This window comes from Psychrobacter sp. ASPA161_6 (assembly GCF_051970285.1).
Classification (GTDB): domain Bacteria; phylum Pseudomonadota; class Gammaproteobacteria; order Pseudomonadales; family Moraxellaceae; genus Psychrobacter; species Psychrobacter glaciei.
On the sequence record NZ_JBEFNJ010000001.1, the window covers coordinates 1,153,430 to 1,211,100 of the forward strand.

General features: G+C 43.4%; 43 protein-coding genes (2 of these 43 running past the window's edge). 23 read left to right on the plus strand and 20 right to left on the minus strand.

Annotated features, from left to right (window positions below):
• Positions 1–347: the final stretch of a YoaK family protein gene (locus ACTQ9T_RS04730; protein WP_440464217.1), read on the plus strand. 364 nt of this gene lie to the left of the window's left edge; 347 of the gene's 711 nt are visible here — the last part of the coding sequence; the start codon falls outside the window, past its left edge; its stop codon occupies positions 345–347.
• 28 nt (positions 348–375) lie between these two features.
• Here the strand turns inward: ACTQ9T_RS04730 and ACTQ9T_RS04735 are convergent, their stop codons facing one another.
• Positions 376–540 (minus strand): hypothetical protein, encoded by a 165-nt coding sequence (locus ACTQ9T_RS04735; protein WP_189581845.1) that lies wholly within the window; start codon positions 538–540, stop codon positions 376–378.
• 317 nt (positions 541–857) lie between these two features.
• Between ACTQ9T_RS04735 and ACTQ9T_RS04740 the strand changes: the two genes are divergently transcribed.
• The 8 genes from ACTQ9T_RS04740 to ACTQ9T_RS04775 all read left to right on the plus strand — a co-directional run bounded on the left by ACTQ9T_RS04740 (position 858) and on the right by ACTQ9T_RS04775 (position 11,299).
• Complete coding sequence (locus ACTQ9T_RS04740; RefSeq protein ID WP_440464218.1) at positions 858–2,279, plus strand: SLC13 family permease; 1,422 nt, start codon at positions 858–860, stop codon at positions 2,277–2,279.
• A 192-nt stretch (positions 2,280–2,471) separates the two neighbouring features.
• Positions 2,472–3,509, plus strand: coding sequence for an alpha/beta fold hydrolase (locus ACTQ9T_RS04745; RefSeq protein ID WP_440464219.1), 1,038 nt, complete (start codon positions 2,472–2,474; stop codon positions 3,507–3,509).
• Positions 3,502–4,314 (plus strand): metallophosphoesterase family protein, encoded by an 813-nt coding sequence (locus ACTQ9T_RS04750; protein ID WP_440464220.1) that lies wholly within the window; start codon positions 3,502–3,504, stop codon positions 4,312–4,314. Before ACTQ9T_RS04745 ends, ACTQ9T_RS04750 begins: the two co-directional genes overlap by 8 nt.
• A 91-nt stretch (positions 4,315–4,405) precedes the next feature.
• On the plus strand, positions 4,406–4,996 hold the full coding sequence (locus ACTQ9T_RS04755; protein ID WP_440464221.1) for a DUF1543 domain-containing protein: 591 nt from the start codon (positions 4,406–4,408) through the stop codon (positions 4,994–4,996).
• Position 4,997: 1 nt separating this feature from the next.
• Positions 4,998–5,315 (plus strand): hypothetical protein, encoded by a 318-nt coding sequence (locus tag ACTQ9T_RS04760; protein ID WP_440464222.1) that lies wholly within the window; start codon positions 4,998–5,000, stop codon positions 5,313–5,315.
• Positions 5,316–5,360: 45 nt separating this feature from the next.
• Complete coding sequence (locus ACTQ9T_RS04765; RefSeq protein WP_440464223.1) at positions 5,361–6,119, plus strand: hypothetical protein; 759 nt, start codon at positions 5,361–5,363, stop codon at positions 6,117–6,119.
• Positions 6,120–6,316: 197 nt separating this feature from the next.
• Entirely contained in the window at positions 6,317–10,468 is a 4,152-nt protein-coding gene (gene hrpA / locus ACTQ9T_RS04770) for an ATP-dependent RNA helicase HrpA (protein ID WP_440464464.1), read from the plus strand.
• 510 nt (positions 10,469–10,978) lie between these two features.
• On the plus strand, positions 10,979–11,299 hold the full coding sequence (locus ACTQ9T_RS04775; RefSeq protein WP_440464224.1) for a hypothetical protein: 321 nt from the start codon (positions 10,979–10,981) through the stop codon (positions 11,297–11,299).
• 157 nt (positions 11,300–11,456) lie between these two features.
• On the opposite strand, the gene ACTQ9T_RS04780 is transcribed toward ACTQ9T_RS04775, so the two are convergent.
• Both ACTQ9T_RS04780 and ACTQ9T_RS04785 read right to left on the minus strand, forming a co-directional pair.
• Complete coding sequence (locus tag ACTQ9T_RS04780) at positions 11,457–11,792, minus strand: hypothetical protein (RefSeq protein WP_440464225.1); 336 nt, start codon at positions 11,790–11,792, stop codon at positions 11,457–11,459.
• A gap of 289 nt (positions 11,793–12,081) precedes the next feature.
• Positions 12,082–12,939 (minus strand): AraC family transcriptional regulator N-terminal domain-containing protein, encoded by an 858-nt coding sequence (locus ACTQ9T_RS04785; protein WP_440464226.1) that lies wholly within the window; start codon positions 12,937–12,939, stop codon positions 12,082–12,084.
• A gap of 233 nt (positions 12,940–13,172) precedes the next feature.
• Here ACTQ9T_RS04785 and ACTQ9T_RS04790 point away from each other — a divergent pair, with 233 nt between their 5' ends.
• On the plus strand, positions 13,173–13,586 hold the full coding sequence (locus ACTQ9T_RS04790) for an organic hydroperoxide resistance protein (protein ID WP_194618576.1): 414 nt from the start codon (positions 13,173–13,175) through the stop codon (positions 13,584–13,586).
• Positions 13,587–13,886: 300 nt separating this feature from the next.
• Here ACTQ9T_RS04790 and ACTQ9T_RS04795 read toward each other — a convergent pair whose 3' ends face one another.
• Together ACTQ9T_RS04795 and ACTQ9T_RS04800 are read right to left on the minus strand one after the other, a co-directional pair.
• Positions 13,887–14,834, minus strand: a complete 948-nt coding sequence (locus tag ACTQ9T_RS04795; RefSeq protein ID WP_194618575.1) for a DMT family transporter — start codon at positions 14,832–14,834, stop codon at positions 13,887–13,889.
• Positions 14,835–15,095: 261 nt separating this feature from the next.
• Complete coding sequence (locus ACTQ9T_RS04800; protein ID WP_440464227.1) at positions 15,096–16,007, minus strand: DMT family transporter; 912 nt, start codon at positions 16,005–16,007, stop codon at positions 15,096–15,098.
• A 712-nt stretch (positions 16,008–16,719) separates the two neighbouring features.
• On the opposite strand from ACTQ9T_RS04800, the gene ACTQ9T_RS04805 reads away from it, so the two are divergent.
• Positions 16,720–17,403 (plus strand): DUF421 domain-containing protein, encoded by a 684-nt coding sequence (locus ACTQ9T_RS04805; protein WP_440464228.1) that lies wholly within the window; start codon positions 16,720–16,722, stop codon positions 17,401–17,403.
• Between the two features lie 145 nt (positions 17,404–17,548).
• Here the strand turns inward: ACTQ9T_RS04805 and creD are convergent, their stop codons facing one another.
• From creD to pnuC, 4 genes are all read right to left on the minus strand, one after another.
• Positions 17,549–19,186: a cell envelope integrity protein CreD gene (gene creD, locus ACTQ9T_RS04810; RefSeq protein WP_440464229.1), complete on the minus strand. Its 1,638-nt coding sequence runs from the start codon at positions 19,184–19,186 to the stop codon at positions 17,549–17,551.
• 129 nt (positions 19,187–19,315) lie between these two features.
• Complete coding sequence (locus ACTQ9T_RS04815; protein WP_189581882.1) at positions 19,316–19,840, minus strand: TIGR00645 family protein; 525 nt, start codon at positions 19,838–19,840, stop codon at positions 19,316–19,318.
• 74 nt (positions 19,841–19,914) lie between these two features.
• Positions 19,915–20,526 (minus strand): AAA family ATPase, encoded by a 612-nt coding sequence (locus ACTQ9T_RS04820; protein WP_440464230.1) that lies wholly within the window; start codon positions 20,524–20,526, stop codon positions 19,915–19,917.
• Complete coding sequence (pnuC, locus tag ACTQ9T_RS04825) at positions 20,465–21,190, minus strand: nicotinamide riboside transporter PnuC (protein ID WP_440464231.1); 726 nt, start codon at positions 21,188–21,190, stop codon at positions 20,465–20,467. Before pnuC ends, ACTQ9T_RS04820 begins: the two co-directional genes overlap by 62 nt.
• 296 nt (positions 21,191–21,486) lie before the next feature.
• Here pnuC and ACTQ9T_RS04830 point away from each other — a divergent pair, with 296 nt between their 5' ends.
• The 6 genes from ACTQ9T_RS04830 (at position 21,487) to ACTQ9T_RS04855 (ending at position 30,563) form a co-directional block, all read left to right on the plus strand.
• Positions 21,487–22,632 carry a beta-ketoacyl-ACP synthase III gene (locus ACTQ9T_RS04830; RefSeq protein ID WP_189581890.1) on the plus strand — a complete coding sequence of 382 codons (1,146 nt, stop codon included), beginning with the start codon at positions 21,487–21,489 and terminating at the stop codon, positions 22,630–22,632.
• Positions 22,633–22,896: 264 nt separating this feature from the next.
• Positions 22,897–23,988 carry a peptide chain release factor 1 gene (gene prfA, locus ACTQ9T_RS04835; protein WP_010198072.1) on the plus strand — a complete coding sequence of 364 codons (1,092 nt, stop codon included), beginning with the start codon at positions 22,897–22,899 and terminating at the stop codon, positions 23,986–23,988.
• A gap of 410 nt (positions 23,989–24,398) precedes the next feature.
• Positions 24,399–25,931 (plus strand): lysine--tRNA ligase, encoded by a 1,533-nt coding sequence (gene lysS, locus ACTQ9T_RS04840; RefSeq protein WP_440464232.1) that lies wholly within the window; start codon positions 24,399–24,401, stop codon positions 25,929–25,931.
• Between the two features lie 220 nt (positions 25,932–26,151).
• Entirely contained in the window at positions 26,152–27,417 is a 1,266-nt protein-coding gene (locus tag ACTQ9T_RS04845) for a hypothetical protein (RefSeq protein ID WP_440464233.1), read from the plus strand.
• Positions 27,418–27,516: 99 nt separating this feature from the next.
• Positions 27,517–29,427 carry a DNA polymerase III subunit gamma/tau gene (dnaX, locus tag ACTQ9T_RS04850; RefSeq protein ID WP_440464234.1) on the plus strand — a complete coding sequence of 637 codons (1,911 nt, stop codon included), beginning with the start codon at positions 27,517–27,519 and terminating at the stop codon, positions 29,425–29,427.
• Positions 29,428–29,663: 236 nt separating this feature from the next.
• Positions 29,664–30,563, plus strand: a complete 900-nt coding sequence (locus tag ACTQ9T_RS04855; RefSeq protein WP_010198065.1) for a LysR family transcriptional regulator — start codon at positions 29,664–29,666, stop codon at positions 30,561–30,563.
• Between the two features lie 228 nt (positions 30,564–30,791).
• Here ACTQ9T_RS04855 and ACTQ9T_RS04860 read toward each other — a convergent pair whose 3' ends face one another.
• Together ACTQ9T_RS04860 and ACTQ9T_RS04865 are read right to left on the minus strand one after the other, a co-directional pair.
• The gene (locus ACTQ9T_RS04860; protein ID WP_194618556.1) at positions 30,792–31,973 is read right to left on the minus strand and encodes an aspartate aminotransferase family protein; all 1,182 of its coding nucleotides are present in this window, start codon (positions 31,971–31,973) and stop codon (positions 30,792–30,794) included.
• A gap of 40 nt (positions 31,974–32,013) precedes the next feature.
• Positions 32,014–32,205: a DNA gyrase inhibitor YacG gene (locus ACTQ9T_RS04865; RefSeq protein WP_194618554.1), complete on the minus strand. Its 192-nt coding sequence runs from the start codon at positions 32,203–32,205 to the stop codon at positions 32,014–32,016.
• A gap of 202 nt (positions 32,206–32,407) precedes the next feature.
• Between ACTQ9T_RS04865 and ACTQ9T_RS04870 the strand changes: the two genes are divergently transcribed.
• On the plus strand, positions 32,408–33,085 hold the full coding sequence (locus tag ACTQ9T_RS04870) for an SAM-dependent methyltransferase (protein ID WP_440464235.1): 678 nt from the start codon (positions 32,408–32,410) through the stop codon (positions 33,083–33,085).
• A gap of 138 nt (positions 33,086–33,223) precedes the next feature.
• Here the strand turns inward: ACTQ9T_RS04870 and ACTQ9T_RS04875 are convergent, their stop codons facing one another.
• A complete protein-coding gene (locus tag ACTQ9T_RS04875; RefSeq protein ID WP_440464236.1) occupies positions 33,224–34,618 on the minus strand; it encodes an ABC1 kinase family protein in 1,395 nt (464 codons plus the stop codon).
• Between the two features lie 393 nt (positions 34,619–35,011).
• Positions 35,012–36,361, minus strand: coding sequence for a phosphoribosylamine--glycine ligase (gene purD / locus ACTQ9T_RS04880; protein WP_440464465.1), 1,350 nt, complete (start codon positions 36,359–36,361; stop codon positions 35,012–35,014).
• Between the two features lie 460 nt (positions 36,362–36,821).
• Here purD and ACTQ9T_RS04885 point away from each other — a divergent pair, with 460 nt between their 5' ends.
• Complete coding sequence (locus tag ACTQ9T_RS04885) at positions 36,822–41,672, plus strand: NAD-glutamate dehydrogenase (protein WP_440464237.1); 4,851 nt, start codon at positions 36,822–36,824, stop codon at positions 41,670–41,672.
• 231 nt (positions 41,673–41,903) lie between these two features.
• On the opposite strand, the gene ACTQ9T_RS04890 is transcribed toward ACTQ9T_RS04885, so the two are convergent.
• The 6 genes from ACTQ9T_RS04890 to ACTQ9T_RS04915 form a co-directional block, all read right to left on the minus strand.
• On the minus strand, positions 41,904–45,818 hold the full coding sequence (locus ACTQ9T_RS04890) for an AAA family ATPase (RefSeq protein ID WP_440464238.1): 3,915 nt from the start codon (positions 45,816–45,818) through the stop codon (positions 41,904–41,906).
• Positions 45,819–45,920: 102 nt separating this feature from the next.
• Positions 45,921–47,516 (minus strand): exonuclease SbcCD subunit D C-terminal domain-containing protein, encoded by a 1,596-nt coding sequence (locus tag ACTQ9T_RS04895; protein WP_440464239.1) that lies wholly within the window; start codon positions 47,514–47,516, stop codon positions 45,921–45,923.
• Positions 47,517–47,684: 168 nt separating this feature from the next.
• A complete protein-coding gene (cobA, locus tag ACTQ9T_RS04900; RefSeq protein WP_440464240.1) occupies positions 47,685–49,352 on the minus strand; it encodes a uroporphyrinogen-III C-methyltransferase in 1,668 nt (555 codons plus the stop codon).
• Between the two features lie 203 nt (positions 49,353–49,555).
• Positions 49,556–50,194 (minus strand): phosphoadenosine phosphosulfate reductase domain-containing protein, encoded by a 639-nt coding sequence (locus tag ACTQ9T_RS04905; protein ID WP_010198043.1) that lies wholly within the window; start codon positions 50,192–50,194, stop codon positions 49,556–49,558.
• Positions 50,195–50,279: 85 nt separating this feature from the next.
• Entirely contained in the window at positions 50,280–50,876 is a 597-nt protein-coding gene (locus tag ACTQ9T_RS04910) for a DUF934 domain-containing protein (protein WP_010198042.1), read from the minus strand.
• On the minus strand, positions 50,869–52,554 hold the full coding sequence (locus tag ACTQ9T_RS04915) for a nitrite/sulfite reductase (protein ID WP_440464241.1): 1,686 nt from the start codon (positions 52,552–52,554) through the stop codon (positions 50,869–50,871). The genes ACTQ9T_RS04910 and ACTQ9T_RS04915 overlap by 8 nt, the downstream gene beginning before the upstream one ends.
• 274 nt (positions 52,555–52,828) lie before the next feature.
• On the opposite strand from ACTQ9T_RS04915, the gene sat reads away from it, so the two are divergent.
• Positions 52,829–54,082: a sulfate adenylyltransferase gene (gene sat, locus ACTQ9T_RS04920; protein WP_440464242.1), complete on the plus strand. Its 1,254-nt coding sequence runs from the start codon at positions 52,829–52,831 to the stop codon at positions 54,080–54,082.
• 105 nt (positions 54,083–54,187) lie between these two features.
• Here sat and ACTQ9T_RS04925 read toward each other — a convergent pair whose 3' ends face one another.
• Positions 54,188–54,709, minus strand: a complete 522-nt coding sequence (locus ACTQ9T_RS04925) for a hypothetical protein (protein WP_440464243.1) — start codon at positions 54,707–54,709, stop codon at positions 54,188–54,190.
• A gap of 255 nt (positions 54,710–54,964) precedes the next feature.
• Between ACTQ9T_RS04925 and ACTQ9T_RS04930 the strand changes: the two genes are divergently transcribed.
• From ACTQ9T_RS04930 to cysT, 3 genes are all read left to right on the plus strand, one after another.
• On the plus strand, positions 54,965–56,089 hold the full coding sequence (locus ACTQ9T_RS04930; protein ID WP_440464244.1) for a sulfate ABC transporter substrate-binding protein: 1,125 nt from the start codon (positions 54,965–54,967) through the stop codon (positions 56,087–56,089).
• Between the two features lie 150 nt (positions 56,090–56,239).
• On the plus strand, positions 56,240–57,331 hold the full coding sequence (locus tag ACTQ9T_RS04935; protein ID WP_189581936.1) for a sulfate ABC transporter substrate-binding protein: 1,092 nt from the start codon (positions 56,240–56,242) through the stop codon (positions 57,329–57,331).
• 181 nt (positions 57,332–57,512) lie between these two features.
• Positions 57,513–57,671: the beginning of a sulfate ABC transporter permease subunit CysT gene (cysT, locus tag ACTQ9T_RS04940; RefSeq protein ID WP_010198024.1), read on the plus strand. Its footprint extends 726 nt past the window's final position; the window shows 159 of its 885 coding nt (coding positions 1–159); the start codon lies at positions 57,513–57,515; the stop codon falls past the right edge of the window.

Sequence of the window (57,671 nt, forward strand, 5' to 3'; positions counted from 1 at the left end):
CGTGCGGATTACAGAATGCGATGGTGGCGACCTATAGTGGCGCTGTCATTCGTACTACTCATCTAACGGGTCTAACGTCAGATATGGGTGCTGCTATTGGTAATTGGCTAGCAGGACGCTCGATTAGCAAACCGACATTGGGTTTTCAAGCGATTATTTGGTATTGCTTTTGCGGTGGCGGGGTAGTGGGCGCGTTTTTATATGCTAGGATCGGCTATGGCGCGTTGTTTGTACCGATCACTATCGTACTGACAGCGGCATTCGTCTATAACTATGCCTCAGATCATCTGCCAGAACAGAGACCACCACAACCAAAAAAGCGCTTATCATCAGATAAGCGCTTTTAGGCTATTTTTTATAGCTGTTTATACCGAATTATTTATCGTCTTCTGAGTCATGGTCTTCATGTTCGTGCATACCTTGCATCATATCTAGGGCAGAATCATCCGTACGCTGTTGGTCTTTTTTATCAAGACCATCTTGGTTGATATCTGTTGGTGCCATCTTCGTGGTTGCGTCTGTTTTATTTGAGTCTGTCATAGCATGCTCCTGATTATTTTTATTGACTGCCAACGAAGAGGTGAATAGTAAATGTTCATTGGCGTTTCATTTTTATTCTACCCATCAAGTATGTGATAGCGCCACCTCGTTGTACATATGCGATGTGCGCTTGTTTAGTGACGATATGTAACGGAATATCATTGGGGTTGCCATTCAACCACATAAATTTCTTAGTAGGATAACGTTATTTTTAAAAGGTTATCTTTAAAAAGTTATCGTTAAAAAACAGTCACGATTCAAAATCATCTTTATATTTTAGTTTTTTATAACGTCTTTGAGGACAATAAGGATATGTTATGTCAGAGCAAAAGTTAGACAGCCATCTTCCTGATGATGGCAATGAGTATTTGTTTACCGATACCTTTCCGAAAGGAACTGGCAAAGGGCTGATACTGGTTATTATCGCTGCCATTGTCAGTATGATTATTTATAATGTATTGCCTTTTGATATCAATGCCAATAAAGGCTTGGCCATGCTTTTCTTCATCGGCGTGCTATGGCTGACGGAAGCGCTACATGTGACTATTACTGCACTATTAGTGGTGGTAGTTGGTGCGCTAATTGGTATTCCAGAATTCGATGCCGAAATCGGTTTGCAGAGCTTTGCAAACCCAACGATTTACTTGTTTTTTGGTGGTTTTGCTTTGGCTGCCGCCTTGCATGTACAGCAATTGGACAAAAAAATTGCGCTAAAAATTCTGTCTATGTCAGGTGGCAAGCTTGGTACCGCCGTATTTTTAATATTTGGTGTTACTGCATTCTTATCGATGTGGATATCGAATACTGCCACGGCAGCCATGATGCTGCCTCTTGCGCTCGGAATCCTAACGCAGGTTGACCGCGAAAAAGATCGCGGTACGTTTGTGTTTGTATTATTGGGTATCGCTTACTCTGCCAGCTTGGGTGGTTTGGGTACGATTGTTGGTTCACCGCCTAACGCCATCGCCGCAAAAGCGCTTGATATTGCGTTTATCGATTGGATGAAGTTCGGTATTCCAATGATGTTGGTACTATTGCCGTTGTTGTTAGGCGCTATGTATTTGTTCCTGAAGCCCAATCTTAATCGTATGGTCGTTCTTGTCGAAGAGGAACCTATTGAGTGGAATAAACCTCGGGTAGTGACGATTATTGTCTTTATCGTGACAGCACTGAGTTGGATATTCTCCAAAAAAATCGGTGCGGCACTCGATATCACTGATACCGATGCGGTCATTGCCTTGTCAGCAGCTGCAGCGGTGGTGAGCTTAGGGCTCGTATCGTGGAAGCAAGTCTCTGACAATACTGACTGGGGTGTGCTCATGTTGTTCGGTGGTGGTATCGCACTATCAACAATTTTGAAAGTTTCTGGTGCCTCGTTGGTGCTGGGCGAGACGGTCGCCAATGCGCTGTCCTCGGCACCACTTATTATTGTGATGATTGCGGTATCGGCATTTATTATCTTCTTGACAGAGTTCGCTTCTAATACTGCCTCTGCCGCGTTATTAGTACCAGTATTCGCTGCTATTGCTGAACAGATGGGTTTACCACATGAAGTGTTGGTACTGGTCATCGGTATTGGTGCCTCTTGTGCCTTTATGCTTCCTGTCGCCACACCACCAAACGCGATTGTATTTGGTACGGGGCTTATCAAGCAGTCAGAGATGATACGGACGGGTATTATTCTTAATATCATCGCCACCTTTGTAGTTGGGCTGTGGGCGTATTTTTTCCTAATTTAGCCTTATAATAAGCTGACTATAAATCCATGACACCCGATGTTTGAGTTACTCTCAAGCATCGGGTTTTTTATTTACTATTGGCCTGAATGTCTGTATAAAATACTTAATATTTGTTTGTTTATAAGTAATAACAGGTTTGAACGAGATTAACATCACATATTAGCGTCATCTCATTAAACGGATTTAATAAAAATGGCAAAACGTCTAACGAAAATCATGGTCTTTATTGTTTTGGGGCTGCTTGTTTTATTGGTGGCTTTAATCGTAGTCTATTGGGCGGCTGATAAAAGCGTCGCCGACCTAGAGCGTTGGCAACTGCCCAATAGTGAGTTTATAGACGTGCAAGGCATGCAGGCGCATGTGATCAGGTCGCCAAGATGCATGGCCTATCCGAGCAAAAATGCCATAAAAAATGAGATAAAATCTAATCTTTATAGTGATAAAACCTTGGGACAGCCCAAAACTATTGTATTACTACATGGCACTTCAGCAAGTTTGCATACGTGGCAGGGCTGGACGCGTGAGTTAAGTGATGACTATTGTGTCATCAGCATGGATTTGCCGGGGTTTGGCTTGACCGGCCCTTATACCAATGAATCTACTCAGTATGACAGTGCCAATTATGCTAAATTCGTCATTGATGTGCTTGATAATTTGGAAGTGGGTCGCGTGACGTTAGCAGGCAACTCGCTGGGTGGTAAAATCGCGTGGCGTACTGCGGCATTATATCCTGAGCGGGTTAATAACCTTATATTGGTCGATGCAGTTGGCTACCCTGCAACACCAAAGCAGGTACCTATTGGTTTTAAACTGGCGGAATACCCCATATTGACTCCACTGCTTAGCCGTGTGCTACCGCGTGATGTTGTGAAAAAAAGTATCTTAAGCGTCTATGCGGACGACAGTAAAGTTGATGAGGCTTTGGTGGATCGTTATTACGATTTGACTTTGCGTCAAGGCAACCGTCTGGCGTTAAACCGCCGCTTGCTGGAGATGGATAACACGGCAAATCAAGCACAAATCAAACAATTAAATTTACCAACCCTCATCTTATGGGGTGCGCAAGATGACCTAATTCCAGTAGAAAATGCCAAACTGTTTCATCGAGATATCGCTAATAGCCAGTTAAAGGTATTTGATAATTTGGGACATGTACCACACGAAGAGGATTCCGTAGCGACGGTTAAAGTAGTAAAGCAGTTTTTGCTTGGTGAACAAATAGATGAGTAATTCAAAAAATAAACAAGTAACGACAATAGCCGCTATTTCCGACATTCATAGCAATATCTTCGCGCTTGAAGCTGTGTTGGCTGATATCAAACGTCGCAATATCGATCAAATTATCAATTTGGGTGATATTTTATACGGACCGATTGCCCCTAAAGATACCTATGCGCTTTTGATGGCGCATCAGAACGATATCATTACGATTCGAGGTAATCAGGATAGACAGATTTATGAAGCGACAGCAGCAGATATTGCTGATAACGCAACCATGGCTTTTATCCTTGAGGACTTACCCAAAGTGGCTATTGAATGGATGCAGGCTTTGCCGTTTGATTATCATGTCCGTGAAGATATATATCTATGTCATGGGTCACCAACCGATGACATGGTATATATGCTCGAAAATGTCGAAACAGGGCAGCCGATAGTACGTGATGAAGCAGACATTTTGGCACTGCTTAACAGTATTGAGAGCGCCGTTATCATCTGTGGTCATACTCATATCCCACGTACCGTTACGCTATCGACAGGACAAATGATAGTCAATACAGGTAGCGTTGGTTATCCAGCCTATGAAGATGATTTGCCTATCGCTCATAAAATGCAAACCTATTCGCCACATGCCAGTTACGCGCTTATTAAATGCATTGATGCTAAGCAAGGTATTATGCAAGATGCTGTGCAAGATACAAGTTGGCAAGTTGAGCATATCAAAGTGCCTTATGATTATGAAGCTGCGGCTAAATTGGCTGCAATAAACGGTCGTGAAGATTGGGCGTTTGCGCTAAGGACAGGGCGGGTGTTATAACTATAAGAATGGTCAAACTGCCTTTAGACCAAGCTGATAACATTGAGTAGACTAACGATGGATTTTATATATTTAATAAGGACTGTGTAAGATGCCAACACTATTTATGGTGCAACTTGGTGGTCGCTCAAAAGGTCGTTTGATTGAGCAGCATGACATGTTTTTTGGCGTGGCCAATCAGGTGAGCGAGTTGATAGACGATATTAATCATCATTGGCCTGAAGTCAAAAATAAATGGCACATCGACTCGTATCGCGCTATTACTAAGATCGGTAATCACTCGATAAAGTTAGTCGAATCAGCAATTAGAGATAGCAATAATGGTTTAAAACTGTTCTTTATTAATTTAGGCGGCTATCAGCAGGGGAGCTTCGAAGAGTTTCATTATAAACTACTTATCGTTGCTGCCACTCAAGCCGATGCTGTCAAACAAGCGAAACAGAGTGCATTCTATAAAGAATTTACTTTTAAAAATAAAGATTCACCTTTCGATGCCGCGTCGCATATTGATGATAAATTTGCGGTGGATATCGATGATATTTATAACGTTAATGATCTTATCTCAAACGTACAGATTTTAATTGAACCTATTCCTCATGATAGTCATGAACTTGCAAATACCGATGATGATAAAGAGTACGTCGGTTACCTCAGTATTAAGAATTTAAGGAAGTTGACATAATATGGCTTTAAATATGTACTTTAAGAACGGCATAATTCGCAAAACGCGCTGCCAAATCTCTGATGAGCTAGTGCCCGCCCTATATCAGATTCATGACAATGCCAGTTTTCCGCAACTCACTTGGCTAATTGATAATCTGTATGACAATCCGCAGATTCAACCCGACATTGCTCAAGCATTGGCTGATGAGATGGTAGGGTTTGAAAAGTTAATACTCTCGCTACACTTACCTTTCCCTAGGGTGCCACTACAAAAGATGCAGAGCTTCTTTATGCAAGCGGCTACTAGTCAGCAGATTATTCATACGAGTAACGGTTAAATTTACAAATAATTTATTCATAAAAATAAAATATGGCTGGTAGATTTGAAAAATTTTATAAGAGGATTTGTTAAGTGGGTTATCGCAGGTGTTGGCCTTGGGATAGGAATTTTTATTGTCCTAGTGGCTATAACACTCTGGGATAAAAAGAATAAACAAGACACATCGGACGACACTACAGCGGTACTGAGTAGCGACACTGACAATGCTCGAAAAGAAAATAATGAGTTGTTAAACCTCCAGTTTACGGTCGAAGATCAAGACGTACCAGCAGGGTATAAGTTGATTGAGGATGGAAGCCTCATGTTAGATGCGCCTATTATGGGGATGGAGTGGGAGAGCATAGTGGACGAGAATGTCGCTACTGAACCACGGGTTTATGAACCTTTTATGATCTATCAGTGCATCACACAAAACGGTGAGCATTTACGTGTGGATGTGATTAATAGCGATATTGGTTATATGCTCAAGTATTATTTCGCCACCCAAAGTAATCCTTTAAGATTAGAGGCGCAGCAAGCTACTGAGGATGCCTATTATACGGCTCTTTCTAATGGTACTAATCTCGTTATGCGGGATCCGAATAATTATTATGAGCTGACACATTTTGAAGATAGCGATACCTCTTTTTATATTATTAATGCCATCACTGGTCAGGAGATGAATCATTTTTCTTGTGAGGATAACTCGATTGAAAATGCTCAGTATGCTTTGATTAATCAGATGGAGCCAAAGCATTTTAAATTTAGACCGATGACGGATGAGCTTAGAAATATTTTGACTGAGCGTTTTGAAAATAGGTAATAGACTGCATAGTTGCAACCAAACACTATAACTACCTTGAACCACGTCCAAATTATCCCCATAATCAAACCACTTATAAACAATAAATAGCCTAAGCAAATATGTCTAATACTTTTAATGATAATTCAAATTTAGCAAGCGATGATTTTTCTGAGAATTTAAATAACGCAACTAGTGATTTAGCTGAAACAAATGATATAAATAAGTTTGCAGAACTGCCTGTACTAGCAAAAGACAGCTATTATCTAAACCGCTTAGAACGTGAGCTGGCGCGTGCTGTTGTTGCTAAGAATAAGAAATCGGATAACAACGCGAACGAGAAAAACGCTAAAGCAGAAGATATTCTTGCCAAAAAACGCGCGCAGTACGACAAAATCAAAACCCGCTCGCAGCAAGCAGTACAAGCGCGTATCAATAGTATTCCTCAGGACTTGCCAGCCAAATTAAACCTTGATTTACCTGTCAGTCAGCGAGCAGAAGATTTAATCCAAGCAATTATTGATAACCAAGTCATTATCATTGCTGGTGAGACAGGCTCGGGTAAGACCACTCAATTACCGAAGCTGGCAATGCTGGCAGGTCGCGGTATTACTGGGCAAATAGGGCATACACAGCCAAGAAGATTAGCAGCACGGAGTGTGTCGAATCGTATCGCTGAGGAGTTGGGCGAGCAGTTAGGTAATACGGTTAGCTTTAAGATTCGCTTCAATGAGCAGGGTACAGCGCAATCGGTCGTTAAGCTCATGACCGATGGTATCTTGCTGGCTGAATTAGGACATGACCGATTTTTAAGTAAGTACGACACCATCATCATTGATGAGGCGCATGAGCGTAGCTTAAACATTGATTTTATTATGGGTTATTTGAAAAAGCTATTGCCCAAGCGTCCTGATTTAAAAGTCATTATCACTTCTGCAACGCTCGATACCAAGCGCTTTAGTGAATATTTCAGTCGTTATGATAACAAGCTAAAACGTAACGTACCCGCACCGATTTTTAATGTCGAAGGGCGTAGCTTCCCCGTTGAAGTTCGCTATCGTCCGCTGACCGATGAGCCGGTGACCAGCTCGGATGATGACAGCTACGATGATTTTGAAGAGAACCTGCCACGGGCGGTTGTGGCTGCGGTAGAGGAATGCTTTAGCGACGCCCAAAGCAAAGGTCATGCTGATCAAGCAGACATCTTGATATTTGCCGCGACCGAAGCAGAGATTCGTGAGACACAAGAGGTGCTAGAGCGTCATGGCCCGAAGCACACTGAAGTGTTGCCTTTATTTGCGCGACAGACCTATGAAGAGCAGCAGCGTATTTTTCAGCCGTCCGGTCGCGGCAGACGTATCGTTATCGCGACCAACGTGGCTGAGACAGCGCTAACCGTGCCCGGTATTCGCTATGTGATCGATCTGGGCTTTGCACGGATTTCACGCTATTCATATCGTTCACGCGTGCAGCGTTTACCGATTGAGGCGATTTCACAAGCGGCTGCTAATCAGCGCAAAGGTCGCTGTGGTCGTGTCGCACCAGGTGTTTGTATTCGTCTTTATAGCGAGGAGGACTTTACTGGTCGCCCTGAGTTTACTGAGCCTGAGATTCTGCGTACTAACTTAGCTTCAGTTATTTTACAAATGGCCAATCTGCGTTTAGGTAGCGTTGATGATTTTGAGTTTATTGAGCCACCCGATAGTCGTTTAGTTACTGACGGTCATAAATTACTCGATGAGTTAGGGGCAATTACGGCTAAAAGCGAAGCTGTCGCCTCTTCTCAGACCAACAAGCCAAAAGCAAAAAAAGGTCTCGATCATTTAAGCCTGACGCCTACTGGTCAAAAGATGGCACGTATGCCAATTGATCCAAGGCTGGCACGTATGCTGGTTGCTGGTTCTGATTTTGACTGTATTCGTGAAATGCTTATCGTGGTCGCCGCGCTTGCCGTACAAGATCCACGCGAGCGTCCTGCCAATAAACGTCAACAAGCGGATCAAAAGCATGCGGAATTTCGCCAAGATGACTCAGATTTCTTATTTTATCTAAGTCTGTGGAAAGCCTTGTTTGAAACCGATGAAGATGGCAACAAGCTCTCTGGTAATCAACGTAAGCAATTTACCAAGAAAAACTATCTGAGTTTTCCACGGGTGCGTGAATGGAGTCAGACTCATCGCCAGTTGGTGCAAATGGTCACCGACCTTAAGCTTACGGATGTTAAAGAGGCAAAAACTACGGATACGTTAGAAAACGCTACTAACGATCCAACAGCGATTGATGATGAAGAAATCAAAGCGGTCAAATATGCCAATTTACATCGCGCATTATTAACAGGCCTGTTGTCTACCATCGCCCACAAGACTGAAAGTCGTGGTGAATATCTAGCGGCGCGCCAGCAAAAAACCAAAATCTTCCCAGCGAGTACGGTATTTAAACAGATACCACCGTGGGTCATGGCTTTTGAAGTTGTAGAAACCTCGCAAGTCTTTATGCGTACTGTTGCCAAAATTGAACCAGAATGGATTATTTCAGCGGCAGGTGACTTATTAAAGTATCACTACTTTGAGCCGCATTGGTCGAAGAAAACGGGACGTGTCAAAGCCTACGCGCAGATTAGTTTATTTGGTCTAATTATTATCAGTAAGCAACTGACCAATTATGAGCAAGTCAACCTTGTCGAGTCGCGAGAAATCTTTATCCGAGATGGTTTGGTAACGGGTAACTTGGGTCGCCAAGCGCCATTCTTGCAGCACAATATGGACAAAATCGCTCATGTTGAGCGTATTGAAGACAAACTTCGCCGTCGTGATTTATTGGTCGATGAAGAGACGCTGTACCAGTTCTACGACAAGAAAATCCCTGAGCATGTCGCCAGTCGTAAGGCTTTTGAAGACTGGCGTGCCGAGGTTGAAAAAACTGATACCAAGCATCTTTTCTTCACCGATGACGACGTACTCAATAGCCAAGCACCGACCACAGGTGACTTTCCAGAAGTATGGCAGCTGGGTGATTTAAAATTACCACTACGCTATATTTTTGATCCTGCGAGCGATGACGATGGGGTGACTATTCGCGTGCCGCTTGTGGCGCTACCGCAGCTAGATGCTATCGAGCTGTTATGGGGCGTACCCGGTTGGCGCTTTGAGTTGGTCTTGCAATTACTTAAGTCACTGCCAAAAGATATTCGCCGTCAAATTGTGCCGATTCCCGATACTGCCGATAGTTTGTTTGATGAATTGCAACCCGCTGGTGGACAAGGATTGCTCAAGCAGCTTTGCCAAGCCTTAAACCGTCGCGGCATTATGTCGGTTACAGCAGACAATTTTAATCCCTCTACCATTGATCGCTATTTGCAGCCACAAATCTGTGTGGTCGATGATAAAAATCACATTATAGAAAAAGGTCGCGACCTCCAGACGCTACAGATTCGCCACGCCTCTGAGACCAGGCAGGCTGTGAATGAGCAGCAAGGCGCGCATACCGAATTCCCTGAGCATTTTGCCTTTAGCAAAAATCATCATAGCGCAGGCGTGGTGATGAAACAGTTTGCCGCTTTGGTCGCTGACGAGGCAGGTGAGGCGGTATCGATCCATCAGTATACCGATGTCAATGCCGCATTGCAGGCGCACCGTATAGGGGTATTGACCTTAATCAAAGGCAAGCTTGGCGCTAAGAAAAAACAGCTGACCAGCCAAATTGATAAGATATTCAAACTGGCATTTGCGCCCCTTGGCGACATGGAAGCCTTAAAAACCATTGTTATCGATGCGACGCTAGATGCCGCTCTGGAAGAGCACTATATTTTATTTGATCATAGTGAAGAGTTGCCAGAGAGCGCTGATGATATCGCTGTTGGCTTAAGCGAGGAGTTGCCGTTCACGCCAGAGGAGTATGGGAAAACACTTGAAGTTGTGTTGAGCAACTTCTTATTGACTGGTCAAGCTGTCATAAAAACTCTCAAAAATGTCTACACTCGCTGGCAACGCATTCGTCAGAGTTTGCTCATGCTCGATCGAGAGATCTTTGGTGAGTCTATCGAAGACATCGAGGATCAGTTGCAGGACTTGCAACTTGCCAACTTTGTCTATCATATGGATTACAGTCAATGGCAGCAGTATCCGCGCTATCTAGAGGCGCTGGAGGTTCGCATTGAGCGCCTTGAACACAATATCGAAGCCGACCTAGATGGTGTCTATGCGCTGGACTTGCACATGGAGCGTCTGGCAGGTCGCGCCAACAATGAGTCTATCAGCGAGTACCGCTGGATGGTTGAGGAGTATCGCATTCAACTGTTCGCCCAGCCCATGAAAACCCGTATGGCGGTATCACCGAAGCGTCTAAGCAAGATGTGGGATAAAGTGAGTTAAGGCTCGATATGAGTGTTAAAGCTTGCTAATTGACGACATATGACCATTGTCTTGTATAGCCCTTTAATTTAGTCGATAATATTTGATTAAATTAAAGGGCTATTATTCTTTTACACTAGGGCGTGTCCTAAATTCAAGCGATTGTATCTGAATGGGCTAAATTTTTTCAACAGACCCTAATATCCCGATATTATTTGCACTATTTTCCTCGTTTGACTGCAATTTATCTCATTTTTATAACCATTTTTAAAATGAGGACACGGCCCAGAGTTTTTTGGACTTTATTTAATACATTGACGTAGGTGTTTGAGCAGGATAAAAAATAATGGTTAAAGGTAGATTGATAATATAGTAGATTCACTTTAAAACAGATACAGTGTGACTGGAATGAATTTTTCGTAGCCTCTGTGATAGCAGCAAGCAAGGAAAATTTATACCAGTCGCACATAACTAACAATGTATCGATTTTATTCCGAACTGACTATATTAGGATTTGCATCAACTATATTTATGAGTACGGGCTGTGATGAAATACAAGCCAGTAATAATAAAAATGCGAAGGCATTCGCGCCAACAAGCGTAGAAAAAGAAGTGCAGTTACGAGGCAGTTTTAAAAGAAGCTTTGAGGTTCATGAGTTCGTTTCTAATGGCATCACTTACTATGTATCAGATCCAAAGCAGTTATTGATAAAAGATTCGAAAAGTATAAATCAAAAAGGCTATTACAAATATTTTGACACTTGCGTCGTTGGTAAGATTAGTTCTATGGGTAAATATGGTCCTTTAGGTAAGTATCAAAAGCAAATAACGGTTCGTAGAATTTGTATGTAGTTTGAGTAGGGTGCGTTCTACGCACTAATTTCATTAGATCTGATTCTTATCAGTGAACTTAGCGCACCCTACGTGAACTCTAATATTCAAGCCAATACTGTTTGCTCAGAAATACTTAGAATAAAGCATCCGAGGTGGCATTAGGGGATTTTGGCTATTAGTTTCGACGATTCAGATTTCTTTTTACCACGCCCATGCTATAAGCCAAAAAAGCAATAAATGTTAAAAAGACGATAAAAGGGGTAAGCAGCCATATCGTAATATTGATGAGTAAGGGCGATAAGAAGCCATCAAACATATCGAAATCGAGCCTTAAAGAGTCACTCAATGCGTCAATTGCCCGCTTGGAAATCGGGAAGAGCAATGTGCTTAGCGCTAACATATGGTTATATTTACCAAAATCAGGATCTGTCATTAATACGGAAAAGTAAAAGACCGAGTAAAAGACAGTACTTAGTGTCCAGCATTTGAGTGTGTAACTGAAACGAATCATAGTACCTCCTCACGAAATATGCTTGTGATTAACCTAGGAATAACGGTGTTTTAATAGCCCTAAATGCATAAATTATATATATGTTATATTATGAATATATAGGGTAAGTCAACTGTTATTTTCTGGATTAAAACATTTCGTAAATAATTCGATTGGGACGTCTAAGTGTCTCCTTGATATGAATACGCAGAGTAATAAAACGAAGTCAAAAGCTACGCTGACCTAGAAGACAAAAGTCATCAAGGTCTGAGTGTTATTTTATAACGTGTGCGCCAGATTATTAGATGTATCAATTAAGCTCACTGCTCGGACTGACTCCAAACAAGCGCTTATATTCACGGCTAAATTGACTGGGGCTTTCATATCCTACCTGCATGGCGACTTGTGAAATTTGTGATTCACCACGTTGAATAAGCTGCCTCGCTGCCATCAAGCGTAGGCTTTTTTGGTATTGCAGCGGACTTAATTGAGTGATCTCTTTGAAATGCTGATGAAACCCTGAGACACTCATACCACATTTACTGGCCAGCTCTTCGATGATGACGGGTTCACTCAAATGCGCTTTGAGCCAATCCGTCGCTTGGCTGATACGATGCGTATGACTTCCATTGACGACGAGCTGCCGCAATTTATTGCCTTGCTGTGCTGAGAGCAGTCGGTAGTAGATTTCTTGTTGAATTAATTTAGATAAAAATTGGAGATCGTTTGGATAATCGAGCAAGTTGATGAGTCGTTCAAAGGCGGCAAGTATGGTGTTATCCAGATGCCATTTTATACCCAGATGCTTTTCTTCTGTATTTCGTGCGGGCGGTATCTGGGCCAATATTTCTCTAATCATAGCAAGGTCTAACTTCATAGACAGCACAATAACAGGACTGTCTACTGAGGCATGTTTGACATGCATGCTCAGGGGAATGTTTACAGGGCAAAACATCAAGTTGCTATTATCAAAATTTTGGCAGTCATTCCCTAAATAAATCTCTCGCTCACCTTGCAGTACAATACAAATACTAGGCTCTTGAATATAGCTGACGGTTCTATTGGGTCTATCTGCACAGTAGAAAAATAAACCCGGAATAGCAGACTCGATGGTCTGATTCTTGGGCAGTATGTTAAGTAGTTGCACAATGGTTGTTGGCTGCATCATAGTTATCTTAGATAAAGGCGTGTTGATTGAAAGTTTATAAGCTTGGTGTTTCTCGGTTTGATGTTTTTATAGTAAATCTTTGATGTAATGAATGGCTTAATCGTACATATATTTATAGAATTAGGCAAGATTTTTGGAGGACTATTCTAACGCTTTAAGCTGAGAGTGCCTATAATAACTCCATTGAAACAAAACAAGCATGACTTCTAATAACATCAAAAAAGGAATATATTATGAAAATTTTCTATAAAACTCGCGCAACAGCAACCGGTGGTCGTTCTGGACATACAGGCTTGGATGATGGCTCATTAGGCTTTGATTTGGTCTCTTTTCAAGAGCAAGACAAAGAGGGTGTTAATCCAGAGCAGCTTTTTGCGATGGGCTACGCGGCCTGTTTTGATAGTGCCTTGAACCTGACAGCACAACAAATGAAACTGCCGATCACCGCTTCGAAAACCTCTACCCAAGTTGGTATTGGTATGAAGCAAGATGGCAGCTATAACTTAGATATAGATTTATACGTTGAAGTGTCTGGCATTGACGAAGCACAAGCGCAAACATTGATTGAAACGGCTCATCAAGTTTGCCCGTACTCCAATGCCACGCGTGGTAATGTTGATGCACGCTTACACGTGACCGTTGTCTAATATAAGTTCTATGCAGTAGAGCGATTATAGTTTTACGCTAATAAACCAACAATCTCTTATAAGCAGCCTGCATAAAATGCTAAAAAACGCCAGTAGCCTAGGTTACTGGCGTTTTTTTGTCATCGATAAATATGGTTTTCAGATGAAGTTGCAATAGCAAGAAGTGATGCCATTCACAAAAATTAGAGTAGCAAGGAAAACGAATATAAGTACTACGCATTGTAGATTAAGCGAGTTTGATACAGCTAATCGTACTTTTTGGGTTTGGTATGATCCGTATTTTTAAAATGAGGACCTGCCTTACTGATGCGTATTATCTGGAATTACTATCATTTTTACGCCACCCCAAGTGACCAATACGATGCCAAGAGCAATTAAGGAAGCCCCTAAAAACAAACCCTCTGGTGGACTTTCTCCCTGCAAAAAGATGGCCACCGGCACGCCAACGATCGCACCTACTGAGCCCAATAGACTTAATAGCACGGGACCGCCTGTTTTTTGCAATAAAAACAGCAATAAAAATTGTCCAGCAAAGATAAAGGCTTGTAGCACAATCAACCCAATAGGCAGTAATGCGCCCGTTGGCACCGCAAGTGAGAAGTTCGGCAAGGTGCCAACCACACCTAGAAAGATAGCCGCCGCGATTAACATGCCGGGTGCCAGCGAACTGGGCGACGCCGCATTTGGCCAACGCAAGGTACGATAGATATTCCCAATCGCTAGCAAAACAGGGCCACACAGCGCGAGTAAAATCCAGAAAATACTGGCATCGGGAGCCGAAAACTTGCGTATTGCTAAGACACCCACACCGCTCAGCGCTGCCGCCACGCCCATAGCGCGAACGACATTGAATGTCTCCATACGCATAAATAGCGCGCCAAGATAGGTGAGCAATGGTGGCAAAGCGATAATTAAAGCGACAAAACCTGCACCAACTTGTGGAATTGCAGAAAATAAAATCAAGTTGGAGCCCGCAACACTGACAAGAGCAGCAACCGAATAGTATTCTAAACTACGGACAGTTAGCGGCGGCAAATCATGTCGTAAAATCGCCACGGCTGATAGTAGAAACGCTGCACCAGTAATCGACCAAAAAAGAAAGGCGAGTGGCGATAAGCCAATTTGCCCTGCCGCTTTTGCTAGATTGGTGGAAATGCCTATCAAGGCGCCACCAGCCAACAGGCAAGTTAACGGGACAAGCCAAGTGTGTCTTTTATAAAATGAGTTGTTATTGGTTGATTCACTCATGAACTACCCTAGTAATAAGTAATGAAGCCGATTATTAGGACGTGTGCTCATTTAGCCGCTTTCGTTCAGGTTGAGGACACGCCCTAGATAGAATATCATTATTAAAGACACGGTAGCCAAAACCAGTTGAGTATATTGGCTGTTACATAGTCATAACCACACATAAAAAATGCCAGTAACTTATGCTACTGGCATTTTTATTTTTGATGGGTATGACATAGAGTAAGTTATTTTATATCGGACTTACCATGCCTCATAATATTAACTCGCGGTCTGCGGTGCTTTTTTATTTAAGATAAACACCAGTACCGCGCCCAAGATGACTGCACTTGCTAGGATAAACGGTAGGGTTAGTTGCTCCGATAAAAATACCACACCAAGTATGGCAGCCAATACTGGTACGCAGAGTTGTACTACCGCTGCCTGAGTGCTTTTTAATAAAGGCATTGCCATATACCAAACGCTGTAGCCCATGCCAGAAGCAATTGCGCCCGACGCGCAAGCCAATAAGATGCCCTCGATACTGATAGTGGCTAATGGCATATTTTTTAAATAAACCATACCAATAATGAGTAGTAGCGGAATAGCGACGAGGCTTCTGATAAAGTTAAAGCCCGTGGCTCGTAACGGTGATACGCAGGTTTTGCCGCGTATACTGTAGATGCCCCACGCTACGCCACTGATGGCCATCAATGTCGCTGCCAATACGGATGGGACAGCTGCTGATGGCAGCATAAGATAGACAAAACCTGCTACTGCTACGATAAAAGCCAGCCATTGCAAGGCACTTAACTGCTCTTTTTTGTAAATACCCCAGCCAATCATGGTGAGTTGAACCGCTGAAAATAAAATCAACGCGCCAGTTCCGGTATCAAGCTCAACATAAGCAATCGAAAAGCAAAGCGCATACACCACCAAACTTAGACTGCTGAGCCAGCTGCCTTTGTCTTTCAAAATAGCTTTATTTTGTGGATTGTTGAGGGTTAAATCTTTGCGTCGTAGGTTATAGCTATAGACGCCCATAATAATGCTCAGACAGATAGCACCACTAAGCAGACGGATGATGGTGAAACTCCACGCATCTATGTATCCCTCTGCCAAGGCCATTCTACAAAAAAGAGAGTTTGCGGCAAATGCTATTAAGGCAATAATCGTGTATAACGTGGCTTTCAAAAATAATTCCTACAATCATTAAATTGGTTTTGATTAACTAGGGCGTGTCCTCAATTCAATTGATCATATCTAAACGGGCTAAAAATGGCTAAATTTTGTCAAAAATCATTAAATAGCTGGTTAATATCCCGATATTATCTGCGCTATTTTCCTCGTTTGACTGCAATTTATCTCATTTTTATCACCATTTTTGAAATGAGGACACGCCCTAGAGTCTGTTGAACATTTATATGGTGTCAGGCGCGCTCAGTTTACCATCTATGGTACTTTTACTCGCCTTCCTTGTATCCAAAATATCTTGGATCGACTAGGGTCTGTTGAACATTCAAATATTAGGGCTGCTGATTGCTAAAATTGCACCAAACTAGGCGCAAACTGACGATAATGTCGAGACCTTAGCTAGGTTTGCAACAACGTTTGGGGTGATTTTAGCATCAGCCTTTCAGGGCAGTACTATTTTCTGCCAATATATGGCGAAATTGTTTAACCTAGAATGACTAGGCGTCAAAAATTTCACTGCATATTGTCTAAAAAATAGTGACTGCCAGCACGACATTTGAATGTTCAACAGACCCTATAGCAAAAATTTATTGTTGAGCCTTATATTGGAATGGAAGTAGTATAGTGCAATACCAAAAAACCTAACTTATAAATTAAAATGATACATACCTTATAAATAGGCTCGATTTGAAAATGACAAGGAAAGAAAGATATGGATTGGGCAAGTATTTTTATTTATGACACCACGTGGGTATTTGCCGCTGAAATTGTGATACGCGTCATCGTGATGTTTGCTCTGATCATTTTGTTTTTACGCTTTACTGGCAAGCGCGGCGTGCGCCAACTGTCTATTTTTGAGCTAACCATTATTTTATCACTTGGCTCTATCGCAGGTGACCCAATGTTCAATGAGGATTTGCCGCTTATTCAAGCAGTCCTAATCATGAGTATTGTGATTTTGCTATATCGTTTATGTACTTGGGCTATGATGAAATATCAGCCTTTCGAAGATCTGCTAGAAGGGAAGTCGCTCTACATTGTAGAAGACGGCATGCTGGTACTCGATAAAATTAAAAAGGGCAAAATGTCCCATGATGAATTTTTTGCTGAAATGCGCCAACAAGGGGTTGAGCATCTGGGTCAAGTGCGTACTGGCTTGCTAGAGACAGATGGTAATTTTAGTATTTTGTTATATGCACCTGATCACACCATCTATGGTATGCCACTTTTTCCTAAGCAGTATCAACCCGTCAAAGAGATAGAGTCAGGAACGCATTATGCATGTATGCATTGCGGCTACGTCAATCACATATCTGACCCCAATCAGCTTTGCGAGCGCTGTAAGAATGACTGTAGAGACTGGGCAAAAGCCTTAAATAGCAAGATTGTTAGATGACAGTGAATTAGATGATAATGAATTAGATGACAACTATATTGAATTATCTATGAGTAGATTGAGCAGTCTTATGTTGGTAGGTTTAGCGAGTAATACCAACGTAAGACCGCCCTAGACTAAACGTTTTTGGCATGCTCTAACTAAGTTAGGCAATTTTATACCAGTCAATTTTACGGGTCATGACCATCACGCAAGCGAGTAGTACAAAACAGAAAACAGCACCAAGCAATAAATTCATATCTTCAGTGGTTAAGATGCCGAAAAATGAGGCATACAATCCTGCCAGTGTGGCAGTAAAAATCGCGGCTCGTTTGATGCCGCCCAGTACATAATAAGTATACCAACCAATGAGTCCAACACAGGCGCTGGCAGCAATGGCATAAGCTTTCCAAAAGACGATTTGCTCGGCAAGTGGTAATAATAAAACATAAAAAACAAACAGCGCACAACCGACCAACAGGTACTGAATAGGGTGGATGCGGCTGGATTTAATCACTTCAAATAAGAAAAAAGTGCCGAATGAGACCAAGATTAATAATAAGGCGTATTTCATCGCTCGTTCGGTCTGTAAATATACGTCATTAGGCTCAGCAAAACTCACACCAAAGCTGTTCAGGCGCACATTTTGGTAGCTGTCAGTCACGGTAGTGCCTTCTTCTGTGACAATACCTTCTATTGCTGTAATCGCATCATCAGGAGTCATTGACTGGCTGCTGGTATCGAGAGTGGCTTTACTGATGACGACACATCGGTTGTTGGCGGTGCTAAGACACTGCGACAAATCTTGATTGTTGGCGATCGTTAGATATTGATTTTGCCAACTGGCTTCAAAACCGTTAGCAGTAAATTTCTTGGCGTTAGGGAGCGCCTTGCCAATGAAATTAGGCGCATGCCAATTACTGCGCATCGTTAAGTTAAAGTTTTGTCCAGTCGGAACCGTATTTAAATTGCTGATACCCGCTAATGGCAAGTCAATCATGATGTCAGTCGCTTGATTGCCTTTAATGTCGTACGACTGACTACTGATATCTGTACTGGCTAATGCCTCGCTGTTGGTGCTTGTGGCAATGAGTCTGCTTTTATTCTGCTGGCTAGCCATGTTTTTCGTGGCACGCTGCAATATGTTTTGCGGAATAGCGACTTCTACATAGGTCAGGTTTTTCAGTAACGGTGTCTGCGGGTAAGTCGCTTTTATCGGTTTTTGCTCAATGGTCACCGTTGGTAGAGTCGCGACGCCGCGCAGATCTGATACTGGAATAATCAATTTTGCTTCATTCCAGTGAATGATGGTTTCTTTGGGTTTCGTTTTATCATTAATGGTAGGTGTATTGACGGAGCTTTGCTCTGCACTAGCCGTGCTCGTCGCTTCATATAAGCGGCTGATGGCTTTATCAAAAGTGTAACGTTGGTCAAATGTCAACGCCCCATCATAACTGGTCGCATGATAGATGCCGCGCTTATAGGTATCAGTGCTTACCTCAAGATCTTGTGTTGCTTGGGTTTGGTTTGCAAAAATGGTTTCAATTTTTGAGTAGGACGGTGCACATTTACTGGTTGTGCCAGGCGCTGTAATCTGACACTCAGGCGTAACAGTAGTTGGAATGGCAATAAATGGTGTAATGACTTCCTGCGGATTGATATGCTGCTGGGCGATTTCTTTGATCACCGACGCAGCATAATTTTGTCGCTCGTAAATTACTGAGCCAATCATATTTAGACCAATGGCGAAAATAAGGCACAGCCCAGCGATGATAGATAGTTTGGTAAATAGTGTTTTTTGCATGAAAACTCCTCATATGACTCTTTATTCCAAAACTGTCCATATAACAGTCAATAGGTTCAAAGAAAATCATAAAGGAGTGATAAAGAAAAAATATGTAAGAACAATGGAGAGTGTGTGGAATAATAAAAATCAGTGCTTTTTGGTGTCGCCAACCACTTTGTCCATAATCGCAAATAGCAGGCCGGATAGAACGAATGTCATGTGAATAATGACCTTCCACATGAGTTTGTCCGCTTCACCCTCGCTCAGTTCATTAGGAATATCCATAAAGGATTTTAAAAGATCAATAGCAGAAATAGCAACGATGGCACCGATGACTTTTAATTTAAGCCCAGAAAAATCTACTTTCCCCATCCAACTGGGTCGATCAACATGATCGCCTGTATCAATTTTTGAGACAAATATTTCATAGCCACTGAATATGATGATTAATAACAAACTGGCTACTAAGGAGAGGTCGACTAACACTAATATATTGACAATGACGTCTGACACCGAGGCGCTAAATACAGTGTTGAACATCATAAATGTTTTTTGAACGAACTTAACAAATAATAAAATAATACCTAGCACGAGCCCTAGATAAAAAGGCGCTAGTATCCAGCGGCTGTTGAATATGGTTTTTTCTAAGTAAAATTCAAACTTTTTTAGCATGGATATCTCTTAGGTTTTTAAAGATAAAAGTAATGATGAGTTTATTGATACACTCTAATAAAGTTGCTACGAGGCTATATATTGCTAATGTCAGTAAGCTGCGCTACTACCTGCTGAACTCGCTCCTGTCTATCGCCACCAATGCGCTGGAATGGTCTTTGGTGCTTATTTAGTTGGCTGGCGAAATAGGCGCTTATCTCGTCACGTTGATGCGGACTATCCCGCAAGTCATCAGCCACCCATGGCGTATCAACGTCAGTCAATAATATCAAATCATAATGATGTGCCAATGCCGCTTGCTCAAGGGCGATAGGACAGTCGCCATAGTACCAATTGGAATAAACCATTAGCTCAAACAGACTGGTATCACAAAACAAATAATGGCTAGCATCGGACGTCTGAGCGACTTGTTTGGCCAGTTTATTTTCTAATGCAATCTGACCTTGTGCGATAGGTAGCAGATCATCCCACGTGCAAGTCAGCTGCTCGTCATCCCACTTTGCTTGTAGGTAGGTGCGCATATATTCTGATACCCAAGGGATATCAAAATGTGCTGCCAAATCCCGACATAAAGTCGTCTTGCCCGTACTTTCTGCGCCTAAAACAGCGACATTTATGACAGATTTAGGCGTATGCTGTATGAGGTTGTGCGCGATGTTGTGTACGATAGCGTCGTTGCCATTCATAATATGCCCAGATTGCGATGAGAGTGAAGACTACGTATTGTAGCGCGGTAAACGTAAAACCTTTATAAAAGTATAACGGTACCGATATCGCATCGGCAATGATCCATAGTATCCAATGCTCAATCTTGCGCCGTGCCATGAGCCACATCGCCATAAGGAACAAGGCGGTAGTGAGCATATCAGTGTAGTCGACCCACGTAAATAAATGCAGTCCAAGTACTGCACCATCGAAGCTAAAACCGTTATTAATCACTGGTCGGAAATAATAAATCAGTGCTACAAACCCCATCGTTCCCGCTGCCAAAGCAGAGAGTATAGGTATGTCGCCTGCATGCAGGTGCTCGATACGGACATTGTTAGCATCGTTTGACTGCTTATGCTCGACAGATTGAGTCTTCTTATTCTTTGACCAATTAATCCAGCCATATAGGCTCATCACAGTATAGTAAGCATTGATAAACATATCGCCAAACAGCTGCCACTTCCACAGTAAATAGACAAATATCGCAGTGCTGACCAAGCCAATAGGAAAGACCAGAATATTGGTTTTGCTGGCAAGTAAGACACTTGCCACACCAAAGACGACGGCAATCAGTTCAAGGACAATAAATATCGTAGAGTAGTCAGCGTATTGACCAAATAACCAATTGAGAAGTTCTGCCATTAGCTTTCCTAAATATGAGCGTGTATTGATATTTTTGCTAAATAATACTATTCGATGAATAGTACAGAGTAAAACAGCACCAATTATAACGTAGCTACCGTAAAATGAACTGAGTCTTTGCTTATTTATGGCGAGAAACAGATTATTTGTAACAAAGTATTAGAAAAATTATAATATTCAGGCATAATAAAGGCACTGATTTTAAGTTTACAGTTATTCACTCAAATTGAATGGCTATTATTTTTCCACTTTTATGCTTATTCCAAGCACCACAGTAGTAGACAAGGAAGCTTATCATGACGACTTGTATCACGGGCACGGGCCTATATATCCCACCTTATAGCATCAGCAACGAAGAGTTAGTAGAGTCATTTAACCAGTATGTTGAAAATTATAATGCACAGCATGCTGATGAGATAGCAGCAGAGACTGTGACCGCACTTGAGCCTTCTTCAGCCGCTTTTATCGAAAAAGTATCGGGTATCAAATCACGTTATGTGATGGAAAAAGACGGCATTTTAGATCCTGAAATCATGGCTCCCGTGATTCCTTATCGCAATCTAGGCGAAGAGCTGTCTATCATGGCAGAAATGGGTGCCGCAGCGCTTAGAGATGCTTTGGCAGATGCTGGACTTGAGGCCAACGACTTAGATGGCATCATCCTTGCTTGCTCAAACTTCCAGCGCACTTATCCTGCGGTTGCCATCGAAATTCAAAATGAAATTGGTATGATTGGCGGCTTTGCTTATGATATGAACGTCGCTTGTAGTGCCGCGACTTTTGGTCTATCACAAGCGCACGGCTCTATCGTCTCTGGTTTGGCCAAGCGCATCGCTGTGGTCAACGTAGAGATTACCTCGGCGCATCTAAACTGGCGTAACCGTGATAGCCACTTCATCTTTGGTGATGTCGCGACCGCATCTATCGTTGAAGATCTCGATACGCCAAAAGGTTATGAGATTCTGAACTCTAAGCTATTTACCCAGTTTTCGACCAATATCAAAAACGAATACGGCTTTATGGATCGCTCAGAGTTTTTAGCGGCACAGACTGAGATGTATCCAGATATCAAAGAACCAGTCACGGATAAGTTGTTTTTGCAAAATGGCCGTAAAGTATTCCGTGAAGTCTGTCCAAAAGTGTCAGAGATCATCACTGAGCATTTGACTGAGAACGAATTACAAGCCAGTGATGTGAAAATGATGTGGTTACACCAAGCCAATGCCAATATGTTAGATTTAATTCTACGTACAGTCATCGGTAAAGAAGCAGATAAAGCGATTGTCCCAAGCGTCATTGCTGAATTTGCCAATACCAGCTCAGCCAGCCCGATGATTGTCTTCCATCGCTACAAAGATGAGTTAGCATCAGGTGATTTGGGCGTGATTTGTTCATTCGGCGCAGGTTATTCGATTGGCTCAGTATTGGTTCGTAAAGTGTAGCGTTTCATTCTAGATCTTTTTTAACGATAAAAATAGCCAAGATCCTTCTTGGCTATTTTTTTATGTCTACGTTTTTAGCATCGCATTTTATAACCACTGACTGATGAGAAAACAGGGGAATATTTCAGCAGCGATAGGAATGTCTGCCAATAGAATGGCAAAATTACTTAGAATAGCAGCAAGATTACTCAGAGGTTTTAATTTACGGTGAAAAATTTGCTATAATCACGCTCTTACTCTTATCATCCAATTAAAAGTCCTTTTATGAAAGAATCCTTACGCCTGCGTTTAGACCAGATGGTAGACCGTTATGAAGAGGTCACCGCCTTGTTATCAGATCCTAGTGTCATTAGTGATAATAATAAATTCCGTGAATTGTCTGTCGAGCACAGCGACTTGATGGATATCACTACTTTATGGCAAAACTACGTGGGTGCAGAAACGGATCAGGCCGATGCAGAAGCTATGCTGGCCGATGCGACAGATCCTGACATGAAAGAGATGATGCAAGACGAGATTGATAATGCTCGTGATACCATCATAAAGATGGAAGAAGCGCTTAATCTTATGATGCTACCAAAAGATCCTAACGATAAAGTGCCAGCATTTTTGGAGATTCGTGCAGGGACCGGCGGCGACGAGGCAGCGATTTTCTCTGGTGACTTGTTCCGAATGTACCAAAAATACGCGCAGAGCCAAGGCTGGACATTGGACGTGCTGTCTGCAAGCGAAGGTGAGCATGGCGGGTATAAAGAAATCATCACTCGCGTATCCGGCAACAGCGTCTATGGTCGCCTAAAGTTTGAGTCTGGCGTGCACCGTGTCCAGCGTGTTCCTGAAACCGAAAGCCAAGGCCGTGTGCACACCTCAGCTTGTACCGTTGCAGTCATGCCTGAAGTTGAGATTGATGATACCGTCGAGCTCAACCCAGCTGATATCCGTTTTGATACGTTCCGTTCAAGCGGGGCTGGTGGTCAGCACGTTAACACCACCGACTCAGCTGTACGTTTGACGCACATTCCAACGGGCACAGTCGCAGAGTGTCAACAAGAGCGTAGCCAACACAAAAACCGCGCACAAGCGATGAAAATGCTCATTTCACGTATTCAGCAGGTTAAGGTACAAGCACAAGTCGATGTTGCTGATTCGATGCGCCGCGACTTAATCGGTAGTGGCGATCGCAGTGAGCGTATTCGCACCTATAATTTCCCGCAAGGGCGTATGACCGATCATCGTATCAACCTGACCTTATACAAGCTCGACTCTATTATGGAAGGCGACTTGGATGAGATTCTTGACTCATTACTACGTGAGCATCAGGCTGATTTGATGGCGAGTATCGGCGGTGGTGACTAGCAGCTGATCCTACAACACATTGGCAGTTTTATGATTTTTCATCATGATGTCATTTTTTTATAATAATAGGGTCTGTTGAACATTCAAATGTGGAACTGGCAGTGGCTATTTTTTAGACAATACGCAGTGAAATTTTTGACGCCTAGCATTCTAGGTTAGACAATTTCGCCATGTATTGGCAAAAAATAGTCCTGCCCTGAAAGGCTGATGCTAAAATCACCTCAAACGTTGTTATAAACCTAGCTAAGGTCTCGACATTATCGTCGGTTTACGCCTGATTTGATAAAACGTTTGATGCGATTTTAGCGATCAGCAGTCCTAATATTTGAATGTTCAACAGACCCTAAGCATTGATTTAATTTTTCTGTTTTCGTTTATCCATTTAATTACCTAATAATATTGAGAGTGTTATGTCAAAGCACAACAATCAGAATCAAGAGCAAGCCCCAGAAGACGCTAACGAGCTAATTGCTCAGCTACAAGCCAAGCTAGACGATATCACTGCTTCAGGCAAGCAGCCTTATCCAAATACGTTCAAACGCACCGATTATGCACAAGACTTACAAACAGCTTTTGATGGCGTATCAAAGCAAGAAATAGAAGAGAAAGCGGCGAATGGCGAAAAAACACAGGTCAACGTAGCAGGTCGAGTCATGCTCAACCGTGGCTCGTTTATTGTCATCCAAGATATGAGTGGCCGTATTCAGCTATATGTCGCACGTAAAGAGCTCGATGATGAGACGCGTGCGAGCATTAAGTCGCTAGATTTGGGTGACATCGTAGGTGTATCAGGTTATATCGGTCGCTCAGGTAAAGGCGATCTATACGTGCATATCGAAGAGATCAATCTGCTAACCAAATCATTACGTCCCATGCCAAATAAATTCCATGGTTTGGCAGATGTGGAAGCCCGTTATCGCAATCGTCATCTTGATCTGATGACCAATGAGACAACTCGCGATACGTTCATGATTCGCAGTCAGGTCGTCAGCGGTATTCGTAAATTCATGCTGAATGAGCGCTTCATGGAAGTTGAAACGCCAATGATGCATCCTATTCCAGGTGGTGCAGTGGCACGTCCATTTGTGACGCATCATAACGCTTTAGACATGCCGCTTTATTTACGTATCGCGCCTGAGCTTTATCTCAAGCGTTTGGTGGTTGGCGGTTTTGAAAAAGTATTCGAGATTAACCGTAGCTTCCGTAACGAAGGCGTCTCAACCCGTCACAATCCTGAATTTACGATGATTGAGTTTTATCAAGCGTATGCGGATTACCATGACTTGATGGATTTGACCGAGCGTTTATTTAATGAATTGGCGATGGATATCTTGGATACGACTGAGATTACTTACCAAGAAGAAGCCATCAGCCTAAAAGCGCCGTTTGCTCGTTTATCGATGTCTGATGCGATTGCCAAATATGCTGAAAACTTCGACATGACGCATATCAATGACCGTGAGTATCTAGCAGAGTACGCATCTACTACGCTTAAGCAGCAAGTAAAAGATGGCTTTGGTGTGGGTAAACTGCAAACAATTATCTTTGAAGAAACCGCTGAGCATCAATTACGCCAGCCAACCTTTATCACTGAATATCCTGCAGAAACCTCACCACTCGCGCGCCGTAGTGACGACAACCCTGAGATTACCGATCGCTTTGAATTGTTCGTTGGTGGTCGTGAACTGGCCAATGGCTTTAGTGAGCTAAATGACCCAGCAGATCAGGCGGAACGCTTCCGTGGTCAAGTCGCTGAAAAAGACGCAGGCGATGATGAAGCCATGCATTTTGACGAAGAATATATCGAAGCATTGTCTTATGGTTTGCCACCGACAGCAGGTGAGGGTATAGGTATTGATCGCTTAGTCATGCTACTCACTGATTCAGCGAGCATTCGTGATGTGATTTTGTTCCCGCACATGCGCCGCAAGCTTGACAACTAGACTAGCGTCTACTTATTATGAAATATAGTCAATCCTATATAAATTAGATACGATGTCAGGCTCGCTTAGTTTACTACTTGTAGTACTTTTACTCGCTTTCCTTGTGTCTAAATTATATTTAACCGACTATGACGCTGTTACTGAACTGAGTATAGAGCGAGTTTTGCAACGTTGATGACAGACGCTCAGTTGTTTATGAGCACTCATTTATAGGGATATTATGGACACTCAGCACCTACCGCTCTCAGTTTGGCAGCAGATGATTCAGCAAAGCTTTTTATCTTTGTACGATGTATCAGAAGAAGACAGTAACCATTCCCAGCATCTATTGCAGGGTTATGACTTTGTTTTTGAGTTTTCTGGTGCGACGGTTTACCTTATCGTCAATGATGTGGTGATGCAGGCCAATCAGCAAGAGGTTGACAGTACGCAGGTTCGTGAGTGGCGAAAAGAAGTGGTTAATCAATTAATCAAACGTCATGCGCAGCTTTATCTAAAAAATGATGAGGCGCTGGCTGATGTAAACGCGTCGGCATCGAACAAGGCGATTTATTTTATTGGTCTGACGTCACTTGCTATTAAGCATGAAAACGATAAACCAGAGTCACAACCCCATACAGTCAATTACGAGTATGGCAGTCAGTTCTTTGCCGAAGACTGTGTGCTGGACTTGGACGATGAGGAGAGTGTCTTACAAGTATTTAGTCATCAAAACTTTGTCGACATTCTCAATCAGTTGGTGACCCCGAGTGATCTCAGTGCTTATTTGGACTTTCATCGCCGCAAGCTTGCTGGCTTTGAGACGTTTCAAGACGAATCAATGTTGCTCACCCAGTTTTTACAGTCGCCTGATTTTCACCAGAGAGCCATTGAGGTGCAAGAGCAGTTGGTCGCTCATCAGTTAATAGACCAAGTGGAACCGCGCTTACTCACAGCAGCAGAACTCGACCAAGTAACTTTTGCCAATGCGCTGATGCTCGATATTCAAAAGAATACTCGCATGTGGTACAAGCTATTTAATAGCTTGATTCAGCATTATTATGAGGCGGGAACACCACTGCCAAAAGAGCAGGTCGATGTGTTGGTCGATGAGTCAATGTATACCTATGCGTGTTTAATAGAAAAAATACTGGCGCATAGAACGATTGATAAAGATTCAAATTGGAATGGTTATGTTTGTCATGAGCATTCTTATCATGTATTTGGTCGCCATTATTTGATGGTGTTTTATGCACAAGATGAAAATAGCACATTAAGTGCAGACAAGGTTCGCGCCTCGCATCAGGATTTATTGTTCGAGCTTAATTCACAAATGCAGCAGCCGGTGATGGACCATTTGTTCTTAATTGGTGTAGAGGTTAGACCTTGTGAAGACAGCGTCAATACTGAGGTGCATGTTGACGTGTTTCATCAAAATGGCTCGGCTATCGACGCAAACACACAGCGCTTATACGAGCAATTGGCTGAGCTAAGATCGCAGTCATAGACTCATTATATTGTAGATCGCTGATCTGATGCTTCACCTACATTTGTACTTTTCACATTGGCAGTTACTACATTGGCAGTTACTATATTGGCAGTTACTATGACGCAGCAATATCAAGTTTTAGCTCGCAAATACCGTCCCAAGAACTTTCATGAATTGATTGGGCAAACGCACGTCTCGCAAGCACTGATTAATGCCATTGATTATAATCGTCTGCATCATGCTTACCTTTTTACAGGTACGCGCGGTGTGGGCAAGACGACGATTGCGCGTATTTTATCCAAGTGTCTGAATTGTGATACTGGGGTGACTAGTACGCCTTGCGGTGTGTGTGATAATTGCGTCGCCATCGATCAAGGTCGTTTTATTGATCTGATTGAAATTGATGCGGCCTCTCGTACCAAAGTGGAAGACACTCGCGAGCTGTTAGATAACGTGCCTTATGCGCCAAGCCAAGGACGTTACAAGGTCTATCTAATTGATGAAGTGCATATGCTGTCTACGCACAGTTTTAATGCCTTACTCAAGACTTTAGAAGAACCACCTGAACATGTAAAGTTTTTGCTAGCGACGACCGATCCACAAAAATTACCGATTACTATTATCTCGCGCTGTTTACAGTTTGTGCTGCGTCCGTTGCCGCAAACGTTGCTGAGTGAGCATTTGGCAAATGTCCTGACCCAAGAGCAGGTAGGTTATACTCAGCCAGCACTTTGGCAATTGGCCAGTGCGGCAAAAGGCTCGGTACGTGATGCTTTATCCTTGACCGATCAAGCCATTGCTTTCGGTCAAGGTGCGCTGGATGATGTCACTGTCAATGCCATGCTTGGTCTCATTGATGCGGCTGATTTGGTCAGTTTAATTACCGATATCTATAATCACGATAAGTCTGCCGTCGCTGCACATATTGAGCAAATGCGCGCGCAAATGGTTGATGCGACGAGTATGTTTGATGGGCTGGCTGAGCTATTACATCAATTGGCGTTGACCCAGCTGCTTCCTGAAGTGGCTCTCAATGTGAATGAGGCGCAAGCCCAAGACATTAATACGCTTGCGCAGCATATGAGCCCAGACGTCCTGCAACTGTATTATGAAATTGTCGTGCAAGCGCGTGAAGGTGTTAAGCTTGCCAGTACCCCGATGCAAGCGCTGGAGATGTGCATTTTACGTTTGTTAGCCTTTCGTCCGTTGCCAGTCGATGAAGTACTAAGCCCTATTTATGATGGCTCTGTGTCATCTGAAGTACCAGCTATAGAAAATACGACTTCTACGCAGGCAGCCATTACCCATTCAGCTTCGATACCGCCGTTACAGCCTTATGATATCGACTATCAAGAGCAAGCCAGTATTGAGCAGGCAAACGCTAGTTTGGATGAGAATGCGTTAAGTATTAATCCAGCTCATGAGCCTGAACCCGTTGTTGAGCCTGAACCCGTTGTTGAGCCTGAACCCGTTGTTGAGCCTGAACCCGTTGTTGAGCCTGAACCCGTTGTTGAGCCTGAACCCGTTGTTGAGCCTGAACCCGTTGTTGAGCCTGACGCAAATGATTCTCAATTACTGTCTGAATCTGATGATCCACGCACGTTGTTACGCTGCGCACCGCAAGAATTGATAGGCGAGTGGACACCAGAGAAATGGGATTATTGGTTACAAACCGCTCGTGAAGCCAAGATGTTGGCACAAGATGAATTGGCACTTGCTCGTCAAGGTATGATGACGGGTCTATGTAATGGCAAATCGACCTTTGTTACCAGCGTTGACAGTAAGCACTTGCAGGTAACCTTTCAGCAACTGGCAGAAAAACTGCAACAGCAGTTCATACAGGCAGATATTGGTCTGCAAATCGATGGTAGCGTCATGCAAGCGGATGACAAAACACCTGAGCGTCGTCAACAAAAGCGTTTGGTACAAGCAAAAACGGTAGCAGAATCAAAATTGATGAATACACCTGTGATGAAATATTTGACCGAGCGCGGCGAAGGAAAAATGGGCAAAGTTCAGTTATATTAAACAGTCAGAAAAACGATTATTAATATTATTTAATAGTCTGTGTAGTTAATGGATATAATATATCATAAAAAATATCAAGTCGATGTTATACTATCGCCTTGATATTTTTGCTTTTATTACTTATGAAATAAACTTAATTCAAACAACAGCAGTATATTTAATCGCTGTAAGGTAAACTAAAATCCTTTATAATGGTTAAGTTATACTAAAAATTACAACGCAGCTTAGGTGAGAATATGTTGGATAATTTACGCGGTATGGCTGTGTTCGCCAGTGTGGTTGGACATGGCTCGTTTAGTGGCTCAGCTCGTGAGCTTGGTATTACTACCAGTGCAGTCAGTCAGCAAATTCGCTCGTTAGAAAACGACTTGGGTGTCGTACTATTGCATCGCTCTACTCGTAAGCTCAGTTTAACGGAAGCGGGTGAGAGTTTTTACGAAGCGGCAAAAGACGTGGTCAGTGCGGCTGAGCAAGGTAGAATTAAAGTCAATCAGTTACGTGATGAGCTCGCAGGTAGCTTGCGTGTAGCTACAACACCTGAGCTTGGAGTCAATCATATTTTACCGGCGTTATCGACTTGGATGGCGGCACATGATGACTTGAGTGTTACTTATTTAGCAGACAATCATTATATCGATATGATTGATGAGCGTATCGATATCGCGATTCGTATGAGCCCAACGATCAATGATTCTAGTTTGAGTAGCCATCCTTTAACGGATGTGCGCCAGATGCTTGTCGCCTCACCACAGTATCTACGCCAACATGTAAAACTTAAAACCCCTAAAGATTTGGCCGAACATCAGCTGATTTGTATTGAAATCATGAAAGATGCCAATCAGATTGATATGATTCAGACCGAAACTGGCAAAAAATCGCGCATAAAACTGAATTCACGCATTTATACCAATAATGTGTTTATGGCCACAACTTTGGCAAAAGAAGGCCACGGTTTGGTTAGAATGATGGAAATGGACATTAGAAAAGAGCTGGAAAGTGGTGAATTGGTCGAAGTATTGACTGGTTATCAGCTGCCGAGCTTTGTGCTGTATGCGGTTACTTTAAATCGCGATCAGCAGCCCGCTAAAATCACGCGTTGTCTAGAAGTGCTGAAAAAGTATTTCCATGCGAATTAACTTTTAATCTATTTATATATAGTCGATTCAATTTAAAAGTAGTACAAGGCAACCGAGTGTAGACGTATATTAAATACTTCAAGCGAGGTTAACGCAGTAATACTTTTATAGTGGAATGACTATACCCATAAAGCTTGATCAGTAGTAAGCAAAAGAAGCCTATAGATAGCGATTATCTATAGGCTTCTTTTTAACTGTAAATAGGGTTTGTTTCTCTAAACCTTTGGGCTAAAACGACGGCTTTAATAAATCAATCAAACGATCAGCCACTTGTGTGCTTTCGTCACGACTGATGTTAAGCGGTGGCAGTAAGCGTACCACATGGCCACCAGTTACATTGATAATCAGATTTTGCTCGTCACGGGCACGATCCACCAGCTTGCTACAATCCAACTCTTCAGGTAGCGCGATACCAATCATCATACCAGCGCCGCGACTGCTAACGCCATATTGTCCCAATGTATCGACTATACTTTCTCTGATGAATAAGCCTTCAGTCACTGCGTTTTCCATGATATTACTGTTCGCTAATACCTCGTAGACGCTATGAACCACGCGGCTGGCTAATGGCGTGCCACCATAAGTAGAGCCATGGCTACCAGCACCGAACAAGCCGTTAGCGCGACCGCGTACCATACAAGCGCCGACTGGAAAACCGTTACCTAGACCTTTGGCTGTCGTCAATACATCAGGACGAGCGTTGCTATGTTGATAAGCAAAATATTTACCGGTGCGACCATTACCGGTTTGCACTTCATCCAGCATAAATAGCCAGTTATGAGCATCACATTCTGCTTGCAGCTCTTCAAGATAAGTAAAGCCATTGGGGGCAGTATTGAGTCCACCCTCGCCTTGGATAGGCTCTACAAAGATGGCGCAAATGTCATCATGAGCTTGCGCGGCTTGCTTAACCGCTGCAATATCGCCAAAGGGCACACGGATAAAGTCATCGTCCAAGGTATAAAAGCCTTCGCGTGCTTTTGGGTTGGCGGTTGCTGATAAGGACAGTAAGGTACGGCCATGGAACGATTGCTCCATTACAATGACCTTTGGACGTTTAAAACCTTGCTTGTATGCATATAAACGCGCCATTTTTAACGCCGCTTCGTTTGCTTCAGCGCCACTATTAGCGAAAAACACGCTGTCCATCTGAGCTGCTGTACATAGCACTTCGCCAGCGCGCTCTTGCCAATCGATACCGAATAGGTTACTCGTATGAACTAAGGTACCTGCTTGCTGCTGGATAGCATCAGTCACTTGTGGATGGCAATGTCCTAAGCCGCACACCGCGATACCAGTTAAGGCATCTAAGTATGGCGTATCCTCTTTGGTATAGAGCCAACTGCCTGAACCGCGTGTAAAGCTAATTGGTTGACGATTATAAGTGGGCATCAGGTAAGTAGCAGACATGTAAAACATCCTTGGTATAATAATTGAATAAAAGTGTAGGTTATAGTTCGTCAGAGAAAGGTGTGGTTTCCGCAGGTAACGTGTAGTCTTCGTTTGCCCAAGCACCTAAGTCGATAATTTTGCAGCGACTGCTACAGAATGGTTTATATTTATTGTCTTGCCATGCCGTCAGGGTACCGCAGCGTGGACAAGGATAGGTCTTGGGTGATGTGTTTGAAGTAGAGTCAGTCATAATAAGTGAGGCCATCCTCATGGTTATTAGGAAAAGTATAATCAGTGAACGAGAATCGGTATAATAGCATGGGGCTAAAGAATGACAAAAGGCAAATACCCGTCTATCTATGTCAAACCAAATCAATCTAAGCAAAGCCAATAGTTTAACAATCATATTGATACCTTGCTAAAGGTTATCGTTCACAGGGCTATATCTTATCATGATGCAACAACCAACGCTTTCCCATCAGAAAACCCGCGCTTTTCAACCACATAAACTGTCAGCACCGCGTGACTTTATTGTTCCAACAATAATCAACGAAATTGAAGATAATGTCCCTTTACTGCTAGAGATTGGTGCAGGGAAGGGTAAGCACGCGCTCAGTTTTGCTACACAGAATCCTGGCAAGCAGCTGATAGCCATTGAACGTACTCGTAATAAGTTTGAAGCCTTTGCTAAACTTGCCACACAGCAAAATGTAGATAACTTAAATGCTATTCATGCTGATGCCATCGCGTGGATCGTACATGCGATCGCACCCCGTAGTATTGCCAAAATTTTTATACTATACCCCAACCCTGAACAGCACAATCCTAATCAACAATGGTTGAATATGCCATTTTTTGAGTTCTTATTATCGCGTCTAAAAGTTGGCGGAGAAGTGGTGCTAGCGACTAATATAGAAGCGTATATGGATAATGCAGTGCAACAAGCCTCTGCGGTATGGTGTTTGCCAAATATTCGCCACCACGTGCCAATAGACAGTGAGCGTACGCACTTTGAGGTAAAGTACCTAGCACGCGGAGAGACATGTTGGGAGCTGACGATGCGTAAGCCAGAGGGCTATAAAACGAGGTTTGATGATTGGCATGCTAGTAATGTGAAAGACAAAAAATAGCCTAAGCGAATAACAAAAACATTAAAAGTCATTAATGATGGTAAGTTATATTACATACTAAATAGCCTAAGTAAATAAAATAGTTACGTAAAGAAGACTGCCACTAAAGGGCAGTCCAAAAATTACACTCATTTCATATTACAAGTAAGGCTTCACTAATTTATTAGAATCCGTATAGGCGTCTAAAACTGTTAAAAGAGTATAAGCACCAATAAATTTACGACTAATAAACATAAATTCTTTTGGTGGAAGATTAAATTCGAAAGACTGCATCGCCCGTGTCGCAGCAGATGAGAGGCGTGAATGCAGCTTGCTATTTGCCCAGATATAACGGTTTTGTTCATCCAAACAATCAGTAGGAATGTCGCTATTCATCGCGGGATCACTAAAAGGCTCAGTTGCCAATAAAAATAACGAGGCAATATCAGAACGAACTTTTTCACTCATCGTGTCAAAAAAGTCATAGCCAGTCATGGCTTGGATCATCGCCTGATGATCATGACGATAACCAGCTTTTAGTAAACCATGAGCAATCGTCAATAGAGTGTTATCAAACTGGCGAATAGCCCCAAAATCTAATAATACTAACTTATCAATATCGTTTTCATTATCGCTGACACGGACGAGGTAGTTACCAAAGTTTGGATCCGTTTGCATCTCGCCCCAAACAAAAATCTCTTGCATCATAATTTCTATGGCTGCTTGACCAATGGCATTGCGGCGCTCGTGGGGCAAAAGCTGTAGCGCTTCAGAAACAACACTAATGCCAGGCTCATAAGACATACATAACAGACGTTTGCTCGAATAAGTGCGATTTATTTTGGGCACAGCATAACGTGGATCATCTATCAAACGCTCATAAAAACGCTCAGTGGTTGCAGCCTCTGCCTCATAATTAACTTCGTGATGGAGTAGGTCGCGTATCTCTTCAAACCATGCATCGAGCGAGCGCGTTTGCGGGACAATGTTGCTGACTTTTAGCAAACGCTTAAATAAAGCAAGATCAGAGTTGATGGCGTCTGCCACCCCTGGATATTGAATTTTCAACACCACTTGCTCACCAGTCGCTAACACCGTGGCTCGATGGACTTGGGCAAGAGAAGCTGTACCAATCGGGATAGTATCCACATCAAGCTCACTGAGTTTGTCACCCAGTAGTTGACGCAAGGTATGCTCGATGGTTGGCCATGATAGGGTAGCCGTATCATCATTAAGCGTTTGTAAGGCACGTGTTATCTCAGGCGGCAATACATGCTCACCATAAATGGCCAGCATTTGACCGATTTTTACTACTGAGCCTTTCAGTTTGCCCAGTTCTTCTGCCACATAATTTGCCTGCGCTTCCATAAAAGCTTGGTTACGTGCCGTGCGCGCTTCTTTATTCAAAAACATACCAGACACGCTATTGCCTGCCCAACGACGACCAATATTTAGAGAGGTTTTGGCAATCGACATACGACGCTCAAACCCTGAGGTTTTTAAGTTGTCAATTGATTGCTTATTATTAGAAGGTTTAGACGTATCATTTGCCATAAATATAATCATTCATCCAGTTGGTATTGATTTGCGGGTTCAAAACCTACAATACAAGAGAGATGCGACGCGCAGGTACAAACGGGTACAAAATTGTATCATATAAAGAGAAGGCGGTTTATAAGCCTTAGTTGACTACTGGCAGTTACTTTGTAAGCTAAAGTAAGATTCGAACGTTTACACACGCTAGCCAATGTTGTTGCTACAAACGACTTCATAAAGTAAAAAGTCTGTATCGATTTAAAGATACAGCAAAAAACACGACCTAGCATAGCACTAGGGCGTGTCATTAATTAGCACATTGATATATTTTAGTAGTCTTAGAATAGCTAACAGTAGTCTTAAAACGGCTCAATTTTGCCAAACATCGTCAGAAAGCTTGTTAATAATGGACTATGCCTTTGCTTTTTCGCGGGTAATCGCATGATGACCGATATCGCGGCGATACTGCGCCCCATCAAAGCTGATTGCACCTGTTACTGCCAATGCGGCTTGTTGAGCTTCTGAGATAGTATCTGCTAATGCCGTCACGCATAATACTCGTCCGCCATTAGTAATAACTTCTTTGTTATTACCCGTATTTGCCGTATCAGCATTGCTATCATGTGAAAAGGCCGTGCCTGCGTGAAAGACTTTAACCGCATTATCACTATTGGCATCCAACTCTGGCAAACCAGCAATCACATCACCTTTTGAAGAATTTTCAGGATAGCCTTTTGAGGCAACCACGATACCAAGGGCAGGGCGCGCATCCCATTGAGCATCACTTGGCAATTGACCAGCCAGCCCTTGAGCGACTAAATCTACCATTGAAGACTGCAAACGCATTAAAATAGGCTGTGTCTCTGGATCACCAAAACGGCAGTTAAACTCGATGACATACGGATCGCCTGCCTTGTCAATCATGAGGCCTGCATATAAAAATCCAGTATAAGGATGACCAGCGGCATTCATAGCGTCAACCACGGGCTGAATAACTTGTGCCATTACCTTGTCATGAACCTCTTGAGTAACGACTGGTGCAGGAGAATAAGCACCCATACCACCAGTGTTAGGCCCAGTGTCGCCTTCAAAAGCGCGCTTATGATCTTGGCTGGTTGCCATCGGCAGGATATTCTTGCCATCAACCATACAAATAAAGCTGGCTTCTTCACCTTGCAAAAACTGCTCGATAACGACACGGCTACCGGCGTCGCCAAACTTATTGTCAGCTAGCATATCGTCGATTGCATCATGTGCTTGTTCGACAGTCTCCGCAACGATAACACCTTTACCGGCAGCTAGACCATCCGCTTTGATAACAATAGGCGCGCCTTGCTCATCAATATAGGCTTTGGCAGCATCAGCGTCTGTAAATCCTTGATAAGCCGCCGTCGGGATATTGTTCTGTGCCATGAATTCTTTGGCAAAGGTTTTTGAGCCTTCTAATTGCGCACAATATGCGGTCGGTCCCCAAGCCTTAATGCCAGCAGCACGGCAGGCGTCGACGATACCTGTAACTAGTGGCGCTTCTGGGCCTACGATGACCATATCGATGGCGTTATTTTGGCAAAACTCGATGACAGCACTGTGTTCGTCCGCCTCACTGCGTGCAGGCTCTAAAACAACGTTTTGGCATTTAGGTTCAAGGGCAGTACCAGCATTGCCTGGCACGACGTAAACGTGTTGGACATTGTCGTCTTTTGCACATTGCCATGCTAGCGCGTGTTCGCGACCACCTGAGCCAATCACCAAAATATTCATCATACGTCTTGCCCTTAGCATTAAAGTTAATAATGAGTTAGTCATACACTCTGAGAGATACGGTCATATTCTAACAAAAAAAGTGTCTTGATTACCATGAGTATCCACTTGCCAGCAAGTATTCGCCAATAATTAAGGCTTCATTGTCTCATGAGCAAAGGTTATCGGCATGTTGCTGATTCATGAAATGATGTTGTACGCTTTAGCTATGAGCGTAGGTGCGTTACACTTCAACATATTAACGGTATCAAATCTAGCAAGCCGTTTGCTCTTATAAAAGTTAGGCAATAAAAACCAGGAGAGGATGCCAATAATAACAAGGTAGCTCACAAATGGAGTACTACCATCTGACATCGGTAAGATTCATTATATTCAAACGTTGCTAGTCATTGATATTGATTAATGAGTGAAAATAGATAGAGAAAATTGAAGTACTAAACTTATAACAAGGACAGCAAACATGCCAAACTCTCTAAGTATCGCAAAAGAGCACATAAGCCAGATAAGCGATATTGCCACCAACTATGTACAAAATGACAAATCGCTATTTGATCATTTTATTCATAGTTATTACCAGCCGCTGCATCAGGAAACAGCAGAGGCGATAAGTAATACTGATTTAGCTGGCATGGCACTCCATCATTTTACGCTACTGAAATCGTATGATGGCAAAAAACCACAACTCGCCATTTTAAATCCAAAGGCAGAAGAGCAGCATTTCCACAGCTCACACACAGTCATACAGATAGTGGCTTACGACAGGCCGTTCTTGGTAGACACAATCTTGATGAGCCTTGAGGCTCAAGGTATCGACGTCCATCGCACGTATAACATCATTATTAGTGTTGCGCGTGATGATGACGGCAATATCGTTCATATTGAGGGCGCGCATGAAAGCGCCACGTCTCACTTATCTTTGATTCATTGCGAAATTGCCTATCAAGACAACGAAGAGTTAGCAGCATTACAAGAACTATTATTAGCAAAAGTGGACACGCTTGATACGGTCGTTGGCGATTGGAAGCAAATGAGAGAAAAACTGACTTCTATTCAATCTGAACTGTCAAAAAAACCACTGCCAGAAGTATTCTATTCCCAGAAAGAGATTCAAGCATTTTTGGATTGGATATTAGACGATCATTTTATCTTTTTAGGCTATCGTGAGTACCGCTTAGAAGGCGGTAGTATGATGGATGTCAACAGCGATGCTACCAACGCTAAAAATGCAGACTTGGATTTATTTGCTATTGGTAATAGTGGGCTTGGTCTGCTACGTGGCGCTGAAGAAGACAAACTGTCAGAAAGCTTTAGCCAATTGCCAACAGTACTCAAGCAGCTATTGACTGAGCCGCGCGTACTAATGCTCTCTAAATCAAGCCGTGTCTCACCTGTGCATCGTCCAGTATATATGGACTTTTTGGGCATTCATAAGTTCGATGACAACGGTAAACTGGTCGGTGAATATCGATTTATCGGTTTGCTGACGTCGCAAGCCTATCAGCTGACCGTCCAGCAAATACCACTACTGCGCGAAAAAGCCAATAAAATTATGGCAATGGCATATCTGCCACGAGATGGTCATGCACACCATAAGATGATGCACGTCATCAACACCTTGCCACGTGATGATCTGTTTCAGGCCAGTGTCGAAGAGTTATATCCAATTGTCTCTGGCATCAGCCAATTACAAGACAAAAAGAGCCTACGTCTATTCAGCCGCATCGACCATTATCAGCGTTTTGTTTCCTGCTTGGTCTATATTCCCCGTGATAAATTCAACACCGAATTGCGCATTAAAGTACAAAATGTCTTGAAAGATGCTTACGGTGGTACGTCATCTGGCTTTACCACTGAGTTCAATGAATCTGCCCATGCTCGTGTGCATGTCCATGTACGCACCGTGCCCGGTCAAGTTAATGAGGTGAATACAGCAGCTCTAGAAGAAAAACTATCGGCACTCATGCAGTCATGGGGCGATCATTATCAAAAAATGCTACTCGATAATGTGGGTGAACAACAAGCCAATGCACTCAATCGTCGTTTCTTAAACTACATACCTGCCGCTTACCAAGAGCGCTTTGATGCTCGTACCGCCGTCGAAGATGTCAAGCGTCTGTCTGGGTTAACCGACGTTCAGCCAATGATTTGGCACTTGTATCAGTCAACGGGTGACGCGAGTAATCAATTGCACCTGAAGCTCTATGGTCGTGAGCAGCCAGTCATCTTGTCAAAAGTATTGCCCATTCTTGAAAACTTTGGTGTCTCGGTGATTTCAGCGCAAACCTATGAGTTTGACTTGCCTGAGAAGCCTATTTGGATGCAAGAGTATGAGCTCACCTTGGAGCATGTCGATACGGTCAATATGCAAGTGGTGCGCAATCAATTTGAAGAGAGCCTCAAGCAGATTTGGGCAGGACGTGTTGAGAGTGACTCTTTTAACGAGCTGGTATTAATTACCAAGTTAGATACTCATGATGTGGTTGTGCTCCGTGCCTTGCAGCGCTACATGATGCAAGCCCGTGCACCATTCTCTAGTGCTTATATTCAGCAGACTGTGGTCAAAAATAGCGACATTAGCGTGGCATTAAGCAGCTTGTTCGATGCACGCATGAATCCTAAATATAGTGAAGATGAGCGCCAAGAAAAAACCACGCAGATTCAAGAGAGAATTAAAGCAGCATTGATAGACGTTGATAGTCTAGATGAAGACCGTATCTTGCGTTGGTACTTAGACTTGATCAATGCGATGGTGCGTACCAACTTTTATCAGAGAGACAGTGAAGGTGTGCGTAAAGACCGCCTATCGTTTAAGTTTTTGGCAGCAGATATTCCAAACTTGCCCAAGCCTAAGCCAATGTTTGAGATATTTGTCTACTCGCCACGCGTTGAAGCCGTACATCTACGCGGTGGTAAAGTCGCCCGTGGTGGTCTACGTTGGTCAGACCGTATGGAAGATTTCCGTACCGAAGTACTCGGTCTGGTCAAAGCGCAAATGGTTAAAAACGCGGTTATTGTTCCTGTCGGTTCAAAAGGCGGCTTTATCGTCAAGACCAAATCTATGGCAGATGGCCGTGAAGCGTTCCAAGCCGAAGGTATCGCCTGTTATCAGACGTTCTTACGCGGTATGCTCGATGTCACGGATAATATTGTAGATGGAAAAATTGTCCCGCCAGCCGATACGGTGCGTCATGATGAAGACGATCCGTACTTAGTCGTTGCAGCCGATAAAGGCACGGCAAGTTTCTCTGATATTGCCAACGCCTTGTCTGCCGAATACAACTTCTGGCTCGATGATGCCTTTGCCTCGGGCGGCTCGGTCGGTTATGATCACAAAGCTATGGGTATCACTGCTCGCGGTGGTTGGGAGTCGGTTAAACGCCACTTCCGTATGCGTGGCATGGACATTCAAAACCGTGACGACTTCACTGTGGTCGGCATCGGTGATATGAGTGGTGATGTATTTGGCAATGGTATGCTGCTCTCAACCCATACCAAGCTAGTCGCTGCTTTTAACCATCTGCATATCTTTATTGACCCTAATCCAGACACTGCTGCCTCATATGCTGAGCGCGCGCGTTTGTTTGAATTGCCACGTTCATCGTGGGCTGATTATGAAAAATCATTAATCAGTCAAGGTGGTGGTATATTCTCACGTCAAGATAAAAGTATCGCTATCAGTGCTGAAATGAAAGACCTCTTCGATATTATCGAAGACAACTTAGCCCCTAACGATCTCATCAGTGCTTTGATGAAATCACCGGTTGACCTCATTTGGAATGGTGGTATCGGTACTTATGTAAAAAGTGAAAGCGAGAGCCATGCCGATGTTGGTGACCGTGCTAATGATGTGCTGCGTATCAATGGTAATGAGCTGCGCTGTGCGGTGATTGGAGAAGGGGGTAATCTGGGCTTCACCCAGCAAGGGCGTATCGAATACGCACAAACGGGTGGGCGCATTTATACCGATGCCATCGATAACTCAGGCGGCGTGAACTGCTCAGATCATGAAGTCAATATCAAAATCCTACTCGGCAAAGTAGTCGAACAAGGCGATATGACTTTAAAACAGCGTAATGAGCTGCTAGAAAGTATGACTGATAATGTGGCAGAATTGGTGCTGCGCCAGAACTATCTACAACCGCAAGCGATTGAGCTCAGCCATATCCGTGCCGCTGCTAACTTAAGCGATCATCAGCGCTTCATCCAGATGCTAGAAGGTGAAGGGCGTCTTGACCGTGCTATTGAGTACTTGCCAGCAGACGAAGAGATTGCCAAGCGTCAAAAAGCAGATACGGGTTTGACCCCTCCTGAGCTTGCCGTGGTCATGGCGTATGGCAAAATGTGGGTTTACGATAACTTGTTGCTATCTGACTTGCCAGATGACCCGTATTTCATCAATGAGCTGCGCAAATACTTCCCAGATGAGCTGGCTACGCGGTTCTTTGATGAGATGACTGAGCATCGCTTGCATCGTGAGATTATCAGTACTTATATGACCAATAGTGTGGTCAACCGTTTGGGTATCGAAGCATTGTTCCGTCTCTATGAAGAAACAGACCAATCTCTAGCGACCATCATCCGTGGATACGCGATTAGCCGTGATGTCTTTAATGTATCAAAAGCTTGGAACACGCTTGAGTCGTTAGATAATAAAGTCGATGCGACATTATTGCTCAACCTTGAGCTACGTCTACGTGATGCGCTCGAGCGCGGTGTGGTTTGGTTCATCAATACCTTTGGGCAAAACTTGCAAGTCGCTGATATGATCAGCCGCTTTAGAGATAGTGTTGAGAAATTAACCAAATCAGGCGGGTTCATTGAGCAGCAATTTGCAGAGTACTTAGAAGAAGACACTCATAGCCTAATGCAAAAAGATCTGTCCGATAGTGATGCCACCTTGTTTGCTATGCTGCCTTACCATGTCGATGCGCTAGATGCGGCGTTACTTGCCGAGCAGTATGAACGTCCTGTCGATGAGATTGCGACTCTATACTTTGAAGCCTATCAAGTCTTGCAGCTCGACTGGATGACGGATAACATCGCGACTTTACCGCAACAAGGCTATTGGGATCGCCGTGCACGTCATGCCTTAGCGAATGAATTATCACGCAGCTTGCGTCTATTGATGGATGCTGTTCTCTCAAAACCCGATGCAAAACAAGCGTTTAGTGAATGGAAGTCTCGTCATCAAAACCAGCTCGAATTGATAACGACAGAGATGCACAAGCTCGATAGTAATGATGATATTCAAATCAGTCTGTCAACGCTATCTGTGCTCATGAGTGAGCTGAGCGGCTTAGTGACAAAGTAGCTAGAATAGTAACTAGCAAAACAGTTGCTATTAAAATAAATGATCGTAAAAAAACCACCGTTATCCATTAACGGTGGTTTTTTATTATTCAATAAACGATGGTCATTAAACGTTGGCTGTCATGTTATAGTCAAAATACCCCAAAAATGCGACGATACTGCTGATATATCGATATTACTTTTCACTGATTATATGTGGCCTTTATCGTTACGCTGTTTTTTAATAACGGCGTTAACTTAGCACCTTCTGACAACCTTGACCAGATATCTGACTGAATCCTCCTGAAAGTTTTTCAACCTTAATTTGAGTGAGAATACGATCTTTTAATGCCTGTACATGCGAGATAATACCGATCAATTTACCTTCTTGTTGTAGGCTGGTTAAGGTATCTAGCGCAATATCAAGTGATTCTTCATCAAGTGTCCCAAAACCTTCATCCAAAAATAGCGAATCTACGCGAATATTGTGACTGGCCATTTGCGATAGTCCCAGTGCGAGTGCCAAGCTGATAATAAAACCTTCACCGCCGGATAGATTTTTAGTACTGCGAATATCACCGCCTTGGTAGTTATCGATGACATTTAGCTCAAGCGGATTGTTATCGTCATGAATCAGCAAATAGCGATCACTCATCTTTTGTAATTGGCTATTGGCATGGCTAATCATGACCTCAAACGTTAAGCCTTGGGCAAAGGTACGGTATTTTTTGCCGTCAGCCGAACCAATTAAAATGTGGAGCTGTTGCCAAACTTGCAGCTTTTGTTTCTGTGCATTGATAGCAACAAGCTGAGCTACTTGTTGTCCTTTTTGGTTGTGATTGTCTGTGAGCTTTTGATCAATAGCCCCGATTTTTTGACTTAACTGATCAATCTCCGTCTGAATCTGGTGATGCTGCTCAGCAAGTGTATCTCGGCTTTGTTCTGTCATAAGGGTGGCAAGCTTTTGCTCTAACGCTTGCTGAGTGACATCCAATTGTAACTTAGCTTGATATAATGCATTATCAATAGCCAATTTGCGTATGTGTAGGGCTTCTCGCTCTTCTTTAGGCAGGCGTGCATTGATAAATTCTGACTCATCCGCGAACTGCGACTCTGCGAGTGAATCAGTAAAGGTTTGTTGCTTACTACCCATCATGACAGTGGCAGACTGTAGCCCCATCTCTAGCTGTTGCTTTCTAGTCGTTAATTGCTCTAATGCTTGCTGCACCGAATCTAACCGCCTTTGTGCTACTACTTGCTTAACTTTAGCCTCATCAATAGCACTGCGTAATTGCGTCTCTTCGTAGTCTGGATTTTTATCTGAAAAAACCTCTATTCTAGAGTGGTTTAGTTGTTCAATATCATTGGTTTTATTGGTAATGAAGTTTGTTAGTTTTGCGAAAGCTACTTCATCGTTGGTAAGCTGATCTTGCTTAGTCTCAATCTGCGCAGCCAAGCTGCTTAACGTATTGGTGAGTTGCTGTTGGCTGTCTTTTTTCTCATTAAATTTTTGTTTTAACTGATTAAGCGCGCTACGCTGTTGACGCAATACATCTATATGACGGTCATAGTCTGCGTTATCGAGCACAGTGTGCTGATCGATACTGTCATCCAGTTGCCCAAGTACGTCTTGAATGACTGTTGACTCAAAATCGATACTGAAATCATTCTTATATTTATCTACAGGGTATTTGCGCACTAAAGATGAAATTGTTGTCATAGCAGGCGACAGCTCAGAGAAGTTAGCCAAAATCCTACCTTCGATACCTTCAATTTTCTGCGCGTAAAGCGTGATGTCAGTTGTTAAGTTATTGATATTGCTAATCAGTGCCTGCTGCTGTTTTTCGTCATGTTCGATAGCAGTACGGAGGGTGGATGCATTCTCAGTCAGCTCGTCATAATGAAGCAATGTCATCTTGATGGACTGCTTTTGTTCAATAAGCTGCTGTTTAACGGTATCTAATAAAAATACGCACTGCTCAACATCCGAAATATCGGTATTAATACCGTCACTCATTTGCGCCAATGGCTTGATAATGGCTGCAATCGACTCAGAATAACGATGGTCGGTATTTAACAGCGACGATATGTAACCCTGAATATCACTGCCTAAGGTTTTGGATTGCTGCTGTAGTGGTGCTAGTCGCTGCTGCTGGTTGTTAAGCGTTTCTTGCTTTGTGGCATATTCGATACGGTAGCCCGATAAAGCTTGCTCAAGACTCTCAATGCGGGTTTCTAATTCAGCCAGTTGCTGCTGGGTTTGCTTTATTTGAGACGGTTGATTTTGGTTGCTAGTGTCGTTGGTATAATTGTTGTCCAATAATGGATGCTGTTTGCCGTAAGGGTGCTCATGTGCACCGCAAAGCGGGCAGGGCAACCCATCCTCTAGTTCTGTTATATAGTCTTCAAGCTTAGCGACTTTTTGTAGTAGGGTTGAATGTGTCAGCTTTTCTTGTCGTTTGATTTTGGCATCTTGAATGTCTGATTGATGGCTAGCCAGCAAACCTTCTAATGTTGTTAACTCATTATTTAGCGTCGGTAGCGAGAGAGTGGTCTTTGTGATTTGGCCAACAATCTCGGACAACTGCTTTAGCTTAAAGCTGGCTTGCGAAATTTGATTGCTAATGTGATCGATTTGCTCTTGTTCGCTACGCATACTAGCGATTGATTGATTTTGGAGCAGTGCCGATTGTTGCTGTTGCAAGTGGGTCAATTGTTCACGTTGTTGTACTACCTTCAGTTTATCCGCGGATTGCCGCTCAGATAACTGATCACATTCAGCCTTGAGTTGTTTGGATTGATGGTTAAGCGCAAGACTGTCTTCTGTTAAGTGGACATTGTCCTGTAGCAGCTCTTTTAGTCGACTACAGCTATTATCAAAGGTTGCTATATCCGTATCGAGGTCGTTTAATTCTTGGTTGTCGTTAAAATGCTTTTCTATAGTGCTAAGCTGAGTTTTGGTCACTTGCTCTGTTTGTTTGTGGTTAGCGATTTCTTGACGTAATTTATGAGCATTACTTGCTAGTACATCTTTACGTTGATTATCGTCTACTAGAGACTGTGATAACTGTTTTATATTGGCATCCAACTCACGCGTCTTGGCAATGACTGGCAAGGTCGTTTGAAGGCGTTCTGTGGCTTGCTTTTCAATAGTGTTGGCATCGTCTAACTGAGTCGCAGTCTGGGTCAGTGCTTCTTGCTGTACTGGAAGCTTATCAAGCAGTTCCTGTTGTTCAATACCCAGCCGTTTAACCGTATCGCGGCTATGACTCAGCTCTCGAAATTGGCTGTCAATCTCCAATGCTTTGCTGGCAATGTCTAAGCGCAGCGCTTCAGGAGTGAAGTCTTGCTGTGCCTGCTGCGCTGTTGAAAATTCAGTTTGATAAATAGCCAGACTTTGCTGTAACTGCTGAACGTTGTCTAGCCACTGTAGTTGCTCGCTTAGTGTTTTAAAGGTTTTTCGTTGTGTGCTTTGCTGTTGATTAAGATCTTCTAACGCTGCAATCAGCAGTTGTTCATCTTCGATACTTAGTAAAGACAAGCTGTTGACGCCTGCTTGGAGATTGCTCAGCACCTCTTCTTCAGAGCGTTTCTTTTCATGCACATTTAATGATATTTTGGCATAGATGGCTGTACCCGTTATCTTCTCTAAAATGGCGGCTCTATCACCAATATCAGACTTTAAAAACGCTGCAAAACTACCCTGTGCCAGCATAATAGATCGGGTAAATTGGCTAAAGTCCATGCCGATAAGGTCTTGGATATAGACCGATGTTTTAGATTTTTTTTCTTCTAAAATCTTGCCAGTTTCGACCTCACTGATTTCATGCTTGATCGGCAATAAGTTGCCTTTGGCTTTTTTGTGAGCACGATGTTGATACCACGAGCATTGATAGCGTGTTGAGTCAATCTCGATGATGACTTCAGCCGAGCACTCACCTGTACCCTGAGTCATGATCTCGTTTGTCGAGCCTGTAATATCACCCAATCTTGGCGTTTGGCTATACAGTGCTAAGCAAATCGCATCCAAGATGGTCGTCTTGCCAGCGCCCGTCTGCCCAGTAATGGCAAAGATGCCCTCATTAAGAAAAGCGGGGTCACTAAAGTCAATGTGCCATTCGCCTTTTAGGGAGTTCAGGTTTTTGAGTCGCAGTTCAATCAGTCGCATGGGCAGGTCTTATTTTTATATAGAGTAGTGAGAAAATGGCAGTGATGAGAAACAGTAATGATAAATTAAGAAGCTATTAATTGCCTCTGTAATAAGCTGCTATTATTCGTCCTGAGTGTCTTCATGACGAAGGTTATAAACGATTTGCTCATAAGCATCACGCAAGATTGATTTTTGCTCATCAGGGACGCTATGAGCGACTAAGCAACGCTCAAATACTTCTTGCTCATTTAAATCTTGGAGCGTCTCAGAGATCTGCTGTTGATTGAGGACTTTATTATAGGTATGAGTATTTTTTATTTTTAACACCTCACAGGACGAGCCATCTACCATTGATTGAATATGATCGCGCAGCTCACTGACCACCTCATTACCTGTATAAATAACTTCCAGCCAAACGGACTCTGTTGCATCGAGAGACTGAATGGTTTTATCGATAGTTTGATTAATGGATTCTAAATCACCTGAGACTTGTGCTAACTTTTGAAATTTTGGGATGGGTAGAGAGATGACCTGCATCTGACGTGATTCGTCATGATGTAGTAGGTTAGAGACTAATATGGAGTTATTTGTAGAGTGGTTACTCTGTATAGCGTTTACTTGACTAGAAATTGAGTCGTTAAAGGCGTTTGGCGTAATCGCTTCGCTGTCTGCCGAGTCACCAAAGCCAAACAAGTCGTCCATAAATTCAGTTGCTTGAGCGGCTGCTTTTGTAGAGAGTTTCTCTACGGGTTTCTCGATAGGCGCTACCGTTTCTATCGCCTGAAAACTTATAACTTCATCAATTGCCTTTGACGGTGAAGTCTCATCAGTAACCTGCTTTGAAGCTTCGCCAAATTTTACCAGCAATACCTGTTTTTGCTGGCGAGCCTCTCCAAAACCCATCGCGATAGGCGAGCCTGAATAGCGAATGCTCTCACGACCACCGACACGCTGCGGCACATGCAAGTGACCAAGTGCGACATAATCAAAGCATTCATCGAACATATCGGCGGATATTTTGCCCAAGCTTCCCACATACAGCTCACGTACGCCATCATCATCAGTAGTAGTGCCACCAGCCGCGAATAAATGCCCTGTCGCGATGATAGGAATGTGACCCTGGTTTGCTTCGGCTAATTTAGCCTGCTGAGCTTTGGCAATGCTAGCGACTTCATCATAATGGGCGCGAATGCCTTTGATGACATTGGCGTCTTTACTATCTGTGGACTCGCCAGCGCTACTGCTACGCACATCGCGGTCGCGCAAATAAGGGACAGCGGCGACAATACAATGAGGTGTACCATCTGCATCATTCAAAACCAATACTTCGTCGGTTAAGTCGTCACAGGCCGTACCAATCACATGAACGTTTAAAAACTTAAGCACTTGACTGGGTGCATCTAGAAAAGTAGGGGAGTCGTGATTGCCCGCGACTATCACTACGTGCTGACAGCAGGATTTTGACACTCTACCCAAAAACTCAAAATACAATGCTTGGGCTCTATTACTTGGCGTCATGGTGTCAAAAATATCACCAGCAACGATTAATACATCGACTTTTTGCGCGCTAATCGTCTCTTCAAGCCAACTTAAAAATGCCTCAAATTCCTCATAACGCATGCGACCATAAAGCCGTCGTCCCAAATGCCAATCAGAGGTATGGAGTATAGTGAGAGGTTTAATAGGCATAGATTTGGTATCGGCAAGTGTGGACATAGTTGAGCTTAATAATGAGTAAGAGACAGCCTTCATTCTAGCAAGAATTATTGCTGTTTGCTCTGCTGCCAAAATAAAACCCTACCAAATATCATTGATAGGGTTTTATTTTGGTTAGCCCCTTTAGGCGGCTATCGATTAAGTTTTCGATTTAGTTGAGGAGAGTCACTAATCAATAACCAGTTTCTCGAGTCCATCTTCTTGCTGCGTTGCTAGATTGGCTACCATTGATAGGGCATGTGCTTGCTGCTGCAAGCTTGTTTCTTTGGGTGTCGCAGCAGTACCGCCACGCAACCAATTATTTGCGGTGTCACTGACGTTTTGATTGTGCTGCTGATTCTGTAAATTATACCAAGCCAAATCATGATGTAGCGCGACCACATCACCCATGATTAGTAAGGCTGGCGTTGGTAGTTGCGCTTGTTCTTGTTGGGCGACAATGGTTGCTAGCGTCCCTGTTAACACCTGCTGGTTTGGCATACTGGCGTTGGATATGATAGCGATTGGCGTATCAGCATTGCGTCCTGCCTCAATCAAGCCTTCAGTCAAACGTGCCAGCGAATGCAAACCCATATAAAATACCACGGTTTCGTCCGTATTTAAAAAGCTCTTAAAGTTGCTATTGGGTGCGCCAGCCTTTAAGAAGCCAGTGACAAAACGTACTGACTGCGAGTGATCACGGTGGGTGAGCGGAATACCAGCGTAACTTGCGGCAGCATTGGCAGCGGTAATACCGGGGACGACTTGATACGGGACGCCATGGGCACGCAGGCTTTCAATCTCTTCGCCACCACGTCCAAAGATAAAGGGATCACCACCTTTTAGCCGTACCACACGGCGACCTTCTTTCGCACTATTTACCAACAGCTCATTGATACCAAGCTGAGCGACGGCGTGGTTGCTACGTTTTTTACCGACAAATACTTTATCAGCATCACGGCGACATAGATCCAATACTTGCGGTGATACCAGCGCATCATAATAGACAATATCGGCTTGCTGCATTAAACGTAGCGCTTTAAAGGTAAGCAGCTCTGGATCACCCGGGCCTGCACCGACGATATAGACTTCACCGATAGGCGTTTGCTCAGACGATGCAGCTGAATGTTCAGGATGTTGTTGTGACTGATCTTTTGAATCCGTCACTGATATCGCTGTTTGTGGAATTTGAGTGTCTGCATTGCTGGTTCTATCAATTTTGGCAGCCGTCTCGTCCAAGTCGGCTTTTAATTGGGCGGCCGCTTGGGTTTCATTACCCGCAAACATCAGCCCACTGACTTGACCTTCAAAAGCACGCTCCCAAAACTGCCGACGACCTGTCAAGGTTGGGATTTTGCTTTTTACCTCAGTACGAAAATCGCCTGCCAGCTTGGCAAGTTTGCCGTAGCCTTGAGGTATTAAGGTCTCAAGACGCGCACGCAACAGACGTGCCAGCACGGGCGCTTTACCATTTGAAGAAATACCTATCACAATGGGATTGCGATCGACGATGGCAGGGAAAATAAAATCACACAAAGGCGGGGTATCGACCACGTTTACGGGAATATTAATCTCGGTAGCATCGGCATGAATTTGATGATTGAGCGTTTCATCATCCGTCGCCGCGATAATGACACGCGCGCCTGTCATATAGGTTTTATGATAGTTTTCATAGATGAGTTGGTGCTTGCTATCAGATAGCAACGCTTGTATCTCAGCCATAATGGTTGGTGCCAGTATCGTGATACAAGCCCCAGCGCGGCTGAGCAAGTCAGCCTTACGTAGCGCCACATCGCCGCCACCGACGATCAGCACTTTGCGGCCTTCTAATTTAAAAAATAGCGGAAAGGTGTTCATAGCATCACCAGCAATTTATTCAATATAAAATATACCCTCATTATGAGGTATCGCGTGCGACGTCTCACTTAGTGTATTGGCATTAGTATATTCGTTTTTGACATGTTAAAGGTGGTTTTTGATTGAAAAGGGAATAGCCATACAGAATGCAAAAAGCCCTCTCGTTTATGAGAGGGCTTTTGCTTAACTAAAATCAGTCGATATTACAGCTGAGTATGCAGGCCACACTCACGGCTCTCTTCTACTTTCGTTGGATCAAAGTAGTCATGCTCGTTAGGTAGTTTGTGCTCGTCTAGATAAACATCCAAGTCTGCATCTGTTTTTTCAAACAACGGTGCTACTTTCAGCACGCCATCTTTTGATAGACTTAATACATCCAGACCTTGGCGGAATTCGGTTTGATCTTTACGAATGGCATTGAACCAAACGTCAGGCTTTAGCTCATCTAGTGCGCGGCGAAACGGCTCAAGCTTCACTTGTTCAGTGAATTCGTCATGCTGTGGGTTATCAATCCCCGGAATACCATTCATAGTGGCGTCACGATGGGCAGCCGTTTGTTTAGGGATATACGTAATGACATTTAGACCTAAATCTTTGATGACTTTATTAGCAAAACGATAAGTGGCATCGGTGTTATAACCAGAATCTACCCATAATACGGTAATATCAGGACGTTGCTTGGCGACCAAATGCAAAATAGCAGATTCATAAGGACGGAAGTTCGTCGTGATAATTGGGTTTTTAGCTTGCTGCAATGCCCATGCTACGATTTCTTCTGGTGATTTACCCTGTAGCGCTTGGTTGGCTTGGTCAAGGTCTAGATTTGGGTGTAGTTGGCTCATAATGCGTTCCTTAATTGTTGTTAATATAGAAATGGTTAAATAAACAAAATATTTAAAAGTAAATAATGGCTACTGAATAGCAATATTAAGCGCCCGAAAACATCGGCAAGTCGGCAGCGTTGCGACCATCATAACTGCTGGCAAGCGCATTGAATGCTTGACTGATGTCAGAGATAGACTGCATATCGTGCTCGCTAAGTACAAAAGTGTCGGCACCCGCGCGCAGTAGATACGCAATTTGGTCACGACCAAACTTGCCTGCCATACGAATCTCGCCTTGAAAACCGAGCTGACGTAGCGTCTGTGCGAAACTAAAACCGCGCCCATCAGTAAAGGCTGGCACATGAATCACAATCAAATCTTGCTTTAACAAAAAGTCTGTCAATCCTGCCAGCGCATCAGTATCGGTGTCTGAGGTAATCCAAACACCAAGACGGCTAGTATGCTCGCCCAACAGCTCATATACTTGCTGCAATAGTCCACCAGCGAGCGTGCCTTTAGCATCCAGCAAGTCTGCAAGTGGTAGGACAACGTCGAGCTTCTCTTGCTTTTGTAAGGTCTCGAGCAGCGATATCTCTGTGAGAGCGATACCATCTGGTATCTCATTGGTGGTAAGCGCATGCCAAGTATCAGTCTGACTGATATCGACACCATCACTATTTAGTACATGATGATTACCCATAGACCTTCTCCTTAAATGGTGCGATACCGACGCGATCGACCAAATCAGTAAAGAGTTCTACGTCATTGTCATTACTAGCACGCAGCTCTAGATAAACGTCCAAAATCTTTTGTAGAGTAGTAGCGACATCATCAGCTGGCACTGCTTTGCCCAATATCTTGCCGATTTTGGCATCACTGCTTGAGTTACCACCCAAACTAATTTGATACCAGTGTTCGCCTTTTTTATCGACACCAAGGATACCGATATCACCCGTATGATGGTGCGCACAAGCGTTCATACAGCCGGACATGTTTAGACGAATCTCACCCAAGTCATAAAGGTAGTCGAGATCATCAAACTGTTTCTCGATTTGCTCAGCGATATTGTAAGTCGTGGCATTGGCAAGCGAGCAATAATCCCAACCTGGGCAGACAATCATGTCTGTTAAGGTGTTTATATTGGCACGCGCTAAATTAAGCTCAGTCAGCTGTTGCCATAGCTCATACAGATGATTGGTTTGCACGTCAGCAAACACCAAATTTTGCTGATAAGTACCGCGTAACTCCCCAAAGCTATATTTATCTGATAAGTCAGCGAGGGCATCCATTTGCTGCTCGTTGACATCGCCCGAAGGCACATAGCTTCCGTCGACCAACCCTGCTTTTAACGAAATAACAACGGCACGGTAGCCCGACACTTTATGCGCGACCGTATTTTGATTGTACCAATTGGCAAAGTCTTTATCGGCATTGAGTTGCTGCTGCAAATCAGACTGTGCTTGCAGAGCGTCGAAGGCAACATAATCAGGCTCGCTAAAAAAACTGCTGGCAGTGGCAAAATTCTCGTCTGTTAAGGTCAGCGCGCCATCTCTGGTATGCGCTTCCCACTCTGCATCGACCAATTTGGCAAAGGCAGGACCGCCCATGCTCTCCACCAATATTTTAATACGGGCTTTAAATTTATTATCGCGGCGACCATGCAGGTTATAAACACGCAAAATAGCATCTAGATAACTGAGCAGATGCTGACGCGGTAAGAATTCGTTAATCACTTTACCAATCACTGGTGTACGACCAAGACCACCGCCAACCAATACTTCAAAACCAATCTCGCCTGCCTCATTGGTTTTTAAATGTAGTCCCACATCATGCACTTGCGTCGCCGCGCGGTCATTGGCTGTACCAATAACAGCAATCTTAAATTTACGCGGCAAAAAGGCAAACTCAGGATGAAAAGTTGACCATTGACGAATAATTTCACAATAGGGACGTGGATCTGCAATCTCTTCTTGATGAATACCAGCGTAAGGATCAGTTGTGGTATTACGAATACAGTTGCCCGACGTTTGGATGGCGTGCATCTGTACCGATGCCAGTTCTGCCAAGATGTCTGGAACTTCCTCTAGCTTTGGCCAATTCAACTGGATATTGGTACGGGTCGTAAAGTGCCCATAGCCTCTATCATATTTGCGAGTAATCTCTGCCAATTTACGCAATTGGTAACTGGCTAGCAGGCCGTAAGGAATAGCAATACGCAACATCGGCGCATAACGTTGGATATAAAGGCCATTCTGCAAACGCAGGGGCAAAAACTGATCTTCTGGCAGCTCACCGGCCAAAAACCGTTCAGTTTGGTCGCGAAATTGGGCGACCCGTTCCTCTACCAAGGTTTGGTCAGCGTAGTTATATTGATACATGACGTAATCTCAATTTTGTTTTTAGACTTAAAAGCAGCGACGAAAATGATTTGCGTGTGTAATAGATTTTGTTGCCGATCGCAATGTGAATAATTCAGCTTTACATCATATAAGCTTGTGCCAAAAAACATAAATTCCTTTAAGACATATCCATATCCAAACACAGCATAAATTTTCATAACGAAAGTTAGGTAGCCTATGCGTATTCTATTTATAAGCCAATTTGCTAAGCCAATTTACCAAGTATAATCATTTATTAAGGTTTTAAATCAATATGACATCTTCAGTCCTCAATCAAGCAGCTTCAAAACTAGTCCCTCCTCATGGTAGCAGTGAGCTTAAGCCATTATTGTTAACTGGCGACGCCCGTGATCAAGCCTTGGCACTTGCCAGCACATTACCGACGATTACCTTAAGCTCTCGTGAGCGTGGCGATTTGATTATGTTTGGTATTGGTGGCTTTACCCCGCTAAACGGCTTTATGAATCAAGCCGACTGGCAGGGTGTGGTTGATAACATGCGTCTGCAAAGTGGTGAGAATGCTGGCTTGTTTTGGCCGATTCCAATTACCTTATCTGCACCAACAGCCACAGCCGACAGCCTAAATAAAGGTGATAAAGTTGCGTTGGTCGCTGAAGACGGTGAAGTGATGGGCATCTTGACGGTTGAAGAAACCTACAGCATTGATAAAGAACACGAATGCCAGCAAGTATTTACCACGACAGACTCTGAGCATCCGGGTGTGCAGCAAGTTCTAAACCAAGGCGATGTCAACATCGCAGGTAGCGTAGAAGTGCTGAGCGAAGGCGAATTCCCAGCCTTGTACCCAGAGATCTATAAAACGCCTGCGGAGACGCGCGAAATATTGGATGCAAAAGGCTGGAAAACAGTCGCAGCGTTCCAGACGCGTAACCCAATGCATCGCTCACATGAATATCTTGCCAAGATTGCTATCGAGATTTGTGATGGGGTGTTGATACATTCATTGTTAGGTGCGCTCAAGCCAGGCGATATTCCTGCTGACGTGCGTCAAGAAGCCATCAAAACCTTGATTGACAACTACTTTAGACAAGATACGGTGATTCAAGCGGGTTATCCACTAGACATGCGTTATGCTGGACCTCGTGAAGCGTTACTACATGCGGTATTCCGTCAAAACTATGGCTGTAGTCATCTGATTGTTGGTCGTGACCATGCTGGTGTTGGCGATTATTATGGTGCCTTTGATGCTCAGACTATCTTTGAGCACGTTGGCAAAGACGATCTGATCACTCAGCCGTTAAAAATTGGCTGGACGTTCTGGTGTAATGCTTGTAATGCGATGGCATCGGACAAGACTTGCCCGCATGACGCCTCTGAGCATGTCAAAGTGTCAGGCACTAAGCTACGTAAAGCACTATCAGAAGACGAAGAGGTACCAGAGAACTTTAGCCGTCCCGAAGTACTAGAAATTTTGCGCAATTATTATGCCGGTATCGCTCGTGAGGAACGTGCTGAGGTTAAGCTCACTGGTGCATCAGCCGTATAATTAATTTGTATCGTTGATAAATAAAATCAGTCATAAAAAAAGGTGTCAGACTTATCGTCTGGCACCTTTTTTATTGTCTACAGTAAAGCCTAACGTCATTGAATGTTAATTCAGCTCTAAAGCACCCGAAAGCTTCTCATAGTTTCCGGCTAGCGTACCGCCACCTGAGCAAAAATAGTTCAATGCATATTTATCTGGGCTATCAATGGTCAGCGTATCGTCTTTAAATTGAAAGAATACATTGTTGTCATTGCTGTTATTTATCTTGGTCTGAAAAATAATGCCGTGTGCATCATCCTGGCCCAGCAAGGTCGCCTTACCATCAAAATGACAGGTTGGTTTTTTCACATCACTGCGGGCGCGCACTTTTATAGTAATGTCTGTCGCTCCGTCAGGTCTCACCATAATACCCACCCAATCATAACCTTGCTTGCGAGCCGCATAACTCTCTGAGGCGTAGTCACCAACGACTTTTTGCACAGCAGGTGTCGGCATAACAGCAGTACTTTTTACTTTGCTATCACCGTAGTTATCATTGCTATAACTACAACCGCTGACGGTAACAAGAATAGGGCTGGCAAATAATAACGCAATAGAAAGTACTGAGCGAAGTTGGTATTGAATCATATGGTCGCACCTTGTGGTTAAGTGAATGATAGGTATTGCTCCTGCCTGCTTATGCCAAGTGCTTCACTCGATAAGCTAATTTGTCACTAAGCGTTCATGAAACAAGCTGCTAGCATGGCTCTCATTATACTCAATATTAAATTCAAAAAGTCAAATTCACTGAGCAATAGCCATTGAGACCATAATAAGTATTTTAATAAAAAATGGTCGCATCGAAACTAAAAGATATGAAACTCGAAACTATAGAGAACATTTATGCAAATTAATATCAATAAAATCTCATCTCGCATTGGCAGTATTGCTGGTGCCCCATCATTATCTAAAAGCGTACAACCACGCATCCTCATGATTGGCAGCGCATTGACAGCGATGATGCTAATTGCAGGTTGCAGCCCAACGCAAGCCACGCAAAACGAATCTGCCAGTGGGCAAAAAGACATCAGCTTACTGAACGTCTCTTACGATGTGTCGCGCGATTTTTACAAAGACTATAACGCGTTATTCAGTGCGAATTATCAGAAAGAAAACCCAGACAGTAAGATCGATATCAATCAGTCACATGGTGGTTCAAGTAAGCAAGCCTTGTCGGTTGCCAATGGTTTGCAAGCCGATGTGGTGACCTTCAACCAAGAAAGCGACATGAATCTGTTGGTGGAGAAAGGCTTGGTCGCAGCCGATTGGCAACAAGCCCTACCGAATAATGCCGTTCCTTATACCAGCACTATGGTGCTACTGGTACGGAACGGCAATCCAAAAAACATTCAAGATTGGTCAGATTTGGCGCGTAATGGTATCGATGTGGTCATCCCGAATCCAAAAACCAGTGGTACCGCGCGTTATGCCTTTTTGGGCGCTTACGGCTATGGGCTGCATCAATTCAAAGAAAGTGTGGAAAATCCTACCAAAACGGATGACTTTATCAAGAAACTATTGGCAAACGTCGTTACTTACGACAATGGTGCACGAGCAGCGACGACCAGCTTTACCCAACGCGGGCTAGGTGATGTACTTATCACTACCGAAAACGAAGCGCATCTGGCGGTGAAGCAGTTCGCAAAAGGAAAAGTTGACATTGTTTATCCGAGCTACTCGATTGTTATTAAAAACCCCGTTGCCGTAGTGACCGCTGTCACCGAAAAAGGCGGTAAAACTGAGGCCGCAACCGCTTATCTCAAAGGCTTATGGGATACCCCCGCACAAGAACTCATGGCACAGATGTATATGCGTCCTAGTAATGAGCAGGTATTAGCAGCGCACAAAGACACCCTACCTGATATTGACACTTTTGAGCCAGTCGAAGTTTTCGGGTCTTGGGCACAGATCATGGACACATTCTTCGTCGATGGCGGGCGTTTCGATCAGCTGGCACGGGTAGAGTAGAGGGCAACCCTTAAGTAATTGATAACTTTATCTATATAATACAGTTATTCCATTTTGGCAATAACATACACATATTCATCATTAAACATAATAAGATGGCGCTGTTAGCATACCTGCATTACATAAAAAACAGACATCTCTGAGGTATTTATGACATACGCAGCTCGTTATCAACAAAAAAACAAAGCGCTGAGCGCTCTAAGTGTCGCTGGCGTGGCGTTGACACTTGGACTTGCTGGCTGTAGCAACAGTGAGCAGGCAGATACGACTGCCAATGCTGATGGCACAGCAGAAGGTCAGAATATCGAGCTGTTGAACGTCTCTTATGATGTGGCGCGTGATTTTTATAAAGACTACAACCCGCTGTTCGTTGAGCACTATAAAGCTGAGAACCCAAACGACACTATCCTAATTAAGCAGTCACATGGTGGCTCAAGTAAGCAAGCACTGTCAGTTGCCAATGGTTTGCAAGCGGATGTTGCGACGATGAACCAAGGCTCAGACATTGAATTGCTTGAGAAAAAAGGGTTAGTTGAGTCAGATTGGGAAAGCAAATTCCCAGATAATGCTGTGCCATTTACCAGCACCATCGTATTTTTGGTACGTAAAGACAATCCAAAAGGCATCAACGATTGGGAAGATTTGACCAAAGATGGCCTTGAGATTGTGATGGCTAATCCGAAAGTCACCGGTAACGGTCGCTATGCATTTTTAGGGGCTTATGGTTATGGTTTACACGCCTTTAATAACGAAGAAGCACCAGCGAAAAAATACGTAAAAGATATGCTTAAAAACGTGAAAGTTTATGAGAATGGCGGACGTGCAGCGACAACGACTTTCGTTCAGCGCGGTATTGGTGATGTACTCGTCACCTTTGAAAACGAAGCCAACCTTGCCGCCACTGATTTCGGTGCGGGTAAAGTTGACATCGTTTATCCTAAATACTCTATCAAATCAGAAAGCCCTGTTGCGATCGTTAAGTCGGTGACGGACAAGAAAGGCACGACTAATGCAGCAAAAGCCTATCTTGATTACTTATGGAGCGAGCCTGCTCAGCAATTGGCTGCTGACCTTTACTTACGTCCTAGCGTAAAAAGCGTTCTTGATAAAAATGGTGACAAATTACCACCGGTTGAAACTTTCCGTCCAAACGATGCGTTTGGGTCATGGGATGAAATTATGAGCACTTACTTTAGTGATGGCGGCGTATTCGATCAGTTAGCCATTAATGCCCCTCAGTAGCCAATCTGCTATGTTTTAAACGTACTGTCGTTACCAGCTCAGCAATTCTAAAGTAACGTCCAATCATATAAAGGACATGGCACCCGCGCTATGTCCTTTATACCATAAGCGTACTAATAATAAATTTGATAAAACGTGGTCTTTACGATAAGTACCATCAGATAGGCAATAGGACATTACTATGAGTGCACCACTATCTTCTGCCAACAAACCCCTGCGAAACAAAGGGTGGCTGAACCGTTTGCGTCAGCGCAATGTGCTGCCAGGGTTTGGTCTGAGCATGGGTATCACCGTCTTTAGCTTATCGTTACTGGTGGTATTGCCGTTTGCTATGATGGCT

Excerpts from the sequence above, each read along its gene's own strand:
- ACTQ9T_RS04735 (WP_189581845.1), bottom strand. The coding sequence starts at position 540 with ATGACAGACTCAAATAAAACAGACGCAACCACGAAGATGGCACCAACA.
- ACTQ9T_RS04740 (WP_440464218.1), top strand. The coding sequence starts at position 858 with ATGTCAGAGCAAAAGTTAGACAGCCATCTTCCTGATGATGGCAATGAG.
- ACTQ9T_RS04745 (WP_440464219.1), top strand. The coding sequence starts at position 2,472 with ATGGCAAAACGTCTAACGAAAATCATGGTCTTTATTGTTTTGGGGCTG.
- ACTQ9T_RS04750 (WP_440464220.1), top strand. The coding sequence starts at position 3,502 with ATGAGTAATTCAAAAAATAAACAAGTAACGACAATAGCCGCTATTTCC.
- ACTQ9T_RS04755 (WP_440464221.1), top strand. The coding sequence starts at position 4,406 with ATGCCAACACTATTTATGGTGCAACTTGGTGGTCGCTCAAAAGGTCGT.
- ACTQ9T_RS04760 (WP_440464222.1), top strand. The coding sequence starts at position 4,998 with ATGGCTTTAAATATGTACTTTAAGAACGGCATAATTCGCAAAACGCGC.
- ACTQ9T_RS04775 (WP_440464224.1), top strand. The coding sequence starts at position 10,979 with ATGAGTACGGGCTGTGATGAAATACAAGCCAGTAATAATAAAAATGCG.
- ACTQ9T_RS04780 (WP_440464225.1), bottom strand. The coding sequence starts at position 11,792 with ATGATTCGTTTCAGTTACACACTCAAATGCTGGACACTAAGTACTGTC.
- ACTQ9T_RS04785 (WP_440464226.1), bottom strand. The coding sequence starts at position 12,939 with ATGATGCAGCCAACAACCATTGTGCAACTACTTAACATACTGCCCAAG.
- ACTQ9T_RS04790 (WP_194618576.1), top strand. The coding sequence starts at position 13,173 with ATGAAAATTTTCTATAAAACTCGCGCAACAGCAACCGGTGGTCGTTCT.
- ACTQ9T_RS04795 (WP_194618575.1), bottom strand. The coding sequence starts at position 14,834 with ATGAGTGAATCAACCAATAACAACTCATTTTATAAAAGACACACTTGG.
- ACTQ9T_RS04805 (WP_440464228.1), top strand. The coding sequence starts at position 16,720 with ATGGATTGGGCAAGTATTTTTATTTATGACACCACGTGGGTATTTGCC.
- creD (WP_440464229.1), bottom strand. The coding sequence starts at position 19,186 with ATGCAAAAAACACTATTTACCAAACTATCTATCATCGCTGGGCTGTGC.
- ACTQ9T_RS04815 (WP_189581882.1), bottom strand. The coding sequence starts at position 19,840 with ATGCTAAAAAAGTTTGAATTTTACTTAGAAAAAACCATATTCAACAGC.
- ACTQ9T_RS04820 (WP_440464230.1), bottom strand. The coding sequence starts at position 20,526 with ATGAATGGCAACGACGCTATCGTACACAACATCGCGCACAACCTCATA.
- pnuC (WP_440464231.1), bottom strand. The coding sequence starts at position 21,190 with ATGGCAGAACTTCTCAATTGGTTATTTGGTCAATACGCTGACTACTCT.
- ACTQ9T_RS04830 (WP_189581890.1), top strand. The coding sequence starts at position 21,487 with ATGACGACTTGTATCACGGGCACGGGCCTATATATCCCACCTTATAGC.
- prfA (WP_010198072.1), top strand. The coding sequence starts at position 22,897 with ATGAAAGAATCCTTACGCCTGCGTTTAGACCAGATGGTAGACCGTTAT.
- lysS (WP_440464232.1), top strand. The coding sequence starts at position 24,399 with ATGTCAAAGCACAACAATCAGAATCAAGAGCAAGCCCCAGAAGACGCT.
- ACTQ9T_RS04845 (WP_440464233.1), top strand. The coding sequence starts at position 26,152 with ATGGACACTCAGCACCTACCGCTCTCAGTTTGGCAGCAGATGATTCAG.
- dnaX (WP_440464234.1), top strand. The coding sequence starts at position 27,517 with ATGACGCAGCAATATCAAGTTTTAGCTCGCAAATACCGTCCCAAGAAC.
- ACTQ9T_RS04855 (WP_010198065.1), top strand. The coding sequence starts at position 29,664 with ATGTTGGATAATTTACGCGGTATGGCTGTGTTCGCCAGTGTGGTTGGA.
- ACTQ9T_RS04860 (WP_194618556.1), bottom strand. The coding sequence starts at position 31,973 with ATGTCTGCTACTTACCTGATGCCCACTTATAATCGTCAACCAATTAGC.
- ACTQ9T_RS04865 (WP_194618554.1), bottom strand. The coding sequence starts at position 32,205 with ATGACTGACTCTACTTCAAACACATCACCCAAGACCTATCCTTGTCCA.
- ACTQ9T_RS04870 (WP_440464235.1), top strand. The coding sequence starts at position 32,408 with ATGATGCAACAACCAACGCTTTCCCATCAGAAAACCCGCGCTTTTCAA.
- ACTQ9T_RS04875 (WP_440464236.1), bottom strand. The coding sequence starts at position 34,618 with ATGGCAAATGATACGTCTAAACCTTCTAATAATAAGCAATCAATTGAC.
- purD (WP_440464465.1), bottom strand. The coding sequence starts at position 36,361 with ATGAATATTTTGGTGATTGGCTCAGGTGGTCGCGAACACGCGCTAGCA.
- ACTQ9T_RS04885 (WP_440464237.1), top strand. The coding sequence starts at position 36,822 with ATGCCAAACTCTCTAAGTATCGCAAAAGAGCACATAAGCCAGATAAGC.
- ACTQ9T_RS04890 (WP_440464238.1), bottom strand. The coding sequence starts at position 45,818 with ATGCGACTGATTGAACTGCGACTCAAAAACCTGAACTCCCTAAAAGGC.
- ACTQ9T_RS04895 (WP_440464239.1), bottom strand. The coding sequence starts at position 47,516 with ATGTCCACACTTGCCGATACCAAATCTATGCCTATTAAACCTCTCACT.
- cobA (WP_440464240.1), bottom strand. The coding sequence starts at position 49,352 with ATGAACACCTTTCCGCTATTTTTTAAATTAGAAGGCCGCAAAGTGCTG.
- ACTQ9T_RS04905 (WP_010198043.1), bottom strand. The coding sequence starts at position 50,194 with ATGAGCCAACTACACCCAAATCTAGACCTTGACCAAGCCAACCAAGCG.
- ACTQ9T_RS04910 (WP_010198042.1), bottom strand. The coding sequence starts at position 50,876 with ATGGGTAATCATCATGTACTAAATAGTGATGGTGTCGATATCAGTCAG.
- ACTQ9T_RS04915 (WP_440464241.1), bottom strand. The coding sequence starts at position 52,554 with ATGTATCAATATAACTACGCTGACCAAACCTTGGTAGAGGAACGGGTC.
- sat (WP_440464242.1), top strand. The coding sequence starts at position 52,829 with ATGACATCTTCAGTCCTCAATCAAGCAGCTTCAAAACTAGTCCCTCCT.
- ACTQ9T_RS04925 (WP_440464243.1), bottom strand. The coding sequence starts at position 54,709 with ATGATTCAATACCAACTTCGCTCAGTACTTTCTATTGCGTTATTATTT.
- ACTQ9T_RS04930 (WP_440464244.1), top strand. The coding sequence starts at position 54,965 with ATGCAAATTAATATCAATAAAATCTCATCTCGCATTGGCAGTATTGCT.
- ACTQ9T_RS04935 (WP_189581936.1), top strand. The coding sequence starts at position 56,240 with ATGACATACGCAGCTCGTTATCAACAAAAAAACAAAGCGCTGAGCGCT.